50 protein-coding genes and 2 pseudogenes (2 of these 52 running past the window's edge) are annotated in these 56,513 nt (G+C 71.0%); 25 read left to right on the top strand and 27 right to left on the bottom strand.

Annotated elements, in window-relative coordinates; translation table 11 throughout:
- From BUB75_RS18910 to BUB75_RS18885, 6 genes and pseudogenes are all read right to left on the bottom strand, one after another.
- Positions 1-893, bottom strand: partial view of a lactonase family protein gene (locus tag BUB75_RS18910; protein WP_073258867.1) — the 5' portion only. Its footprint begins 46 nt before the window's first position; the window shows 893 of its 939 coding nt (coding positions 1-893); the start codon lies at positions 891-893; the stop codon falls past the left edge of the window.
- Positions 890-1,159: pseudogene (locus BUB75_RS44300) on the bottom strand (GH36 C-terminal domain-containing protein); the annotation flags it as partial. The gene BUB75_RS18910 and the pseudogene BUB75_RS44300, both read right to left, overlap by 4 nt.
- Before the next feature lie 11 nt (positions 1,160-1,170).
- Positions 1,171-2,403, bottom strand: coding sequence for a cellulase-like family protein (locus BUB75_RS18900; protein WP_073258866.1), 1,233 nt, complete (start codon positions 2,401-2,403; stop codon positions 1,171-1,173).
- Entirely contained in the window at positions 2,400-3,281 is an 882-nt protein-coding gene (locus BUB75_RS18895) for a carbohydrate ABC transporter permease (protein WP_073258865.1), read from the bottom strand. Before BUB75_RS18895 ends, BUB75_RS18900 begins: the two co-directional genes overlap by 4 nt.
- A complete protein-coding gene (locus tag BUB75_RS18890) occupies positions 3,278-4,219 on the bottom strand; it encodes a carbohydrate ABC transporter permease (RefSeq protein WP_073258864.1) in 942 nt (313 codons plus the stop codon). The genes BUB75_RS18895 and BUB75_RS18890 overlap by 4 nt, the downstream gene beginning before the upstream one ends.
- The gene (locus BUB75_RS18885) at positions 4,183-5,472 is read right to left on the bottom strand and encodes an ABC transporter substrate-binding protein (protein ID WP_073258863.1); all 1,290 of its coding nucleotides are present in this window, start codon (positions 5,470-5,472) and stop codon (positions 4,183-4,185) included. Before BUB75_RS18885 ends, BUB75_RS18890 begins: the two co-directional genes overlap by 37 nt.
- Positions 5,473-5,594: 122 nt before the next feature.
- Between BUB75_RS18885 and BUB75_RS18880 the strand changes: the two genes are divergently transcribed.
- The 8 genes from BUB75_RS18880 (at position 5,595) to BUB75_RS18845 (ending at position 14,562) form a co-directional block, all read left to right on the top strand.
- Positions 5,595-6,332: an SDR family NAD(P)-dependent oxidoreductase gene (locus BUB75_RS18880; RefSeq protein ID WP_073258862.1), complete on the top strand. Its 738-nt coding sequence runs from the start codon at positions 5,595-5,597 to the stop codon at positions 6,330-6,332.
- A 38-nt stretch (positions 6,333-6,370) separates the two neighbouring features.
- Entirely contained in the window at positions 6,371-7,081 is a 711-nt protein-coding gene (locus BUB75_RS18875; RefSeq protein WP_073258861.1) for a FadR/GntR family transcriptional regulator, read from the top strand.
- Complete coding sequence (gene dgoD, locus BUB75_RS18870; RefSeq protein ID WP_073258860.1) at positions 7,068-8,213, top strand: galactonate dehydratase; 1,146 nt, start codon at positions 7,068-7,070, stop codon at positions 8,211-8,213. The genes BUB75_RS18875 and dgoD overlap by 14 nt, the downstream gene beginning before the upstream one ends.
- Positions 8,210-8,635, top strand: a complete 426-nt coding sequence (locus BUB75_RS18865) for a hypothetical protein (protein ID WP_143175292.1) — start codon at positions 8,210-8,212, stop codon at positions 8,633-8,635. Before dgoD ends, BUB75_RS18865 begins: the two co-directional genes overlap by 4 nt.
- Positions 8,632-9,498: a sugar kinase gene (locus BUB75_RS18860; protein WP_073259177.1), complete on the top strand. Its 867-nt coding sequence runs from the start codon at positions 8,632-8,634 to the stop codon at positions 9,496-9,498. Before BUB75_RS18865 ends, BUB75_RS18860 begins: the two co-directional genes overlap by 4 nt.
- Complete coding sequence (locus tag BUB75_RS18855; RefSeq protein WP_073258858.1) at positions 9,492-10,073, top strand: bifunctional 4-hydroxy-2-oxoglutarate aldolase/2-dehydro-3-deoxy-phosphogluconate aldolase; 582 nt, start codon at positions 9,492-9,494, stop codon at positions 10,071-10,073. The genes BUB75_RS18860 and BUB75_RS18855 overlap by 7 nt, the downstream gene beginning before the upstream one ends.
- A gap of 73 nt (positions 10,074-10,146) precedes the next feature.
- The gene (locus BUB75_RS18850; protein ID WP_073258857.1) at positions 10,147-12,114 is read left to right on the top strand and encodes a thioredoxin domain-containing protein; all 1,968 of its coding nucleotides are present in this window, start codon (positions 10,147-10,149) and stop codon (positions 12,112-12,114) included.
- Positions 12,115-12,189: 75 nt separating this feature from the next.
- A complete protein-coding gene (locus BUB75_RS18845) occupies positions 12,190-14,562 on the top strand; it encodes an asparagine synthase-related protein (protein ID WP_073258856.1) in 2,373 nt (790 codons plus the stop codon).
- A gap of 250 nt (positions 14,563-14,812) precedes the next feature.
- On the opposite strand, the gene BUB75_RS18840 is transcribed toward BUB75_RS18845, so the two are convergent.
- Positions 14,813-15,529: a TetR/AcrR family transcriptional regulator gene (locus BUB75_RS18840; RefSeq protein ID WP_218617618.1), complete on the bottom strand. Its 717-nt coding sequence runs from the start codon at positions 15,527-15,529 to the stop codon at positions 14,813-14,815.
- 122 nt (positions 15,530-15,651) lie between these two features.
- Between BUB75_RS18840 and BUB75_RS18835 the strand changes: the two genes are divergently transcribed.
- Complete coding sequence (locus tag BUB75_RS18835; protein WP_073259176.1) at positions 15,652-16,251, top strand: hypothetical protein; 600 nt, start codon at positions 15,652-15,654, stop codon at positions 16,249-16,251.
- A 141-nt stretch (positions 16,252-16,392) separates the two neighbouring features.
- Here the strand turns inward: BUB75_RS18835 and trhA are convergent, their stop codons facing one another.
- The gene (trhA, locus tag BUB75_RS18830) at positions 16,393-17,013 is read right to left on the bottom strand and encodes a PAQR family membrane homeostasis protein TrhA (RefSeq protein WP_073259175.1); all 621 of its coding nucleotides are present in this window, start codon (positions 17,011-17,013) and stop codon (positions 16,393-16,395) included.
- 443 nt (positions 17,014-17,456) lie between these two features.
- Between trhA and BUB75_RS18825 the strand changes: the two genes are divergently transcribed.
- The 6 genes and pseudogenes from BUB75_RS18825 to BUB75_RS48860 all read left to right on the top strand — a co-directional run.
- Positions 17,457-19,295, top strand: coding sequence for a phosphoenolpyruvate carboxykinase (GTP) (locus BUB75_RS18825; protein ID WP_073258854.1), 1,839 nt, complete (start codon positions 17,457-17,459; stop codon positions 19,293-19,295).
- 119 nt (positions 19,296-19,414) lie between these two features.
- Positions 19,415-20,182, top strand: a complete 768-nt coding sequence (locus tag BUB75_RS18820) for an isoprenyl transferase (protein WP_073258853.1) — start codon at positions 19,415-19,417, stop codon at positions 20,180-20,182.
- A 146-nt stretch (positions 20,183-20,328) separates the two neighbouring features.
- Complete coding sequence (locus BUB75_RS18815) at positions 20,329-21,531, top strand: PucR family transcriptional regulator (protein WP_073258852.1); 1,203 nt, start codon at positions 20,329-20,331, stop codon at positions 21,529-21,531.
- A 249-nt stretch (positions 21,532-21,780) separates the two neighbouring features.
- Positions 21,781-23,229, top strand: coding sequence for an RNA 5'-3' helicase PhoH2 (phoH2, locus tag BUB75_RS18810; protein WP_073258851.1), 1,449 nt, complete (start codon positions 21,781-21,783; stop codon positions 23,227-23,229).
- A 139-nt stretch (positions 23,230-23,368) separates the two neighbouring features.
- A complete protein-coding gene (locus BUB75_RS18805; protein ID WP_073258850.1) occupies positions 23,369-24,127 on the top strand; it encodes an SDR family oxidoreductase in 759 nt (252 codons plus the stop codon).
- Positions 24,128-25,815: 1,688 nt separating this feature from the next.
- A pseudogene (locus BUB75_RS48860) lies at positions 25,816-26,112 on the top strand (aggregation-promoting factor C-terminal-like domain-containing protein); the annotation flags it as partial.
- 53 nt (positions 26,113-26,165) lie between these two features.
- Here the strand turns inward: BUB75_RS48860 and BUB75_RS18795 are convergent.
- Positions 26,166-27,557 carry a class II fumarate hydratase gene (locus BUB75_RS18795; RefSeq protein ID WP_073258849.1) on the bottom strand — a complete coding sequence of 464 codons (1,392 nt, stop codon included), beginning with the start codon at positions 27,555-27,557 and terminating at the stop codon, positions 26,166-26,168.
- A gap of 134 nt (positions 27,558-27,691) precedes the next feature.
- Between BUB75_RS18795 and BUB75_RS18790 the strand changes: the two genes are divergently transcribed.
- Complete coding sequence (locus tag BUB75_RS18790) at positions 27,692-28,375, top strand: Uma2 family endonuclease (RefSeq protein ID WP_084741470.1); 684 nt, start codon at positions 27,692-27,694, stop codon at positions 28,373-28,375.
- Here BUB75_RS18790 and BUB75_RS18785 read toward each other — a convergent pair.
- Both BUB75_RS18785 and BUB75_RS18780 read right to left on the bottom strand, forming a co-directional pair.
- On the bottom strand, positions 28,356-29,363 hold the full coding sequence (locus tag BUB75_RS18785; RefSeq protein WP_073258848.1) for a winged helix DNA-binding domain-containing protein: 1,008 nt from the start codon (positions 29,361-29,363) through the stop codon (positions 28,356-28,358). The two genes, BUB75_RS18790 and BUB75_RS18785, sit on opposite strands and share 20 nt — an antisense overlap.
- Before the next feature lie 5 nt (positions 29,364-29,368).
- A complete protein-coding gene (locus BUB75_RS18780; RefSeq protein ID WP_073258847.1) occupies positions 29,369-31,021 on the bottom strand; it encodes a fumarate hydratase in 1,653 nt (550 codons plus the stop codon).
- Positions 31,022-31,412: 391 nt separating this feature from the next.
- Between BUB75_RS18780 and BUB75_RS18775 the strand changes: the two genes are divergently transcribed.
- Positions 31,413-32,600, top strand: coding sequence for an RtcB family protein (locus tag BUB75_RS18775; RefSeq protein ID WP_073259172.1), 1,188 nt, complete (start codon positions 31,413-31,415; stop codon positions 32,598-32,600).
- A 45-nt stretch (positions 32,601-32,645) separates the two neighbouring features.
- Here the strand turns inward: BUB75_RS18775 and BUB75_RS18770 are convergent, their stop codons facing one another.
- Positions 32,646-33,629, bottom strand: a complete 984-nt coding sequence (locus tag BUB75_RS18770; RefSeq protein ID WP_073258846.1) for a carbohydrate kinase family protein — start codon at positions 33,627-33,629, stop codon at positions 32,646-32,648.
- Positions 33,626-34,657 carry a class II fructose-bisphosphatase gene (gene glpX / locus BUB75_RS18765; protein WP_073258845.1) on the bottom strand — a complete coding sequence of 344 codons (1,032 nt, stop codon included), beginning with the start codon at positions 34,655-34,657 and terminating at the stop codon, positions 33,626-33,628. The genes BUB75_RS18770 and glpX overlap by 4 nt, the downstream gene beginning before the upstream one ends.
- Before the next feature lie 220 nt (positions 34,658-34,877).
- Between glpX and BUB75_RS18760 the strand changes: the two genes are divergently transcribed.
- Together BUB75_RS18760 and BUB75_RS18755 are read left to right on the top strand one after the other, a co-directional pair.
- Positions 34,878-35,501, top strand: a complete 624-nt coding sequence (locus BUB75_RS18760; RefSeq protein ID WP_073258844.1) for a DUF4245 domain-containing protein — start codon at positions 34,878-34,880, stop codon at positions 35,499-35,501.
- A 189-nt stretch (positions 35,502-35,690) separates the two neighbouring features.
- The gene (locus BUB75_RS18755; protein ID WP_073258843.1) at positions 35,691-35,987 is read left to right on the top strand and encodes a GlsB/YeaQ/YmgE family stress response membrane protein; all 297 of its coding nucleotides are present in this window, start codon (positions 35,691-35,693) and stop codon (positions 35,985-35,987) included.
- A gap of 176 nt (positions 35,988-36,163) precedes the next feature.
- Here BUB75_RS18755 and BUB75_RS18750 read toward each other — a convergent pair whose 3' ends face one another.
- From BUB75_RS18750 to BUB75_RS18735, 4 genes are read right to left on the bottom strand one after another with little or no spacing between them, the layout of a single operon-like run.
- Positions 36,164-36,955 (bottom strand): ABC transporter permease, encoded by a 792-nt coding sequence (locus BUB75_RS18750; protein WP_073258842.1) that lies wholly within the window; start codon positions 36,953-36,955, stop codon positions 36,164-36,166.
- On the bottom strand, positions 36,952-37,863 hold the full coding sequence (locus tag BUB75_RS18745) for an ABC transporter ATP-binding protein (RefSeq protein WP_218617615.1): 912 nt from the start codon (positions 37,861-37,863) through the stop codon (positions 36,952-36,954). Before BUB75_RS18745 ends, BUB75_RS18750 begins: the two co-directional genes overlap by 4 nt.
- Before the next feature lie 53 nt (positions 37,864-37,916).
- Positions 37,917-38,648: an ABC transporter permease gene (locus BUB75_RS18740; protein ID WP_073258841.1), complete on the bottom strand. Its 732-nt coding sequence runs from the start codon at positions 38,646-38,648 to the stop codon at positions 37,917-37,919.
- Complete coding sequence (locus BUB75_RS18735) at positions 38,645-39,376, bottom strand: ABC transporter ATP-binding protein (protein ID WP_073258840.1); 732 nt, start codon at positions 39,374-39,376, stop codon at positions 38,645-38,647. Before BUB75_RS18735 ends, BUB75_RS18740 begins: the two co-directional genes overlap by 4 nt.
- Before the next feature lie 106 nt (positions 39,377-39,482).
- On the opposite strand from BUB75_RS18735, the gene BUB75_RS18730 reads away from it, so the two are divergent.
- Positions 39,483-40,124: a TetR/AcrR family transcriptional regulator gene (locus BUB75_RS18730; protein WP_073258839.1), complete on the top strand. Its 642-nt coding sequence runs from the start codon at positions 39,483-39,485 to the stop codon at positions 40,122-40,124.
- Here the strand turns inward: BUB75_RS18730 and BUB75_RS18725 are convergent.
- The 3 genes from BUB75_RS18725 to BUB75_RS18715 form a co-directional block, all read right to left on the bottom strand.
- The gene (locus BUB75_RS18725; protein WP_073258838.1) at positions 40,106-41,656 is read right to left on the bottom strand and encodes a sensor histidine kinase; all 1,551 of its coding nucleotides are present in this window, start codon (positions 41,654-41,656) and stop codon (positions 40,106-40,108) included. The genes BUB75_RS18730 and BUB75_RS18725 overlap by 19 nt on opposite strands.
- Before the next feature lie 81 nt (positions 41,657-41,737).
- Positions 41,738-42,445, bottom strand: coding sequence for a response regulator transcription factor (locus BUB75_RS18720; protein WP_073258837.1), 708 nt, complete (start codon positions 42,443-42,445; stop codon positions 41,738-41,740).
- A 177-nt stretch (positions 42,446-42,622) separates the two neighbouring features.
- Entirely contained in the window at positions 42,623-42,814 is a 192-nt protein-coding gene (locus tag BUB75_RS18715) for an exodeoxyribonuclease VII small subunit (protein ID WP_073258836.1), read from the bottom strand.
- Between the two features lie 156 nt (positions 42,815-42,970).
- Between BUB75_RS18715 and BUB75_RS18710 the strand changes: the two genes are divergently transcribed.
- Complete coding sequence (locus tag BUB75_RS18710; protein WP_143175291.1) at positions 42,971-43,762, top strand: hypothetical protein; 792 nt, start codon at positions 42,971-42,973, stop codon at positions 43,760-43,762.
- Positions 43,763-43,848: 86 nt separating this feature from the next.
- Here BUB75_RS18710 and xseA read toward each other — a convergent pair whose 3' ends face one another.
- Entirely contained in the window at positions 43,849-45,087 is a 1,239-nt protein-coding gene (xseA, locus tag BUB75_RS18705; protein ID WP_218617614.1) for an exodeoxyribonuclease VII large subunit, read from the bottom strand.
- A gap of 221 nt (positions 45,088-45,308) precedes the next feature.
- Between xseA and BUB75_RS18700 the strand changes: the two genes are divergently transcribed.
- From BUB75_RS18700 to BUB75_RS18690, 3 genes are all read left to right on the top strand, one after another.
- Positions 45,309-45,689 (top strand): hypothetical protein, encoded by a 381-nt coding sequence (locus tag BUB75_RS18700; RefSeq protein WP_073258834.1) that lies wholly within the window; start codon positions 45,309-45,311, stop codon positions 45,687-45,689.
- Between the two features lie 124 nt (positions 45,690-45,813).
- A complete protein-coding gene (locus tag BUB75_RS18695) occupies positions 45,814-46,785 on the top strand; it encodes a 4-hydroxy-3-methylbut-2-enyl diphosphate reductase (RefSeq protein WP_073258833.1) in 972 nt (323 codons plus the stop codon).
- A gap of 142 nt (positions 46,786-46,927) precedes the next feature.
- Positions 46,928-48,511, top strand: a complete 1,584-nt coding sequence (locus BUB75_RS18690) for a methyl-accepting chemotaxis protein (RefSeq protein WP_073258832.1) — start codon at positions 46,928-46,930, stop codon at positions 48,509-48,511.
- Here BUB75_RS18690 and BUB75_RS18685 read toward each other — a convergent pair whose 3' ends face one another.
- Positions 48,512-49,660 carry a DNA recombination protein RmuC gene (locus tag BUB75_RS18685; protein ID WP_073258831.1) on the bottom strand — a complete coding sequence of 383 codons (1,149 nt, stop codon included), beginning with the start codon at positions 49,658-49,660 and terminating at the stop codon, positions 48,512-48,514.
- Between the two features lie 192 nt (positions 49,661-49,852).
- Here BUB75_RS18685 and BUB75_RS18680 point away from each other — a divergent pair, with 192 nt between their 5' ends.
- On the top strand, positions 49,853-50,668 hold the full coding sequence (locus BUB75_RS18680; protein ID WP_073258830.1) for a MurR/RpiR family transcriptional regulator: 816 nt from the start codon (positions 49,853-49,855) through the stop codon (positions 50,666-50,668).
- Here BUB75_RS18680 and BUB75_RS18675 read toward each other — a convergent pair.
- The 5 genes from BUB75_RS18675 to BUB75_RS18655 all read right to left on the bottom strand — a co-directional run.
- Positions 50,665-52,485 carry an ABC transporter ATP-binding protein gene (locus BUB75_RS18675; RefSeq protein ID WP_073258829.1) on the bottom strand — a complete coding sequence of 607 codons (1,821 nt, stop codon included), beginning with the start codon at positions 52,483-52,485 and terminating at the stop codon, positions 50,665-50,667. The genes BUB75_RS18680 and BUB75_RS18675 overlap by 4 nt on opposite strands.
- On the bottom strand, positions 52,482-54,254 hold the full coding sequence (locus BUB75_RS18670) for an ABC transporter ATP-binding protein (protein WP_073258828.1): 1,773 nt from the start codon (positions 54,252-54,254) through the stop codon (positions 52,482-52,484). The genes BUB75_RS18675 and BUB75_RS18670 overlap by 4 nt, the downstream gene beginning before the upstream one ends.
- A gap of 54 nt (positions 54,255-54,308) precedes the next feature.
- Complete coding sequence (locus BUB75_RS18665; protein ID WP_073258827.1) at positions 54,309-55,073, bottom strand: class I SAM-dependent methyltransferase; 765 nt, start codon at positions 55,071-55,073, stop codon at positions 54,309-54,311.
- 46 nt (positions 55,074-55,119) lie between these two features.
- Entirely contained in the window at positions 55,120-55,947 is an 828-nt protein-coding gene (locus tag BUB75_RS18660) for a metal-dependent hydrolase (RefSeq protein WP_073258826.1), read from the bottom strand.
- A 108-nt stretch (positions 55,948-56,055) separates the two neighbouring features.
- Positions 56,056-56,513 carry the 3' portion of a methylated-DNA--[protein]-cysteine S-methyltransferase gene (locus tag BUB75_RS18655; protein WP_073258825.1) on the bottom strand. It continues 40 nt past the right edge of the window, so the window shows 458 of its 498 coding nt (coding positions 41-498); its start codon lies off the right edge, out of view — the gene reads right to left on this strand; the stop codon is at positions 56,056-56,058.

Here is a 56,513-nt window from a genome sequence, read left to right as displayed (position 1 = left end):
CCGGTCGGCACCGGGATGCCGTCCTCGAGGCGGAAGCGGACGAGCGTGTGCGACCGCTCGTTCGTCACCACCAACCCACCGTCCACGAGCGCGAAGTCCCGCGGCCAGTGCCCTCCGGTCGGCACCTCCGCAATGGGCTCCGGCACCCCGACCGCGTCGAGCCGGAACGTCGTGATCGTGTCCGGGCCGCGGTTGGCCAGGTAGAGGTACTGGCCGTCCGGGGACAGCGCGATCGCGCTCGGCTGGTTCGCCCCCTCAACCGCTGTGGCCGGCGTCTCGGCGATGACGACGCCGTCCACCAGCGTCAACACCGTAGAGCTGAGCTCGCCCGCGAGGTACCAGTCGCCGGACGGATGGATCGCCACGTGCCGGGGACCGGTTCCGGCGGGCAGCACGGTCTCGCCGGTCTGATCCAGCGTGCCGTCGGTGAGCCAGTAGTGGACGAGACGGTCGATCCCGAGGTCGACCACGGTCACCGTCCCGTCGTCGCTCACCACGACCTGGTGGGCGTGCGGACCCTCCTGGCGGTCGGTCCGCGGGCCCGAGCCGGAATGCTGGACCAGGTCGGTCCGCGCTCCGATCACCCCGCCGTCGACCGGGTGCACGGACACGCTCCCGGAGCCGTAGTTCGCGGCGAGCAGATGGCCGTCGGTCAGCGTCAGGTGACACGGCCACTGCCCGCCGGTCGACTGGGTCGAGAGCAGCGCCAGCGTGTCGGCCGCGTACGAGCTGACCGTGCCGTCGCCCTCGTTGACCGCGTAGAGCACGGACCCGTCCGTGATCACGAATGACGGCGAGGCGGTCGCCACGGAGGGCCCGCCGGGAAGGGCGGTCAACCCCGCACCCTGGCCGCCCATGTCCGAGGTGTACGAGCCGATGACGAGCCGGGTCACTCCGCCTCCAACACGGTCATTTCTGCGTCACGCGCCTGAGTCCACCGGACCGGCAACCCGACGGCGGTCAGGTGCGCGCCGGAATAGACGCCGTCGGCGGAACGGTAGCGGGCGCCGGGTTCCAGCCCGCGCAGCGGTAGCCGGACGTCGCCGTGCCGGATCCGCAGCCGGTCCATCGGCGCGGTGTTGTCCGACGGCCACAGCACGTCGGTGCGAGCCGCGGTGGCCAGGTCGACCCTGGTTCCGCCGGCGGCGCAGCTCTCGATCGGCGTCCACCTCACCGGACGAAATCCGCGTTCAGCCGCTGCTGCAGGGCGACGTCCGCCCACATCGGATGGTGCGGCGCGGCGTTCGAGCAAACCACGGTGCCCCACGCGCCGACCTCCCGGCTGCGGCGGACCGCGTACGCGCAGATCTCCGCACCGACCGGGCCCTCTTCGAACGTGCCGTGGAGCGGTGTGTAGCCCACCCAGCCCTCGCCGAAGACCAGCGGGACGTTCCGCGCAGCGGCGAAGTCGGCTGCGGCGAGCAACCAGGTGTCGAGGACCTGCCGCATCGCCACCCGATAGGTCGCGTAGCGCTCGTAGAGCCAGCGGTCCCACTTGTCCGGGTCGCACCAGTCGTGGGTGTAGACCTCGCGCCGCCCCACTACGGTCGCGTCGAGGATCCAGCGCCGGTCGGCCGGAGGCAGCCACTCCTCGAGCGGCGGCGCACCGTCGCGGAGCAACTCGGCGTACGCGCGTTCCTGCGGGTACGGACGCGACGTGTCGCGCAGCGCGAACGTCTCCACCAGCTCGTCCAGCACGCCGTAGACGTACGGGTGGAACACCGCGACGTCGGCGTTGCGCGGGACCGCGCGCAGCTCACCGACCGGCACCCGGGCGTAGTTGACCGTGCACGACACGGACGGGTGCCGATCCTTGAACCGGTCGATCCCGGCCTCCAGCGGGTCCTGCAGCCCGAGCACCTGGCCGAACCGGCCGGGCTGGGTCAGGCCGCTGTACTGGACCTCGTTGTGCAGCTCGACGAACGCGACGGTGTCGGCCAGGCCCTCGGCCTTCAGCAGGTCGATCAGGTCGGCGTGGGCGTCCGCGAGCACGAGTGGCCGGTCCGCGACCGGCACCGCCCGCAGCGCCCGGTGCCACGAGTCGTCGGCGAGGAACGCCGGGCTCTGCTGGTACTCCCAGCTCGACACGATCACCCGGCAGTCGTGCCGGGCGGCGGCCCGGAAGAACGAGAGCAGGTGGGCCCGGCCGTCCAGCGTGGCCGGCGCCTGCACGTCGTACCAGCGGGTGCGCTGGCCGTACTCGCCGCCGAGCCCGCCGAACGTCAGCGCGGACGTGTCCAGCCCGGACCGGAACAGCAGGAACGGCATCGCGCAGATCCGCACGGTGTTGTAACCGCGCTCCACGGCCTGCGCGAAGGCGTCGTCCAGATCGTGGAACGGCTCCCCGGGAGCCGTCCGGGTGTACCAGGTGAAATCCCACAGGGTGACGGCCAACTTGCTCACTTGTTAGCTCCCACGAGAAGACCGGACACGAAGTGCCGTTGGAACGCGAAGAACACGATCGCGGTGGGCACCGCGGCGAGGACCGAGGCCGCAGCGACGACGTTCCACTGGCTCACGTAGCCACCCTGCAGGTTCAGCAGCGCGGCGGTGACCGGCAGCTTCGCCTCGGTACGGAGCACGGTGATCGCCCAGATCAGGTCGTTGAAGATCCAGGTGGTGGCCAGCGCGGCGAGAGCCGCCAGCGACGGGCGGCAGAGCGGCATCACGATCCGCGCGTAGATCTGCACCGGACCGGCCCCGTCGATGCGCGCCGCCTCGGTGAGTTCACCCGGCAGCGACCGCATGAACCCGTACAACACGAACGTGTAGAACCCCAGGCCGAACCCGACGTGGATCGCGATGAGGCCGATCAGCGTGTCGTAGAGCCCGAGCGACTCGGTGATCCGCGACACCGGGATCAGCAGGATCTGCGGCGGCAGCAGGTTGCCGGCCAGCATGAGCAGCAGGATCGGCCGCCGTCCGGGGATCGCGAAGCGGCTCAGCGCGTACGCCGCCATCGACGCGAGCCACAGCGTGATCACGACGGCCGGGGCGGTGATCAGGATGCTGGTCCAGAGCGCCCTGGCCATGCCGCCGGTGCCCAGCGCGGTCGTGAACCCGTCGAACGTGAAGCTGTGGGGCAGCGCCGACGTGCCGTGCGCGACCACGTCGTCGAACGAACGCACCGCGAGCAGCAGCACGAACACCATCGGCGCGATCCACACCATCGTCACCGGGATCATCACCGCGTGAAACACCCAGCCGCGGCGTCGCCGGGGGCTCCGGACGGTTTCCGGGACGGCCGGCGAAACCGGCGCGGCCACGAGCGTGGCGGTCATGCGGTGGCCTCCTCTTTGGTGGCCCGAACCAGGTAGGTGACGATGAAGACCAGCGCGAGCGCGAAGATCACCACGGCCGCCGCGGACGCGTAGCCCAGGTTCAGGAACTTGAAGCCCTGCTGGAACATGTACGTGCTGAGCAGCTCGGACGAGTGGTACGGCCCACCGGCGGTCATCGCCCAGACGATGTCGAACGTCCGCAGCGAGTCGATGACCGTCACTGCGAAGACCACCGTGTTGACGCCCCGCAACTGCGGCCAGGTGACGTACCGGAACCGCTGCCACGCGGTCGCGCCGTCGACTGCCGAGGCGTCGTCCAAAGTAGGGTCTGTGCCTTTCAACCCGGCCAGGTAGAGCACCATCACGTACCCCACCTGACGCCAGACCGCCGCGACCAGCACCGCGTACAGCGCGGTGTCCGGGTCGGCCAGCCACTGCTTCTCCCACGACGAGAGCCCGATCGCGCCGAGCAGCGTGTTGATCGAGCCGTCCGGCTGGTACTGCACGCGCCAGAACAGGCCGGTCACCGCGAGCGAGAACACCATCGGCAGGTAGATCGCGCTGCGGTAGAGCCCAACCCCGCGACGGGGCCGGTTGAGCGCGAGCGCCAGCAGCAACCCGCCCAGCACCGACAGTCCGCCGAAGCCGATCGCCCAGATCACGTTGTTCTTCAGCGCGCCGAGGAACACGTCGTCGCGGAAGAGCTGCTGGTAGTTGTCCAGCCCGACCGGCTGGGCGGCACCGAGCCCGTTCCAGGTCGTGAACGACAGGTAGAAGCTGTTGAGCGCCGGCCAGAACACCATGCCGATCTCGACCAGCGCCGGCACCGCGAGGAACACCCAGACGATCGGGGGCACGCGGCGCCGGTGCCGGCGCGCCGGCGTCTGCACGGTGGCGGCAGTCACGACCCCAGGACCTTCTTCGCGGACGCCTGCCATTCGCGCAGGATCGAGTTGACGTCGCCGGGGGAGTCGAGGAATTTGGTCAGCGCGGTGTCCGCGGTGGTCTGCAACTCGTCGCTGGAGTCGCGGTTGAAGAACTGGGTGATCTCCGCCGTGTCGTTGAGGTGCTTGATGCCCTTCTGCACCAGCGGCGAGAACTTGCTGGTGTCCACCTCGGTCGATGTGGGGAGGTTGGACGACTTGGCCCGCTCGATGAAGCTCTGCTGCGCCTCCGGCGAGGCCAGGTACGAGAGCAGGTCGAGCGTGCCCTGACGGTTGCGGGTCTTCGCGGCGGCGAAGTAACCGTCGGTCGGCGCTTCCTCGGCGACCGGCACGCTCGGGTTGATCGCGGGCACCCGGAAGAAGTCGATGTCGTCGACGCTGTCCTGCGGGACCGTGCTGGTGATGAACGCGCCGATGAGGTACATGCCGGCCTTCTTGGCGACCAGCGGCGTGATCGCGTCCTGATAGGAGTACGAGCGGCCCTTCGGGTCGATGTACTCGATCAGTTGCCGGTAGTGGTCCATGACCTGCTTGACCTCGGGCCCGTCGAACGCGTGCTCGCCGGCCAGCAGCTCCCGGTGGAATTTCGCGCCGTTGATCCGCAGGTTGAGGTAGTCGAACCAGCCGGACGCCATCCAGGCGGTCGAGCCGGTGCCCATCGTCAGCGGGTAGACGCCCTTGCTCTTGATCGTCTTGCAGACGCCGATGAACTGGTCCCACGTCGTCGGCGGCTGCACGCCCCACTCGGCGAACGCGGACTTCCGGTAGAAGACGCCCCACCAGTAGTAGTTGGTCGGGACGAAGATCTGCTTGCCGTCGGCGGTCGACAGCTCCTTGAGCGCGGGGGAGAACGTGGCGCAGGCGCCGTTGCCGGTCCACAGCTCGGAGACGTCGAGCAGGAAGCCCTTGCTCGCGTAGTCGCGGGCGACCGAGCCCGCGTACCAGGTCAGGACGTCCGGCGGGTTGCCGGAGTTGAGGTAGGTCGGTAACTGCGCCCGGAACGTCTCGATGGCGATCGTGTTCAGCGTGACCTTCGTCTTCGAGTAGCCCTCGACGACCTGGGTCAGCGCAGCCTTCGGGTCCGCGTCGGACTGGGACGACTGCAGCGTCAGCGTGGTGGAGCCGCCGCTGCTGCTGGAGTCGCTACCGGTGGCGCAGCCACCGAGGAAGGTCGCCGCGCCGAGTCCGCCGAGACCGGCCAGGAAACCTCGTCTGCTGAATGCGCTCTGGGCCGGGTGAACCGCCATGTGAACCCTCCGGGGGTACGAGAGTCAGCTGTGACATCGCGATTGCGGAACGGTTGCATGGCCGTCGTGAGGCTGTCAATATATCTTCCTAATTAATGGTTAGTTGCTGCGGAGGCGCCTGGATGAGCGAACGATTCGCAGGTCGGACCGCCGTCGTCACGGGGGCCGCCGGAGGCATCGGCGCTGCGTGTGCGGTGCGGTTGGCGGCGGAGGGCGCCTCGGTGGTGCTGACCGATGTCCGGCCGGCCGAGGAGGTGGCGGAGAAGATCCGCGCCGACGGCGGCCGCGCTCACGCGGTGCTCGCCGACGTGTCCGATGAGGAGGCCTGGAGTGCGGTGGCGCGGGTCGCGCGCGAACGGTTCGGGCCCGTCGGGGTACTCGTCAGCAACGCCTACACGGTGGACGTCGCCCCGGCGCACGAGACGAGCCGGGAATCCTGGGATCGACAGCTCGCGGTGTCGCTGACCGGCACGTTCCTCGGGATCCGCACGCTGCTGTCCGATCTGGGGTCCGCCGTACTGCTCTCGTCCGTCCACGCGCTGGTCGGTCTGCCGGGCCGTCCGGCCTACGCGGCCGCCAAGGGAGCGCTGGTCTCGCTGGGCCGTCAGCTCGCGGTCGAGTACGGTCCGTCGCTGCGGGTCAACGTCGTGCTCCCGGGACCGATCCTCACCGACGCGTGGGCGGAGATCTCCGAACCCGATCGCGAACGGAGCGCCGCTGCCACGATCGCCGGCCGCCTGGGTAACCCCACCGAGGTGGCCGCCGCGGTCGCGTTCCTGGCCTCGGACGACGCCGGCTACATCACCGGGACGACGCTCGTCGTCGACGGCGGTTGGACCGCGACACGGCAGTCGTCGTGACCGGCCGGAACTCACCACCGATGGGAAGACACGACAGGATGCACCAGTACGTGGCGCGTGGCGTGCACGGTCAGACGGTCGAGGTGCTGGCGCAGCGCATCCTGACCGGCCAAATTCCCGAAGGCGCGACCCTCGACATCACCGCGCTGCAGTCGGAGCTCGACGTGAGCCTGACCGCGCTGCGCGAGGCGATGCGGGTCCTGGCCGCGAAGGGACTGGTCGACGCGCGTCCCAAGCGCGGCACGTTCGTCCGCCCGCGCGGCGACTGGAGCCTGCTCGACCCGGACGTCCTGCGGTGGCAGTTCTCCCGCCAGGCGCGGCCGGGCCTGTTCGCCGACCTGAGCGAGCTGCGGAGCATCGTCGAACCGGGCGCGGCCAGCCTGGCCGCCGAGCGCGCCACCGACGAGGACATCGCCGCGCTCGACGCGGCGCTGGAGGCGATGGCGGCCGCCGGTGACGACGCGAGCGCGGCGGTCGACGCCGACCTCGCGTTCCACCGGGCACTGCTCGCCGCGACCCACAACGAACTCCTCCAGCGCATGGAGGTGCTGATCGAGACCGGGCTGGCCGAACGGGACCGGATGGTCCACGGTCACGGGCCCGGCGACCCGCTCCCCAGCCACCAGGCCGTCGTGGAGGCGATCCGTCAGCACGACCGCCTCGGCGCCGCCCAGGCCATGGGCCGACTCCTGGAGCAGGCGATCGAGGACGTGGCCAAGTTGGAAAGGGCTGCCGATGAAGATCGTTAGCGTCGAGACCTTCCTGGTGGCTCCGCGCTGGCTGTTCTGCCGGATCGGCACCGACGAAGGCATCGTCGGCTGGGGCGAGCCGGTCGTCGAGGGCCGGGCGGAGGTGGTCCGCTCCGCGGTGGAGGTGCTGGCCGAGTACCTGATCGGCGAGGACCCGTTACGCATCGAACAGCACTGGCAGGTCCTGACCAAGGGCGGCTTCTACCGCGGCGGCCCGGTGCTCTCCAGCGCCGTGGCCGGCGTCGATCAGGCGCTCTGGGACATCGCCGGGAAGTTCTACGGAGCCCCGGTCCACGCCCTGCTCGGCGGCGCGGTCCGCGACCGGGTCCGGGTCTACGCCTGGGTGGGCGGTGACGAGCCGGGCGAGGTGACCGACGCGGTGACCGCGCACGTCGAGGCCGGGATGACCGCGGTCAAGCTGAACGCGAGCGGTGTGCTCTCGCCGGTGCCGACGCTTGCCGAGGTCAACGCCGTGGTGAAGCGCGTCGGCGCGGCGCGGGCGGCGCTCGGCGACGACCGGGACGTGGCGGTCGACCTGCACGGACGGGCGACGTTCCCGGCCGCCCGCATGCTGCTGCCCGCGCTCGCGCCGCTGCAGCCGCTGCTGATCGAGGAACCGCTGCTTCCCGAGCACGGCGACCGGCTCCCGGAGCTGGTGGCGCACTGCTCGGTCCCGGTGGCGACCGGGGAACGTCTCTACCACCGCAGCGACTTCCTGCCCGCGCTGCGCGCCGGGATCAGCGTCGTCCAGCCCGATCTGTCGCACGCGGGCGGCATCTCCGAGGTGCGGCGCATCGCGTCGCTCGCGGAGACCCACGGCGCGCTGTTCGCTCCGCACTGCCCGCTCGGCCCGATCTCGCTGGCCGCGAGCCTGCAGACCGCGCTGGCCACGCCGAACTTCCTGATCCAGGAACAGAGCATGGGCATCCACTACAACGTGGGCGCGGAGCTGCTCGACTACGTGGCCGACCCGGAGCCGCTGCGGATCGTCGACGGGCACATCGCCCGCCTCGAACAGCCGGGGCTGGGCATCACCGTCGACGAGGACGCGGTCCGCCGCGCCGACCGGTCCGGGCACGCCTGGCGCAACCCGGTCTGGCGCCATCACGACGGGTCGTTCGCGGAGTGGTGACCGTGCGAACCGACCTGCCGCACGGCGACGTCTCGGCCGGGGCCAGGCTCGTCGCTCCGGACGGCACGGTGACGCGCGTCTACGACCGCGCACCCGACGTCGAAACCGTGGCGTGGCCCGCCGGTCTGGACCGGCTCGAGCCCGACGACGGGACCGCGATCGGCGCGATCCTCACCGACTGCCCGTCGGTGCGGGTCGTCGACGGATCCTCGCTGCGCTTCCGGCTGGACGCCGACGGGCAGCCGGTCTCGGTCGCGCTCTGGCGCAACCTCCGCGGCTGGCCCGCCGAGGCTCCGTACCGCTCGATCGGCGTGGAACCGATGCTCGGCGCGGCGTTCGACCTCGCCACCGCCGGGCGCGGCGAGGCCGCGGTGGTCGGATTCTCCGGATCCTGCGAGTGGCGCCTGACGGTGACGGCATGAGCGTCGACGTCGTCTGCGTGGGGGAGTCGATGGCGCTGGTGACGCCCGACCCACCGCGTCCGCTGGCCGACGGCGGGCCGATGCGGCTGGACGCCGCGGGCGCCGAGTCGACCGTGGCCTCGTATCTCGCGCAGCTCGGCGCCCGGGCCGCCTGGGCCAGCGCGGTCGGTGCCGACCCGCTCGGCGCGCTGCTGCGCACCCGGATCGCGTCCTACGGCGTCGACGTCTCGGGTGTGGTGATCGATCCGGACGCCCCGACCGGCGTCTACTTCAAGGACCCCGGCGCCGAGACCACCGTCTACTACTACCGCGCCGGATCCGCCGCCTCGCGGCTCGGACCCGCGGTGCTGGACCACCTGCCCGCCACCCGGATCCTGCACACGAGCGGGATCACCCCTGCCCTGTCGGGTTCGTGCGCGGCGCTGGTCGACGCCGCGCTCGGCCTCGACGTCGTGACGAGTTTCGACGTCAACTACCGCGCGCGACTCTGGCCGGTGGCCGAGGCCGCCCCGATCCTGGCCGGACTGGCCCGGCGCGCCGACGTCGTCTTCGTCGGGCTGGACGAGGCGCAGACGCTCTGGGGCGTGCAGACGGCAGCCGACGTGCGGGCGCTGCTGCCGGAGCCGACCCGGGTCGTCGTCAAGGACGGGGCCGTCGGCGCCTGGTCCGACGACGTGTTCGTCCCCGCGCCCACGGTCGACGTCGTCGAGCCGGTCGGCGCCGGTGACGCGTTCGCCGCGGGGTATCTGTTCGGACTGCTGGGAGACGCCGCGGAGGCGGACCGCCTGCGCCTCGGGCACCGGATCGCCGGTGCGGCGCTGCGGGTGACCGGCGACGTGGCACGGCTGGAGGATTCATGCTGACGTTCGACGAGATCTTCGGAGAGGCCCGGATCATGGCGATCCTCCGTGGCCTGCCGCCGGACGAGACCGTCGCCCTCGCCGAGCGGTTGTGGGATGCCGGCGTCACGGTGCTGGAGGTGCCGCTGGCCAGCCCTCATGGCCTCGACGCCCTGCGCGCGACCGCGGTGGCCGCCACCGCACGCAACCGCACCATCGGCGCGGGGACCGTACTCACACCCGACCAGGTCCGTGCCGCCGCGGACGCCGGAGCGCGGTACACGGTCGCGCCGGGCCTCGACCTCACCGTGCTCGCCGCCGCCCTGCACGCCGGGCTGCCGCATCTGCCCGGCGTGGCGACCGCCACCGAGGTCGCCACCGCGACCGCGGCCGGATGCCGCTGGCTGAAGGCGTTCCCGGCCGGTGCGCTCGGCCCCGGTTGGATCTCCGCCCTGCGCGGCCCGTTCCCCGACGTCCGCTTCGTGGCCACCGGCGGCCTGTCCGCGACCGACGTGCCCACCTTCCTCGCCGCTGGCGCGTCCGTGGTCGCCCTGGGCTCCGCCCTCGGGGACCCGGCCGCGCTCGCCAATTGGCTCTGACAACAGATGGTGGTATCGGCCGCCACGCACACCACCATCTGTTGTCGGCGGTGAACCGTGGCAGGCTACGAGCATGAACCGGCTCGGTGACGCGACCTCGCCCTACCTCGTCCAGCACGCGACCAACCCGGTCGACTGGTGGCCCTGGTCGGCCGAAGCGTTTGCCGAGGCCAAGCGCCGCGACGTCCCGGTGCTGATCTCGGTCGGGTACGCGGCCTGCCACTGGTGCCACGTCATGGCGCACGAATCGTTCGAGGACGAGGAGACCGCCGCGCTGGTCAACCAGTACACGGTGCCGATCAAGGTCGACCGCGAGGAGCGACCGGACGTCGACGCGGTCTACATGGAGGCCACCCAGGCCATGACCGGCCAGGGCGGCTGGCCGATGACCGTGTTCGCGACCCCGGACGGCGAACCGTTCTTCTGCGGCACGTACTTCCCGAAGCCGCACTTCCAGCGGCTCCTCGTCGCTGTCGCCGAGGCCTGGGCCACCCAGCGCGAGGAGGCGATCGCGCAGGGCCGCAACGTCGTCGAGGCGCTGTCCGGCGGCAGCCTCGGCCCCGGCCACCCGCTCGACGCGAAGAAGCTCGACACCGCGGCGACCACGTTCCAGCGCGATTTTGACGCCGTCCACAAGGGCTTCGGTGGCGCGCCCAAGTTCCCGCCGTCGATGGGGCTGGAGTTCCTGCTCCGCCACGCCGCCCGGACCGGCAGCGACGACTCGCTGCGGATGGTGCGCGAGACCTGCGACGCGATGGCCCGCGGCGGGATGTACGACCAGCTCGGCGGCGGGTTCGCGCGGTACGCGGTCGACGCGACCTGGACCGTGCCGCACTTCGAGAAGATGCTCTACGACAACGCGCTGCTGCTCCGCGTCTACCTGCATCTCTGGCGCGCGACCGGGGATCCGCTCGCCCGCCGCGTCGCCGACGAGACCGTCGAGTTCCTCCGGCGCGACCTGCGGACGGCCGAGGGTGGCTTCGCGTCCGCGCTCGACGCCGACACCGACGGCGTGGAGGGCCTGACCTACGCGTGGACGCCCGCGCAACTCGTCGAAACCCTCGGCGAGGAGGACGGCCGCTGGGCCACGGAGCTGCTCGGCGTCACGTCCGACGGCACGTTCGAGCACGGGACCAGCGTCCTGCAGCTGCGAGCTGACCCCGACGACCCCGCACGCTGGGCCGCGCTGCGCGAGCGACTGCTCGCGGCGCGGGCCACGCGGCCGCAGCCCGCGCGCGACGACAAGGTCGTCGCGGCCTGGAACGGGTTGGCGATCGCGGCGCTCGCCGAGTACGGCGAACTCACCCATGACAAGAGCGCGGTGGACGCCGCCGTGCAGGCCGCCGAGCTGCTGCTGCGCCTCCATCTGGTCGACGGCAGGCTGCGCCGCACCTCGCGCGACGGGCGGGTCGGGGAGCACGCCGGTGTCCTGGAGGACCACGGCGACGTGGCCGAAGGGCTGCTCGCGCTGCACCAGGTCACCGGCGAAGCGCGCTGGCTGGCGGCGGCCGGTGAGCTGCTGGAGACCGCGCTCACCCGGTTCGCCGACGGGTCCGGCGGCTTCTACGACACGGCCGACGACGCCGAGGCGCTGATCCGCCGCCCGCAGGACCCGACCGACAACGCGACCCCGTCCGGCTCCTCGGCGGTGGCCGGTGCGCTGCTCACCTACGCGGCGCTGACCGGATCGATCCGTCACCGGGAAGCAGCCGAGGGGGTGCTGGCGAAGATGGCGCCGGTCGCCGAGAAGTTCGCCCGCTTCGCGGGCTGGGCCTGCGCGGTCGGAGAGGCCGCGGTCGCCGGCCCGCTGCAGGTCGCGATCGTCGGTTCCGGTCCCGATGCGGACGCCTTGCGGCGCACCGCCTGGCGCGCGACGTCGCCGGGCGCCGTGGTCGTCGCCGGTGAGCCGGACGCGGAGGGAGTGCCGCTGCTCGCCGACCGTCCGCTCGTCGGTGGCGAGCCGGCGGCCTACGTCTGCCACGGCTTCGTCTGTGACCGTCCCACCACGGATCCGGCGGTCCTCGCTGGCCAGGTCCGCTGACAAAGGCGGGCGCGGGAGCGTTCGTCACGGCTCGCTAGGATCGGCGAGACCCCCGAGACGGGAGACTGGGCTTTCATGGGCGTGACGGAGACCGACGGCGACGCGGCTACCCCGCAGACGACTGCTACCGAGGGGGCGTACAGCCCCGGCGGCATCGCGGGTTACTACGGCGCGGCGAGTCCGTCCGGTGCCGGGCGGGACGCCGCACTCGTCGCGCTGGGCAGGGCACTCGCCCACCGGGGCGCGGCCGAACACCGGGCCGAGCGCGGCCGTATCGGCCTCGTCGTCCGGGGCAGCGCCACCGCGCCCGCCAGCCACACCGACCGGGACGGCACCGTCGTGGTGTCGGCGGGCGTCGACCCGGCCGCGGTTGCCGACCGGTACGCCTCCGGGGGAGTCGAGCTGCTGGCGACGCTACCGACGCCGTGGACCGCCGCACTGCTCGACCCCGCGCGCGAGGCGCTCGTCCTGGTCGCAGCCGGGGCACCGCTCTACTACGCCCCCGCAGCGGCCGGCGTCGACGGGCTGGCGTTCGCGTCCGAGCCGGCGGCGCTCGTCGAGGCCGGTCTGGTCTCGTCCGCACCGGACACCGAGCGGGTCGTGGAGTTCATCCTGACCGGCGGCGGTGAGGACGGCGAGGCGACGTTCTTCGCGGGCATCCGTCGGCTGCCGGCCGGGCAGGCGCTGATCGTCGACTCCACCGGCGCGGTGACGCGGTCGATCGACGCGGTCGTCCCGCCGGTCGACGGCCTGGCCGCGGCCCGGCGTGCGCTCGCGACCGGGCAGCGTCCCGCAGTCCGGCTCGGGCTCGGACTTCCCGGTGCCGCGCTGGCCGCCACCGCGAAGAACACCCCGGACGTTCCCGCCTCGGCGGTGTTCTCGGCGAGCTTCGCGCCGATGGACACCACCGAGGACCTCTACTCCGGTGCCGTCAGCGCTGCTCTCGGCACGACCGTCCACTCCGTCCGGGTGAACGCCGACACGCTGGCCGCCGACCTCCCGGCGTTCCTGCGCGTCCAGGGCGAACCGGTCGCCGACCTCGGCGAGTACGTGCAGTACGCGGTCGCGAAGACGGCCCGCGAGGGTGGCGCCGACTCGCTGCTCGACCCGACCGGTGCCATCGCCGCGTACGGCCTGACGGTCGAGGCGACCGGCAAGAAGCCGCGCCGTGAGGTGGCGCCGACGACGCTGCTGGCGCCGACGCTGGCCCACGCCCGCACCACGACCGGGGCGGACGGCAGCCCGGTCGCGCCGCCCGCGGCCAAGGCTGCCGCCCGGCTGGCCGAGGCGCGGCGCACCGCCGACCGCTCGGCGGCACGGCTCGGGATCCGCATCGACACGCCGTTCGCCAACCCGGTCGCCGACGCGGGGCAGGGTGGGGCGTCGCTCCGGGCCGCGCTGCCCGCGGGTGCTCCCGGCGACGTCCGGACGTCGGCGCCGGTCCGCGACTGGTTGCTGCGGCTGAAGAACCGGATCTACGGCACGTTCCTCGCCGAGTCGTTCGTCAACCGGCCGTGGTTCCACCAGCAGAACGTGCTGGTGGCGTTCGAGGATTTCATCAAGGGACGCAACCACGACGCCGACCTGTTCTGGCGGATCTGGTGCGTGGAGATCTGGGCGCAGGAGTTCCTCGACCCGAAGCCGGAGGAGAAGGAGCCGACCCGGATCAAGGGTCCGCTCGAGCCGAACGCCAACAAGCAGCTCGAGATCACCGTGAGCGGCGAGCGCTGGATCCGGTTCCCGATCCGCACCGAGCTGTTCACGTCCGGCGATGACTACACCCGCCGCATCACCTCCTACGTCAGCGAGTTCGTCGACCACGTGCGCGCCGACGGCTCGTACCTGGCCTCGTTCAACGGCCCCTGGTACCTGCTGGTCAGCGAGAAGATCATCGCGATCTCGCAGGGCCGCTCGTACTTCATCTGGGACATCGAGCCGTCCTGGTGGGCGCGGACGCTAGCCAAGTTCGTCGTCAAGACGCCGTACGGCATCGGGCTCGGCAGCCCGTGGACGATGGAGCTGGCGATCCGCGAGGCCGGGCTGCCGCGGATCCTGTTCGCGGCCGGCATCAGCGCCGCCGGTAAGGCGGTCGGCAAGCGCGGGCTGTTCTACCAGGTGGCCGGGCACTCGGTACGGGCGATCGACGGGCCGACCGAGTACTCGGTCTACCCGGCGAACGTCTCGGCGAAGCTCGCGCCCGCCCACCCTGACCGGGTCGCGACCAAGCTGAAGACGACGATCGCCGCGACGCTCACCGACGCCGGGCTGCCGCAGCTGGCGCAGACGCTGGCCGGTGTGGTCGTGATCGACGCCAACGACATCGGCCGCAACGTGCTCGGGAGCGACGCCGACCGCCCCGAGGAGTTCTTCGAGAACCTGTTCGGAGACAACCCGCTCGGCCAGGGCAGCGAGCAGACGCCGCTCGCCGTCGCGGTTCGCGTCGGCTAGTCCCGAGGCCACCGCGCCGCTGGGCCGGGATGGATGCGGCGTTCTCCGCCTGCCTCGCTTCATCGTTGTGGCGGTTTCCGTGCCAGGACACGGAAACCGCCGCAACGACACTCCGCGCGACGCGGAAAGGGCCACGTCCATCCGGTGGGGAGCGGCGCCACCCCGGGGGCGGGCGGGCTGCGCGAGCCGGGTGCCGCTGCGGCGACGGTAGCGGCGACGGCGGGTATCCGCATCCGTATCCGTGTGCGGCTCACGCGGCGCCGAGCGCGCCGTGGAGGAAGACGTCGACCGTGGTCTCGAGGTCGGCGGCGGGACGGGGCTGGCGGCCGCGCGCGAACAGCAGGCTGAGGAAGATGCCCGCGGCCTGGTCCGGCGGGATCCGGAGCCGGTCGCGTTCGGGCTCGAACAGCTCGGCCAGTGCCTCCGCGGTGGCCTGCTGGCTGTCGTCGCGGGTGCGCGCGCCGGCGGCGGCGTCGGACAGGTCCTCTCTGGTGCGCCGGGCGTCACCGGCCCGCGCGAAGTACGCGGTCGGCGGGGTCTGTGCGGCCGGGTCGGTTCGGTCGGCGGGTTCGGTCTGTGCGGCGGGTTCGGTCTGTGCGGCGGGTGGGGTTTCCGCAGAGGGCTCGGCGGCGGGTGGGGTATCGGCGGGTGGGGGTTGGCGGCGCGCGAGCGGGCGGCCGGTGGCGTGCAGGACTCCGAGCACCGTGCCGATCCGCGTCAAATGGGCGGTCAGGGCGTCGGCGGCCTCGGTGAGCCGGGCCTCCAGCGGCTGGCCGAGCTCGATCGAAGCGAGCTCGGCGAGAACCTGATCGGGCCGGAGTGTCTCGACCACGCAGGCGTCGAGTAGCGCGTTCTTGTCCGGGAAGACTCGGAAGATCGTGCCTTCGGCGATCCCGGCTGCCCGGGCCACCTCGGCGGTGGTGACCGCCGCTCCGCGTTCGGCGACCAGCGGTAGAGCGGCCCGCACGATCGTTTCGCGGCGTTGTGCAGGACTGAGCGCCGACGCTCGTCGGCGAGGGGTTGGTCTTCTACTGGTCGCGCGGGTGTGTAATGCTGTAATCAGTGCAACGTTAGAAAGAGGTGGAAGCGATGCGCGGACAGGGAAGAGGGTTCGGGCGATCCGGCGGCTGGCAGCAGGCTGACCTTCCTCCGGCCGAGGACGCCCCGGCGTGGTTCGCCGGACGGTTGCCCGGCGGATGGTTCGTCGGAGCGCCGGAGGTCGAGGTCGACCGCGACGAGATTCTGGTCGTCGGCGCGGTACCGATCGAGCACGCCCCCGACGCGTCGGACGCCGACAAGGCAGCGCACGAGGCCGGCCTGATCGCCCGGTTCCGGGAGGAGACCCGCGACGCCCGGATCCGGGTCGCCCGCGAGGGTGAGCACCGGTACGGCCGGAAGGTGTCCTGGGGCGCGGTGGCCGGTGGTACGCGCGAGCTGTTCACCACGCACTCCGCCCCGGTCATGACGCGGTTGCGCCAGCCGGAGCGGCAGGTGCTCGACACGCTCGTCGACGCCGGGGTGGCCCGCTCCCGCTCGGATGCGCTGGCGTGGTGCGTGCGGCTCGTCGGGCGCAACGCGGACGAGTGGCTCGATCAGCTGCGCGCGGCGATGAGTGAGGTCGATCGGGTCCGCTCCGCCGGTCCCGATGGCTCCTCCCCGGATGTGTCCGGTCCCGAAGCCACCGCCTGAGGGATAACTCACGCCGCCTACGGAGGCGCGCGGCAGAGCGTCCGAATGCTGAGGTTGACGGCTCGGTAGCGCATGTGGCGCACCGAACGACGAAGGCCGACCCCTGGTAGGGGTCGGCCTTCTGTTCGATATAGACAGAAGCTAAGCGAACACCGCGAAGTAGATCGCGATGTGGTGGCAGATGGCCGCCACGAGCGTGCACGCGTGGAAGAACTCGTGGTGGCCGAACGTCGTCGGCCAGGGGTTCGGCCAGCCGGTCGCGTAGAAGACCGCGCCGACCGAGTAGATGACGCCGCCCACCGCGAGCAGGACCAGCGCCGTTATGCTCGCGTGCCCGATCTCGGGCAGGACGAGAACGGCGATCCAGCCGAGTGCGATGTAGAGCGGCGTGCCGAGCCACTTGGGCGCGGCCGGCCAGGCCATCTTCAACGCCACGCCGAGCGCGGCGCCGAGCCAGACCACGAGCAGGAGCCAGTCGGCTTTCGGTGGTTCGAGCAGAAACAAACAGAAGGGCGTGTAGGTCCCCGCGATGAACACGAAGATCATCGAATGGTCGAGGCGCTTCATCGTGGCGTACCCGCGCGGGCCCCAGATACGCCGGTGGTAGAGCGCGCTGGTCCCGAACAGGCCACACACGGTGAGGCTGTACACCAGGCACCCGTAGAAGTAGTTCCACCCGGGCCGGCTCGCCGCGATGCTGCACAGCACGATTCCGCACACCGCGGCCACGCCGACGGCGTACACGTGCAACCAGCCGCGCATCCGTGGGCGGCCCAGGGGGTCGGCCTTGGAAGTCAGCAGGACCGAGGATCCGTCAGCGGCCTCCGCCGCCACGTCCGCGATCGTCACGCCGCCGGCCGTCAGGTTGTCGGTCGTTGGAGTTTCGGTCGTCACGTCATCGCTACGCACGTTTTCGAGGTTACGCGACCGTAGGTTTGGTTGTCGTGAGCGCACGCTGAGCATGCGTCAAGACTGATGAAACCTAGTCGGCGGAACAGTGAACGGACTGCTCACAGGGCTCGTGAGCGAACGTTCGTACTGAATCGATGCCTATGCAAGTTCTCACAATCTGGACGGCCGATAGCCCGTTCTGTCGGGTCTACGCTGACTGGCACACCCCGCCCGAACCCGCCGTTGCGCGGGGTTCTGGCGTTTCCCCACGGACGGGAAAACCGGTCAGCGTCCGCCCACCCGAGGAGTGATCGATGTCAGCCCCCACCGCGATCCCCGGCTTGGCCGAGGCCCCGACGACCCACGCGGAGCTGCTTGCCTGGGTTCGGGAGACCGCAGAGCTCACCACGCCCGACCGTGTCGTCTGGGTCGATGGTTCCGACGAGGAGTGGGTCCGCCTCACCGACGAGCTGGTCGAGGGCGGCACGCTCGTCCGCCTGAACGCGGAGAAGAAGCCGAACTCGTTCTGGGCCCGGACCGACCCCTCGGACGTCGCTCGAGTCGAGGAGCGGACGTTCATCTGCTCGGTCGACCCGGCCGACGCCGGTCCGACCAACAACTGGATGGACCCGGCCGAGATGAAGGCCATCATGACCGGCCTCTACCGGGGCTGCATGCGCGGCCGGACGATGTACGTCATCCCGTTCTGCATGGGTCCGCTCACCGCGGCCGACCCGATGTTCGGCGTCGAGATCACCGACTCCGCGTACGTCGTCACCAGCATGCGGATCATGACCCGGATGGGGTCCGACGTCCTCGCGAAGATGGGTTCGGACGCGAAGTTCGTCCCGGCGCTGCACTCGATCGGTGCGCCGCTCGAGCCCGGCCAGCAGGACGTCGCCTGGCCGTGCAACCCGGAGAAGTACATCGTCCAGTTCCCCGAGGAGCGGAAGATCTGGAGCTACGGCTCCGGCTACGGCGGTAACTCGCTGCTCGGCAAGAAGTGCTTCTCGCTGCGGATCGCCAGCGTGATGGCGCGCGACGAGGGCTGGCTCGCCGAGCACATGCTCATCCTCAAGCTCACCGACCCGCAGGGCGAGGTCAACTACATCGCCGCGGCGTTCCCGTCGGCCTGCGGCAAGACCAACCTCGCGATGCTCGAGCCGACGATCCCAGGCTGGAAGGTCGAGGTGCTCGGCGACGACATCGCCTGGATGCGCTTCGGCGACGACGGCCGGCTCTACGCGCTCAACCCCGAGTTCGGCTTCTTCGGAGTGGCTCCCGGCACCGGGTGGCACACCAACGCCAACGCGATGCGGACGATCGATATCGGCAACTCGCTCTTCACGAACGTCGCGCTGACCGACGACGGCGACGTGTGGTGGGAGGGCATGACCGAAGAGCCGCCGGCGCACCTGACCGACTGGAAGGGTCGCGACTGGACCCCGGACTCGTCGGAGCCCTCGTCGCACCCGAACTCGCGGTTCTGCACCCCGGCCGGGCAGTGCCCGATCATCGCGCCGGAGTGGGAGGACCCGAACGGCGTCCCGATCTCGGCGATCCTGTTCGGTGGACGCCGGAAGACGACGATCCCGCTGGTCAGCGAGGCGCGCGACTGGAACCACGGCGTCTACCTCGGTGCGACGCTGTCGTCGGAGACCACCGCGGCGGCGGCCGGCGCGGTCGGCGTCGTGCGGCGTGACCCGATGGCGATGCTGCCGTTCATCGGCTACAACGCCGGTGACTACTTCCGGCACTGGATCGAGATCGGCAAGGGCGGCCCGACCGGCGACGCGTCCAAGCTGCCGAAGATCTTCTACGTCAACTGGTTCCGCCGGGACGCCGACGGTGGCTTCCTCTGGCCGGGCTTCGGCGAGAACAGCCGCGTGCTCAAGTGGGTCGTCGAGCGGATCCAGGGCACGGCCGACGCCGTCGACACGCCGATCGGCCACGTGCCCGCGCCGGGTGCGCTGGACGTCTCCGGGCTCGACCTCACCCCGGAGCAGGTCGCGGCCGCGCTGGCGGTGGACGCCGACGAGTGGCGCGCGGAGATCCCGCAGGTCACCGAGTGGTTCGAGAAGTTCGGCGACAAACTGCCCGGCGTTCTCTGGGCCGAGCTCGACGTCCTGAAGACCAAACTCGGCGTGCAGTAAGAGATCTGGTGGCCCGGTCGGTCTCTCGGCCGACCGGGTCCGTCCGCTCACCGATCAGTAGCGCATCGGTAACCGACTTGTCGTTCCGAGTGCGCAGTTCCGAGGCGTACCCTTCCGGGGTGGCTGTTCGGGATGTCATCTACTCCCTCTACGAGCGGCGGCTCGTCCGCAAGCTGACCGGCGCACCGCGTCCCCGGCACGTCGGGGTGATCCTCGACGGTAACCGGCGGTGGGCCCGGGAAGCCGGGTTCGACGACCCCAACGAGGGCCATCACGTCGGCGCGCGGAAGATCGAGAAGGTTCTCGGGTGGTGCACCGACCAGGGCGTCGAGGTCGTGACGCTGTGGCTGCTCTCCACCGACAACCTGACGCGTCCGGAGAGCGAGCTCGCGCCGCTGCTGCGGATCATCGAGGGCGTCGCGACCGATCTCGCCGCCGACGACCAACCGTGGCGGCTGCGGATGGTGGGCGCGCTCGACCTGCTGCCCGCCGAGACGTCCCGAATCCTCAAGGACGCCGCCGAGCGGACCCACGGGAAGACCGGCACCTCGGTGAACATCGCGGTCGGGTACGGCGGGCGCCGGGAGATCGCCGACGCGGTGCGGTCGCTGCTGCACGAGCACGCCGGCCTCGGGACGCCGATCGAGGAACTGGCCGAGGTGCTCGACGTCGATCACATCGCCGAACACCTCTACACCAAGGGGCAGCCGGATCCCGACCTGGTCATCCGGACGTCGGGCGAACAGCGGCTGTCCGGGTTCCTGCTGTGGCAGAGCGCGCACTCGGAGTTCTACTTCTGCGACGCGCACTGGCCGGACTTCCGGCGAACCGACTTCCTCCGTGCGCTCCGCGACTACGCGAAGCGCAACCGGCGCTTCGGAGTCTGAGGGGTCCGTTCACGGTCCGTTCACCGCGCCTCGCCCGGCTGGGCAGGCGCACAAAGCTGCGCGCTCGAACCGGTGAAATCGCACCGGTGTGGATACCGTGAGTTCGCTCTCGTCGTGAACTGTGTCGCCTATTGGTGAGGTGTGCGATGAAGCAGGCCATCCAGAGCCATCGGCCGGACCTGTCGAGTCCGTGGCCGACGCTGCCGAGCGACATGGCGCCGCTGATGCGCCGGGAGATCCCCGATCTGGCCGCCCAGATGGTCCGGGAGATCTCCCGCCAGGTCCCGGAGTACGACCGGCCGGGCGACGCCGACTACCGGCACACGATCCAGCGCGGCGTCGAGCAGGCGCTGCAGGAGTTCGTCGGCCGGGTGAGCCGGCGCGACGGTGACCTGGAGACCGCGGCCGAGGTCCACCGCGCGATCGGCCGGGCCGAACGGCGGGCCGGGCGCAGCCTCGACGCGCTGCACTCCGCGTACCGCGTGGGCGCTCGACTGTCCTGGCGACGCTGGGCGGAGCTGAGCAGCATCGCCGGTGTGCCGCCCGCACAGATCTACCGCATCGCGGACGCCGTCTTCGCTCACATCGACGAGCTGGCCGAGCACGCCACCGAGGGCTACGCCGCCGCCTCGGCGCCCGACGACCGGCGTCGCGGCCGGCTGCTCAAGCTGCTGCTGACGCCCGGCGTCGCGGAGGGCACCCTGGCCGAGGCCGCGCGAGCCGCCCGCTGGCCGGTCCCGGACGAGGTGGTCGCGGTCATCGTGCGCGGCGCCGCGCGGATCGGCACCGACCTGCCCCGCGAGGTGCTCGCGGGCAGCGGCGGCGGACGACCGTTCCTGCTGCTTCCGGCCGACGGCGCGTGGGTGGACCAGGCCCATCGGTGGTTCGCCGCCGGGTGTTTGCTGGTCGCCGGTCCGGTGGTGCCGCTCGGATCGGCCCGTAACTCGCTCCAGCTCGCCCGCCGTTGTCTCGACCTGGTCGAGCGTGGCATCGTCGAGCGTCCCGAGCACGGCGTCCTGCGCGCGGAGCCGCACCTGGCCACCGTCGTGCTGCTCGAGAACGAGGCGTTCGTGCAGATGCTGATCGACCGGCACCTCGGCCCGCTGCGTGAGCTGACGCCACGCCAGCAGCAGCGCATGGTCGAGACGCTGCTCGCGTCGCTCAGTTGCCGGAACGGCGCACCGGCCGTCGCGCAGCTGTTGAACCTGCACCCGCAGACCGTCCGGTACCGCCTCCGCCGCGCAGAAAGCCTGTTCGGCGACCGGTTGCGCGACCCGCTCGTGCGGCTCGAGTTCGAGATGGCGTTGCGGGGTCACCAGTTGCTCAGCAAGCAGGCCGTGCCCGTCTAAGTGCCTGTCCTGTTACGGGATGTTCACATGCTGGTACTGCAAGTCTGGGCGTTAAGGACCCGCAAACCGTTCTGACGGCGTAGCGTTCGTCCCGGTGGGGTTCTTGATCCCCACCCGGGAGGCCCAGGCGTTGAAACCTTCGATCGGTTGTCTTCGTCGCGGGGCCGGCACCCGGCCCCGTGGGGCGGGTACCGGACCCGGCGAGCCAGTGGGCGCACGGGTGCGCGCCCGCGGGACCAGGAGCACCTCATGTCCGATCGTCGTACCCCAAGGACCTCGCTGAGCGACACCGCTCTCCCTGAGGTCGTCGCGCCCGCGGAGGAAGTTCCGTCCGCTTCGGACTCTCCGACACTGAAGCGCACCCGGGAGCGGGCGCCGCGTGCGGAGGGCCACCCATCGAGCGGCGGCAAGGTCTACGTGCTGGACACCTCCGTCCTGCTCTCCGACCCCGGTGCGCTGGGGCGGTTCGCTGAGCACGAGGTAGTCCTTCCGCTCGTCGTCATCACCGAACTGGAGGGCAAGCGTCACCACCCGGAGCTGGGCTGGTTCGCCCGGCAGACGCTCCGCATGCTCGACGACCTGCGGGTGAAGCACGGCCGGCTGGACGTCGCGGTGCCGGTGAACGAGGCGGGCGGCCTCGTGCGCATCGAGCTGAACCACGCGTCGACCGACAACCTGCCTCCCGGCTTCCGCGCCGAGACCAACGACGCCCGGATCCTGGCCGTCGCGTTGAACCTGGCCGCCGAAGGCGCGGACGTCGTCCTGGTGACCAAGGACGTCCCGCTGCGGGTCAAGGCCGGGGCAGTCGGTCTGACCGCCGACGAGTACCGCGCCGAGATGGTGTCGGTGGCCGAGCGGCCCTGGACCGGCATGGTCGACCTCGACATCAGCGACGAGGAGATGGCCCGGCTGTACGGCGAGGAGACGATCGACCTGGCCGAGGCGCAGGGCCTGCCGTGCCACACCGGCCTGGTTCTGCACTCCGGTCGTGGCTCGGCGCTGGCTCGCGTGCGCCCGGACAAGACCGTGCGTCTCGTCCGCGGTGACCGGGACGCGTTCGGTCTGCACGGCCGGTCGGCCGAGCAGCGGGTCGCGCTCGACCTGCTGCTGGACGACGAGGTCGGCATCGTGTCGCTGGGCGGCCGAGCCGGGACCGGTAAGTCGGCGTTGGCGCTGTGCGCGGGCCTGGAGCAGGTCATGGAGCGTCGCGCCCACAAGAAGGTCGTGGTGTTCCGTCCGCTGTACGCGGTGGGTGGCCAGGAGCTGGGCTACCTGCCGGGCAGCGAGGCCGAGAAGATGAGCCCGTGGGGTCAGGCGGTCTTCGACACGCTCGGCGCGCTGGTCAGCGACGCGGTGGTGGAGGAGGTGCTGGGGCGCGGGCTGCTCGAGGTGCTGCCGCTGACCCACATCCGCGGCCGCTCGCTGCACGACGCGTTCGTGATCGTCGACGAGGCGCAGTCGCTGGAGCGCGGCGTCCTGCTGACCGTGCTCTCGCGGGTCGGCGCGAACTCTCGGGTCGTGCTCACCCACGACGTCGCCCAGCGCGACAACCTCCGGGTCGGACGCCACGACGGGGTCGCCGCCGTGGTGGAGACGCTGAAGGGGCATCCGCTGTTCGCGCACGTGACGCTGACGCGCTCCGAGCGCAGCCCGATCGCGGCACTGGTGACCGAGATGCTGGAGGATCTCCCGCACTGAGTTGACAACAAATCGGGGTCTCGGCGTCGGCCGAGGCCCCGATTTGTTGTTCGGCGGCCCCGTGGTGACTGTCACGGCCGTAAGTGACCGACTCGTCGGTAAGGTGACGGTCAGCCCTGACTGGTACCGAGGAGGAAGCGTGAGCGCAGAGCAGCGGGTAGCGATCGTGACAGGCGCAGCACGGGGGATCGGTGCCGCCACCGCGATTCGCCTTGGCCGCGACGGCTTCGCCGTCGGCGTCGTGGACCTCGACGCGGACGCATGCAAGGACACGGTCGACGCCATCACCACCGCCGGCGGTAAGGCCCTCGCGGTCGGTGCCGACGTCAGCGACGCCGACCAGGTCGCCGCGGGCGTGCAGCAGGTCGTCGACGGGCTGGGCGCGCCGACCGTCCTGGTGAACAACGCCGGCATCCTCCGGGACAACCTGCTGTTCAAGATGTCGGACAGCGACTGGGACGCGGTGATGGGCGTCCACCTGCGCGGGGCGTTCCTGATGACCCGCGCCGTGCAGAAGTTCCAGGTGGAACAGAAATGGGGCCGGATCGTCAACCTGTCGAGCACGTCGGCGCTCGGCAACCGCGGCCAGGCCAACTACTCCACCGCGAAGGCCGGTCTGCAGGGCTTCACCAAGACGCTCGCGATCGAGCTCGGTAAGTACGGCGTCACCGCGAACGCGATCGCGCCGGGCTTCATCCAGACCGACATGACCGCGGCCACGGCCGCCCGGGTCGGCGTCCCGTTCGAGGACTTCATCAAGGCGGCGACGTCGATGATCCCGGTCGGGCGTCCCGGCGTGCCCGACGACATCGCCGGCGTGGTGTCGTTCCTGGTCAGCGACGACGCGTCGTTCGTGTCCGGTCAGGTCATCTACGTCGCGGGTGGCCCGAAGGACTGAACGCTTTCCGCCGCGCGGCTCCCTACAGTGTGGGGAGCCGCGCGGCTTTTTTGTGGCCGCCTGGTGAGGCAGGTCACCGTTTGCCGTTCTACGCAGGCCGAAACCGGGCATCAGCGCGGATAGCTGACACCATCCCGCCACGGACTGTTAAGGCAGTAGTAAGAGACGTATAGAGGTGACCACACCCGAGGATCACGGGGCGTCAGGTCGGGTACGTTCGCTCGAAGTGTGCAAGGGGCGACGGACGAGCTCTCGGACAGATGGGGTCCGGGGCGCGACCTGACGCGAGAGGTGCTCATGAATTCAGCGCTGCCGGGTACGGGCGTGCAGCCCACCCAGTCGACAGCGCCAGGACTTTCCCTACTGGCCGGTGCCGCGAGGCTCGGACCTGTCGACCACCGGGACGGTGGTGCGGTCCGGTGCGGTGTGCCGGAGGACCGGGGGACGGACCAGCGCCGATGACCTATCTCCGCGACGAACACGGTTCTGCCGCTGCGGGATGGGGCGCTGCGGAATGGGGCCCGCCGGAGGATTCCTCCGGCGGCGACTTATCCGGCCGGCGTCAGCCGGAAGATCAGGCCCGTGGGGCCCACTCCAGCGACCACGCCGGCTCCGGGCAGTACACCTACCAGCGGCCGGACGACTGGACGCCGCGTTCCCGCCGCCGGTACGCCGACCCCGCCGACGAGCCGACTGCGGAGACGCCGGTCGACTGGTGGGCCACGGCGGCTGAGCGCAGCGCGGCCGACAGCCGTGACGCAGCCGCGGCGCGCAGCTTCTCCTGGCGGGAACAGGACCCCTACCGCCAGGACCCGTACAACCAGGCCGAGCGTTGGGACGCACCGCCGCAGCAGCAGACCTCGTACCAGCGCGGCGAAGGCAGCGCCTGGGACGCGGATGCGCTCCGGGCGGCGGCGGGCGTGCCGTACCGGGAGAACCACCGGCCTGCCGCCGACTACCTCGACGACCGCGCGGCGGACGACACCGCGTCGATCACGCCGGTCGGCCGGGACGCCGACGACACCGCCCAGTTCGCGGCGGCCCGCACCGACGCTCTGCCCCCGGTACCGCACGCCTACGGCATCCCGGGCCAGCGGCGTCCGTTCGAGCCGGACGCGGACGTCGAGACCGAGCTCCGAGCGGCCCCGGGCGGCTGGGCGCCGTCGGACGCCGCGCCGGTCCTCGCACCCACCGCCGACGCCGAGGTGCCGATCGCGCCACCGGCCGAGGCCAAGCGGTCGCTGCCGCGCAAGCACCTCATCCTGCGGATCGCCGCGGTCATGGTGCTGGTCTTCTCGGCGGCGATCGGTGTCGCGGTGACCGTTCTGCGCGACACCGACCCGGACACCGTCCAGGTCAAGGAAGAGCTTCAGGCCGACGCCCCGATCACCGTGGCGACGCCGGGCCCGAACACCAGCGACGAGCAGGACAAGCCGGTCGGCGCGGAGCTGGCGCAGAAGCAGGAGCAGCAGCAGGCGCTGGACGCGGCGAAGTCACGCGCCGCGGACAAGGCGGAGGCGGCTCAGAAGAAGGCCGCCGAGGAAGCCGAGCGGGCCGAGGACGAGCGCGCCTCCCGGAGCGCCGAGCGGAGCAGCGAGAACGACGGCGAGGGCGACGGCGACAGCTCGTCGGGCGGCAATAGCGGCGACCCGGTGCCGACCGCTCCGGTCGACTGCAACTCGTACAGCGGCAACAAGAAGACCGGCTGCGCGTTGCTCTCCGAGTACGGCTTCTCCACCAGCCAGATGAGCTGCCTGGACAAGCTCTGGATGAAGGAGAGCGGCTGGCGGACCACCGCCGAGAACCCGTCGTCCGGGGCGTACGGCATCCCGCAGTCGCTGCCGGGCAGCAAGATGGCCACGGTCGCCAGCGACTGGCGGACCAACCCGGCAACGCAGATCCGCTGGGGCCTGAACTACATCAAGGGCCGGTACGGCACGCCGTGCGGCGCCTGGTCGCACTCCCAGGCCAACGGCTGGTACTGAGTACGGCTCCCCGAAACCCCGCCCCGCTCACGCGAGGCGGGGTTTCGCCGTTGTCAGGGCCGGGTCATCGCCAGGACGTCGAGCGCCGCGTCCAACTCCTTCTCGCTGACCTTGCCGGACTCCACGTGGCCGCGCTCCACGACGACTTCACGGATCGTCTTGCGCTCCTTCAGGGCCTGCTTGGCGATCGCAGCGGCCTCCTCGTAACCGAGGTAGCGGTTGAGCGGCGTGACGATCGACGGCGACGACTCCGCGTACTCACGGCACCGGTCCACGTTGGCCACGATGCCGTCGATGCAGCGGTCCGCGAACAGCCGCGACACGTTCGCGAGCAGGCGCACCGACTCCAGGACGTTCCGCGCCAGCACCGGCAGCATGACGTTGAGCTCGAACGACCCCGAGGCGCCGGCGAACGTCACCGTGGCGTCGTTGCCGATCACCTGCGCGGAGACCTGCGCGACCGCCTCCGGGATCACCGGGTTGACCTTGCCGGGCATGATCGACGACCCCGGCTGGAGATCGGGGAGCGCGATCTCGGCGAGCCCCGCGCGCGGCCCCGACCCCATCCACCGCAGGTCGTTCGCGATCTTCACCAGGCCGACCGCGATCGTCCGCAGCTGACCGGAGATCTCGACCAGGCCGTCGCGCGCCCCCTGCGCCTCGAAGTGGTCGCGCGCCTCGGTGACCGGTAGGCCCGTGCGGTTGGCGAGGTCGGCGATCACCCGGGCCGCGAATCCGGGCGGGGTGTTGATACCGGTGCCGACCGCGGTGCCCCCCAGCGGTAGCTCCGCGAGCCGCGGTAGCGCGGCGCGGACCCGCTCCACACCCAGCTCCACCTGGGTGGCGTAACCGCCGAACTCCTGCCCGAGCGTGACCGGCGTGGCGTCCATCAGGTGGGTGCGGCCGGACTTGACCACCTCGGCGAACTCCACCTGCTTCCGGCGGAGCGACGCGACGAGGTGCTCGAGCGCGGGGATCAGCTCGTCGGACACCGCGCCGGTGGCGGCGAGGTGGATCGACGACGGGAACACGTCGTTCGACGACTGAGACGCGTTGACGTGGTCGTTCGGGTGGACCGGCTTGCCGAGGCGCTCGGTGGCCAGGGTCGCGATCACCTCGTTCGTGTTCATGTTGCTCGACGTGCCGGAGCCGGTCTGGAACACGTCGACCGGGAACTCGGCGTTCCAGCGTCCGGCAGCGACCTCTTCGGCGGCGGCGGCGATCGCCTCGGCCAGGTCAGCGTCGAGCACGCCCAGCTCAGCGTTGACCCGGGCGGCCGACGCCTTGATCCGGCCCAGCGCGGCGATCAGCGCCGGCTCCAGCGGTGTGCCCGAGATCGGGAAGTTCTCCACCGCCCGCTGGGTCTGGGCGCGCCACTTGGCGGCGGCGGGGACCTTGACCTCGCCCATCGTGTCGTGCTCGATCCGGTATTCGCTCTCGCTCATACCTCATACCTACGCCTTCCGAGCCGTTCCCGCCGCAGCGACCCTCTCCGAAGTGCCTCTTGCCACCGCTCGATTCGATCCGAGATACTCATACACACGAGCCACCGAGAAAGAAACCAGGGAGGACCGACCCGATGAGCAGCAACACGTTAGAACAAGGCGCGCGAAAGAAGGCCGGACGCCGTCGTCCGGCCCCGTGCCACGATGAACTCATGCCGACGCCGGAGGAGATTGAGGATGATGGCCAGCCCATCCTCTCCATCCGGATGCCCGTCGGCGGCTTCACCGTTGCGGATCTGCTCGCGATGCCGGAGTACCCCTACCGCATCGAGCTGACCGACGGAGCACTGACGGTGTCCCCCTCTCCCTCTGGCCTGCACCAGCGCCTCGGTACAAAGCTGCTCGCGGTGCTCTGCGAAGCAGAAGCAAACGGCTACGTAGCCAATCACGAGGTCGATGTCGTGCTCAGCAAGGGCACCACCCGCATCCCGGATGTGATGATCGTTCGAGACGTGCTGCTGGAAGGCCCACGCGTCTACACCAAAGATGAGTTGGCTGTGGCGGTCGAGATCGAGTCGCCGGGCAGCACTGCACTGGATCGGAAGCTCAAGCCGCTCGTGTACGCCGAGTACGGCGTTCCGCAGTACTGGCGGATCGAGTTGGAGCCCGAGCTCATCGCAACGATCTACCGTCTCGAGGACGGCGCCTACACCGAGGTCTCGCGGGGGCCGCGGATCGAGGTCACTGAGCCGTTTCCCTTCTCGGTGAATCTCGCTGACCTCATGCGGCGCGGTGTGTCTAGGGGGCGGAGACGCTGAGAGTGAGAGGTGTGCCGAGAAAGCGGGTGATGTCGTCCACCTCGGACTGGATGCCGGCGCGGACGGCGTCCGACAAAGGGGTGAACGGCCTCACTGACAGGGCCGCACCCGACAGGCGCCAGGTGGCAACGGCGGAGCCGTCGACCAGCACCGTGGGGGTCACGAACCCGCCGCCGGTGCGGACGCGGGCGACGAACTCCGCGGGCACGGCCGCGGTCTTGTCGGCGTAGCCCAGCAGGTACGGGTCGAAGTGCCCCACCATCCGCACGCTGCCCGGCTGCGGCTCGGTCACGGGCTCGGGCGGTTCGAGCGAAGCGAACGCTGCCTTGGCGTCGCGGGCGCTCAGGCCCGACCACGCGGCGAAGTCCGCGGGCTCGGCGGGCTGGTGGCCTCGGAGGTAGCGGCGGGCGAGCTCGGCCAGCGCCTCGTCCCGCGACAGCGCGGAGGACGCCTCCAGTAACCGATACGACGCCTTGCCGCGGGCGAGCTCGGGCCCAAGGCTGATCACGCCAAACGACGCCGCGTACCCCAGCAGGTGCGGCGCGGCCTGGCCCTCAGGGCCGAGCGTGACGCCGAGCGACGCCAGCCCGGAGACCACCTCCGCACGGCCGAGCGGTCCGTCCGCGAGCACCGACGGTAACGCCTCCACCGCCCGCTCGCAGAGCGCGTCGTCCAGGCCCAGCTGAGCCCGCCGCCGCGCACCCTTCGCGCGGTTCACCGGGCCCAGCAGCCCGAGCATCCAGCCAGCGTCGGCTTCAGCGACGACGTGGAGCGTCCCGCGCATCAGCCAGGTGCGGACGAAACCCTCACCCTCCAGGTCGACCTCGTCGGCGGTCAGGCCCGTGCTTCGGGCCCGCACGGCCAGGGTGGTCGCCGACAGGTCCTGCGCCTGCAGCGCGCCCAGACGCGCGACGACGGCTGCGGTGTCGGTGGCCCGTTCCGCGCCGAGCAGTTGGGACTCAGCGCGGAGACGGGGGAGGCTCGGCACGGCGCCTAGGGCCGGGTGCCGATGGTGAGCACCGGCTTCGTCGTGTCGGCGAAGAAGTCCTCGCCCTTGTCGTCCACCACGATGAACGCGGGGAAGTCGCGCACCTCGATCTTCCAGACCGCTTCCATGCCCAGCTCCTGGTACTCCAGCACCTCGACGTGGGTGATGCAGTCCTGGGCGAGCCGCGCGGCAGGCCCACCGATCGAACCGAGGTAGAACCCGCCGTGCGCGTGGCACGCGTCGGTGACCTGCTTCGACCGGTTGCCCTTGGCGAGCATGACCAGCGACCCGCCTGCCGCCTGGAACTTCTCGACGTAGGAGTCCATCCGGCCCGCGGTGGTCGGCCCGAACGATCCGGACGCGTAGCCGTCGGGCGTCTTCGCCGGGCCGGCGTAGTAGACCGCGTGGTCCCGCAGGTACTGGGGCATCGGCTCGCCGGCGTCGAGGCGCTCGGCGATCTTGGCGTGGGCGATGTCGCGGGCGACGACCAGCGGACCGGTGAGCGAGAGCCGGGTCTTCACCGGGTACCGGGACAGCTCGGCGCGGATCTCGGACATCGGTCGGTTGAGGTCGATCTGCACGACCTCGGAGTCCAGGTCGTCGTGGGTGGTCTCCGGCAGGTACTGCGCCGGGTCGGTCTCCAGCTGCTCCAGGAACACGCCCTCGGCGGTGATCTTGCCCAGTGCCTGCCGGTCGGCCGAGCAGGAGACCGCGATCGCGACCGGGCAGGACGCGCCGTGCCGGGGGAGACGCACGACGCGGACGTCGTGGCAGAAGTACTTGCCACCGAACTGGGCGCCGATCCCGAACTTCCGGGTCAGCTCCAGCACCTGCCACTCCAGCTCGAGGTCCCGGAAGCCATGGGCGGCGAGGGACCCCGACGTGGGCAGCGAGTCCAGGTACTTCGCGCTCGCGTACTTCGCGGTCTTCAGCGCGTACTCGGCGCTGGTGCCGCCGACGACGATCGCCAGGTGGTACGGCGGGCAGGCGGCGGTACCCAGCGAGCGGAGCTTCTCCTCCAGGAACCGCATCATCCGCGTCGGGTTCAGGACGGCCTTGGTCTCCTGGTACAGGAAGCTCTTGTTCGCCGAGCCGCCGCCCTTGGCCATGAACAGGAACTTGTACTCGCCCGGCTTACCGTCGGCGTACAGCTCGATCTGCGCCGGGAGGTTCGACCCGGTGTTCTTCTCGTCCCACATCGTCAGCGGCGCGAGCTGCGAGTACCGCAGGTTCAGCTCGGTGTAGGCGTCGTAGACGCCGCGGCTGATCGCCTCGCCGTCGATCTGGCCGCCGCCGGTGAGGACGCGCTCGCCCTTCTTGCCCATGACGATCGCGGTGCCGGTGTCCTGGCACATCGGCAGCACGCCGCCGGCCGAGATGTTCGCGTTCTTCAGCAGGTCGAGCGCGACAAAACGGTCGTTACCGGAGGCCTCGGGGTCGTCCAGGATGTTGCGCAGCTGCTGGAGGTGAGCCGGGCGCAGCAGGTGGGCGATGTCCCGCATCGCGGCCTTGGTCAGCGTCGTCAGCGCTTCCGGGGCCACCTTCAGAAACGTCTCGCCCGCTACCTCGATCGGCTCGACCCCCTCCCGGGTGAGCAGCCGGTACGTGGTTTCGTCCGGGCCGAGCGGGAGCAGATCCGAGTAGCGGAAGTCAGGCATCGGGAACCTCGCGGCGTTGGGGAGTTGCGCAAAGATTAATTTCCCCGGACCCGGCGCCGGGAGCGCCTCACGGGTGAGAAGTGCCACCCGTCCGCGGAAAACCACTCGCGGCGCGTCCACCCCGCCCGCACACTGAGCTTCCCACGACGACCTGACGAGGAGCAGCGCGATGCGATGGCCTACCGGCAGACGGGGCACGACCGCCCCCGCCGTGGGCTGTCCCGCGCGCCCCGGCAGGTACCAACAGCAGGCCTGAGCGCCGCGCCCGGCGGTGGTCCGGGAGTTTCGCGAGGCGGCGGTGGTGCGCCGCGAAGCCGCTGCCTGCGGCGGTGCGCCGCAGATCGTCGGCATAAGTCTTGAAACGCGGGGAACCCGCGACCTGCAGAGGAGAATCATGTACACGCTGCTGCCCGGAACGCGGGCACCGGTCAAGGTCTGGACCGACCCGAACACGATCGAGCCGGAGGCGACGAAGCAGCTCCGGAACATCGGCGCGCTGCCGTGGGTCGAGGGCGTCGCGGTCATGCCGGACGTGCACTTCGGTAAGGGCGCGACGGTCGGCTCGGTCATCGCGATGCGGCAGGCCGTCTCGCCGGCCGCGGTGGGCGTCGACATCGGCTGCGGGATGTCCGCGGTCCGGACGTCGCTGACCGCCGAGGACCTGCCGGACGACCTCGGTCCGCTGCGCCGGGCGATCGAGGACGCGATCCCGGTCGGCTTCCACACGCACGACGACCAGATCGACCCGCGGCGCGTCCGCGGCGTGGACACGAAGGGTCTCGACGCGTTCTGGAAGGGTTTCGACGACCTGCACGTCGGGGTGTCGCAGCTGCGGGGCCGTGCCGGTAAGCAGCTGGGCACGCTCGGCGGCGGTAACCACTTCCTCGAGGTCTGCCTGGACACCGACGGCACGGTCTGGCTGATGCTGCACAGCGGTTCGCGGAACATCGGCAAGGAGCTCGCGGAACGGCACATCGCGATCGCGCGGAAGCTTCCGCACAACGCCGACCTGCCCGACCGTGACCTCGCGGTGTTCCTCGCGAAGACCCCGGAGATGGAGGCCTACCGACGCGACCTGTACTGGGCGCAGGAGTACGCGCGGCGCAACCGGGCGCTGATGCTCGGCCTGTTCCAGCAGGTCCTGCGGGACGCGTTCCCGCAGGTCACGTTCGGCGAGCCGATCTCGTGCCACCACAACTACGTGGCCGAGGAGCAGTACGGCGGCGTCGACCTGCTGGTGACGCGGAAGGGCGCGATCCGGGCCGGTTCAGGCGACCTGGGCATCATCCCGGGCTCGATGGGCACCGGTTCGTACATCGTGCGCGGCCGGGGCAACGAGGACGCGTTCAACTCGGCGTCGCACGGTGCCGGACGGCGGATGAGCCGGAGCAAGGCGAAGAAGCTGTTCACCGCCGAGGACCTCGCCGCCCAGACCGCGGGCGTCGAGTGCCGCAAGGACGCCGGGGTCGTGGACGAGATTCCCGGCGCGTACAAGGACGTCGAGGCGGTTCTGGCCCAGCAGACCGACCTGGTGGACGTGGTCGCCCACCTCAAGCAGGTCGTCTGCGTGAAGGGCTGAGCGGACCCGTTCGGGCGGGCTATCACCCGCCCGAACGGGACCGCTTCACTCCTTGAGCGCGGCTTCGAGTTCGGCGGCCGTGGGTGGGTCAGCCCCGATGCGGGTGCAGGTGAGGGCGGCGGCTGTGGTGGCGGTGCGGATCACCTCGGTGAGGGTTTCCGTGTCCAGGCCGGCGATCCGGTCCGCCCCTCCCGGGCCCAGCAGGCCGCGGACGTCGAGCGCGTGCAACAGTGCGCCCGCGAACGAGTCACCGGCTCCGATCGTGTCGGCGACCGTGACCTTCGGCGCCGGGACCGTCACGGTGGCCGCCCGCCCGATCGCGAGCGCGCCCTGTGAGCCGCGGGTCACGACGACCAGCGCCGGACCGATCTCCGCCCACTCGGCCGCGGCGTCCTCGGCGGGGACGTCCGGGTAGAGCCAGCCCAGGTCCTCGTCGCTCACCTTGACGACGTCGACGAGCCGGACCAGGCGCTCGGTCCGCACCCGGGCGGCGTCCAGCGAGCCGTCGGCGGCGGCCACGATCGTCGGGCGGATGTTCGGGTCGAAGCTCAGCGTGACCCGGCCCCGCAGACCCTCGCGGGCGACGAGCTTCTCGATCATCTCGGCGCCGGGCGACAGGTACGCGGCGAGCGAACCGATGTGCAGGGCTCCGACGTCCTCGCCGAGCGGGTTGGGCAGGTCCCGGTCACGCCACTGCCAGTCGGCGGTGCCGTTGAGCCAGAAGTCGTAGCTGGCCCGGCGCTCGGCGTCGAACGTCACCACCGCGAGCGATGACGGTTCGGCGGCGTCGACCAGGTAACGGGCGTCCACGCCGGCGTCGGTGAGCCGCTCGCGGATGCGCCCGCCGAACACGTCCCGGCTCACCCGTGCGGCCAAGGCGGCCCGGGAGCCGAGCTTGGCCACCGAGACCGCGATGTTGGCCGGGCTGCCACCGGCCCGCGCGCGGTAGGGAGCATCATCGACCTGGTCAGGGTCAGGGACCAGGTCGATGATGTTCTCGCCAATGACCGTAATCAGGTTTGTGGTCACTCGTCCTCGTCGTCGCTGCGGTGTCCGAAGTCGATGAGCGAGTATGCCCGCAATTTCTCCAGCGAGTGCCAGCTTCCCACGGTCCGGATCGTGCCACTACGCGACCTCATCACCAGCGACTCGGTCGTCGCGCCGCCGCGCCGGTAGTGGACGCCACGCAGCAGCTCACCGTCGGTGACGCCGGTGGCGCAGAAGAACACGTTGTCGCCGCGGACCAGGTCATCGGTCAGCAGTACCCGGTCGAGGTCGTGACCGGCGTCGATGGCCTTCTGCCGCTCCTCGTCGTCGCGCGGCCACAGCTTGCCCTGGATCTCGCCGCCGAGGCACTTCAGCGCGCAGGCGGCGATGATGCCCTCCGGCGTGCCGCCGATGCCGACCAGCATGTCGACGCCGGTCTGCTCGCGGGCGGCGGAGATCGCGCCGGCGACGTCACCGTCGGAGATGAACATGATCCGCGCGCCGGTCTGCCGGATCTCGTGGACGATCTTCTCGTGCCGGGGACGGTCGAGGATGCAGACCGTGACATCCCGGACGCCGGTGCGCTTCGCCTTCGCGACCCGGCGGATGTTCTCGCTGATCGGCGCGTTGATGTCGACAACGCCGACCGCGTCCGGGCCGACCGCGATCTTCTCCATGTAGAAGACCGCGGACGGGTCGAACATGGCCCCGCGCTCGGCGACCGCCAGCACGGCGATCGAGTTCGGCATGCCCTTGGCCATCAGCGTCGTGCCGTCGATCGGGTCGACCGCGACGTCGACGTCGGGGCCGGTGCCGTCGCCGACCTCCTCGCCGTTGTAGAGCATCGGCGCGTTGTCCTTCTCACCCTCGCCGATGACGACGACGCCGCGCATCGAGACGCTGTTGATCAGCTGGCGCATCGCGTCGACGGCGGCACCGTCGCCGCCGTTCTTGTCGCCCCGGCCGACCCAGCGGCCGGCGGCCATCGCTGCGGCTTCGGTGACGCGGACCAACTCGAGTGCGAGGTTCCGGTCGGGCGCCTGGGGTTGCGTTCCGAGTTCAACCGACATGGGTCCTCCTCGCGGGACGCTCGTGGCCTGCCCGATCGGACGGTTCGCCGGCGTCCGTCAACGGACTGGGGGCCCTCATCCTGGCAGAACGGACGCGTCGTACCCGGAGGTATCGGGGCTGGGGTGGTGTATGCCACGGAACGAGACGAGAGTGTTTCGATTCAGCCCACGGGCGGGAGCCGGGGGTGGCAGTTCGGCGCGCGTGTACGACGATAGAAGCATGAGCAGTGGCGTGGGGAACGACCGTGGCATGGCCGACATCGTGGATTCGGCCCCGGAGCGCAAGCCCGTCACGGTGGGGATCAGCACCGACGCCGGGACGAGCACGCCGCCGCCCAAGGCGACCAGGGCGGACGCCACCGTACGGAACCTCGCGATCGCGCTCGGCATCCTGGTCATTCCGCTGGTCGCGATCGTGGCGCTGTTCCAGCCGAAGGCGTCGGATTCGCCGACCGTCGACCCGTCGAACGTCTACAACACCGCGCGGGCGGAGAAGGCGTTCCGGGTCCGGGAGCCGCAGGGGCTGGACTGGCGGGCAACCGTCGCCGCCTACAACCCCGCCGCGGGCGGACGGTTCACGATCCGCGTCAGCTACGCGACGCCCGACGATCGTTACCTGCAACTCGTCCAGAGCAACGCCGCAGCCGACTCGCTGATCACCAGCATCATCGACAGCGGCGCGCCGGCCGGCGTCGAGCAGATCGAAGGCGAGAGCTGGACGCGGTACACCGCCCGGGAGGGGCAGGAGGACGCGTTCGTGCTGATCGAGCCGGACGTCACGGTGGTCGTCGTCGGTGACGCGTCCCTCGACACCGCCCGGACGATGATCCGTTCGCTGCAGTAGGTGTCATCGGGTTATTGCCCGGTGTAACCAGCGAGAATGGTTGTGACTCCGCATCCGCAATTCTGTGTGGACGCCCGGCGCGAAAAAAATTCTTTGGTCGCGTGTGTGAGAACTCGGCACCCCGGGCATCAGATGGTCAACGCCAACCCGACAGGGAGCGAAAACCTCCACGGAGTAAAGGGAGTAGCCATGACCATCACCGGCATCATCACCGCGCTGATTATCGGTGCCATCGTCGGCGTGCTGGGTCGGCTTGTCGTTCCCGGTAAGCAGGCCATGCCGATCTGGCTGACGGTCGTCGTCGGCATCATCGCCGCGTTCCTCGGCACCGCCCTGGCCCGCGCGATCGGCATCCCGACCGCGACGAACGGCATCGACTGGCGTGAGCTGGCCGTTCAGGTCCTGCTCGCGGCCGTGGGCGTCGCCCTGGTCGCCGGCTTCTACGGTCGGGGCCACAGCGGCCGTCGTCGCCCGCTGGTTCGGTAAGTCAGCAGTACCACCGACGCGGCCGGGGCCGCTCCCTTCGGGGGGCGGCCCCGGCCGCGTTCGCGCGTCGTAAGAGTCGGAGTGATTCTGAGAACCGATGTACTCCAGATCGTGACCTTTCCCGGAAATGTTCGATGTTTGAGTCACCCGTCCCGCGGCTATCGCCGGGAATTGTTTTAGTCGATGAGCTTTCGCCGCAGAAAGACGACGGCGCCTACCCACATGCCGGCGGCGAAAAACGCGAGCGCGGCGACATGGCCGAGATCGGCGAACCCGAGTCTGTTGAACACCGCGTGACGTACGAGTTCGACGCAGTGGTACAGCGGGTTGAGACGGCTCGCCGTGTGGGCCCAGGACGGCAGCGTGTCGAGCGGGAAGAACGTGCCCGCCACCAGGAACAGCGGTGTCAGCACGGCCGAGATGATGTAGTTGAAGCTGTCGATGTTCGGTACCAGGGCCGACATCCACATCCCGAACAGGCCGAAGCCGAGGCCGGTGAGGAACCCGATCGCGGGCACCAGCACGACGGTCGGGGACGGGCGAAGACCGAACAGCACGGCGACGCCGAGCGGCGCGCAGCCGTAGACCGCGGCTTTTGCCCCGATCCAGAGCGCTTCGCCGGTGACCAGCTCGTGCACGTCGACCGGGGTGGCGAGCACGGCGTCGTAGGTGTGCTGGAACGTCCGCCGGACGAACGTCTGGAACATCCCCGCGAACGCCGACGTGAACAGCACCGCGGTGCCGACCACGCCGGTGCCGAGGAAGTCCAGGTACCGGTACCCGCCGACGACCGACACCAGCGAGCCGAACCCGAATCCGAACGCGAGCAGGTAGATCGTCGGCTCCACCACCGAGGAGAACGTGGTCGACAGCCAGTAGCGGCGGAAGACCGCCAGGTCGTGGACGAGGACGCCGACGAGGGCCTGCGGCTCGATGAACCGCAGGCGTTGCTGGGGCTGAACAGTCATGCGACGAACTCTCCGGTGAGCGTGACGAAGACGTCTTCGAGGTTGGCCGGCCGCGAGGTGCCGGGGCCGAGCGCTGCGGCGAGCGACGGCGGCATCTCCTCCGCGCGGAGGACCGAGACGCTCGGCCCGGTGCGGCGGGTCGGTAAACCGGCGGCGGCCGCGATCCGCTCGATCTCGCTGAGCCGGTCGGGCGAACCGCCGTACTCCACGGCCGAGCGGCCCGCGTGCCCGGCGAGCAACTCGGCCGGGCTGCCCTGCGCGATGACCCGGCCGGCCCTGACCACGGCGACCGAGTCGGCGAGCCGCTCCGCCTCCTCGATGTAGTGCGTCGACATCAGCACGGTCGTGCCGTCGCGGCGCAGCCGGTCGATCAGCCCCCACAGCTCCTGCCGGACCTGCGGGTCGAGCCCTACGGTCGGTTCGTCGAGCAGGACCAGCCGCGGCCGGTGGACCAGCCCCCGGGCGATCAGCAGCCGGCGGCGCATTCCACCGGACAGCTCGTCGACCTTGGTGTCGGCGCGGTCGGCTAGCTGCCCCAGCGCGAGCGCGGCGTCTACCGCGGCCCGCCGTTCGGCGCGCGGGACGCGGTAGAGCCGGGCGAAGACCGACAGGTTCTCCCGCGCGGTCAGCTCGGTGTCGAGGTTGTCGAGCTGGGGGACGACGCCCATCTGCGCGCGGGCGTGTTTGGACTCGGCCGGGATCTGGTAGCCGAGGACGCGGATGTCACCGGCGTCCGGCCGTGCCTGCCCGGTGAGCATCCGCATCGTCGTCGACTTGCCTGCCCCGTTGGGCCCGAGCAGGCCGAGACAGATCCCGGCAGGCACCGTCAGGTCGAGGCCGTTGACCGCGGTCACCGCCCCGAATCGTTTGACGACGCCGGACAGCTCGATCGCGTTCAGGGGAGGCACCGCTACACGGTAAGCACGCACTCCGACAATTCGCGATGGGATTCCCGCCGTCGCTAGATCGCGTCCCGCTCGAAGGCGCGAACGCCGAGCGCGGTCGTCGCCGCCGCCAGTACCAGCGTCACCGCGGCGCCGAGCAGCACCGGGACCGTGAGGTACTGGCCGGCGAACAGGTCCCGCAGAGCGTCCACCGCGTAGCGGAACGGGTCGAGCCGGGAGAGCAGGTCCAACCACCGCGGCCCGAGCGTCATCGGCAGGAACGCCCCGGACAGCAGGACGAGCGGGATCACGACCGTGGTCATCACCGGGGCGAACAGCTCGGTCGCGCCCGGCAGCAGCGCCACCGCGTACGACGCGGCGGCGACGCCCGCGGCGAGCGGCACGAGCAGCAGCAGCCCGAGCAGGACGCCCGGGATCGGAGCGCGCAGCCCGAGAGCCGCTCCGACCAGGATGATCAGCACTGCCTGGACGAGCAGCACCACGACGTCGCGCAGAACCCGCCCGAGCAGTAGCGCCAACCGGCTGACGGGTGTCGTCCGCAACCGGTCGAGGACGCCGAACTGGTGGTCGAACACGATCCCGAAACCGGCCAGCCCGGCCGAGAACAGCACCAGCTGGATCAGCAGCCCCGGAACGACGAGCCGCCACGAGCCGCTGCCCAACTCGTCCAGGAGCGGGCCGAAGAAGAGCAGGTAGAGCAGCGGTTGCAGGGCTCCCAACAGGACCCCGATCTTCGTTCGGGTGGTCTGCCGCAGGTGCCGTCGGAAGATCAGCCAGGTCGCGCTCATGCCGCCGCCGCCCCGGGTGCGGTGAGGGCGAGGAAGACGTCGTCCAGAGTGGAGTTCTCGCCGACCTCGCGCTTCAGGGCGGCGGGCGTGCCGTCCGCGACGATCCGACCGGCGTCGATGACGACGATCCGGTCGCAGCAGGCATCCGCCTCCGCCAGGTAGTGCGTGCTCAGGACGACGGTCGTGCCCTGATCGCGAACCGCACGGACGCGGTCCCACAGTGCGGCACGGCTGCGGGGATCGAGGCCGGTGCTGGGTTCGTCGAGGAACAGCACGGCGGGCCGGTGGACCAGCCCGAGCGCGACCTCCAGGCGACGGCGCTGGCCGCCGGAGAGCTGCCCGGTCGGCCGGTCGGTCCCCAGCGCGAACTCCTCGGTGAGGGCGTCGGCGCGGGCCCGGGCGGCGCGGGCGTCCAGGCCGTGCAACCTGCCCTGCAGCTCGAGTTCCTCGCGGATCGTGAACGTGGGGTCGGTGCTACCGCCCTGGGGGACCGTGCCGATCCGGCGCCGGACACCCGCCGGGTCGGCGATCAGGTCGGCACCGGCGATCGTCGCGGTGCCGGCGGTGGGGCGCAGCAGCGTGGTCAGCATGCGCAACGTGGTCGTCTTGCCTGCTCCGTTGGGGCCGAGCAGCCCGACGATCTCCCCGGCGGCGACGTCCAGGTCGAGGTTCCGGACGGCGGTCACCGGCCCCGGATAGTCCTTGCGCAGGCCACGGACGGTCAGCATCAGCGTCTCCCTCCGTCCGGCCACGGCGGCCGGACCCACCCAGAAAAACAGAGTGACACTAAATTTGCAACCACCCCAAAAATAGAGCCGCTGTTACGATCGTCCGGTGAGCGAACTATCGCTGCGGGAGCGGAAGAAAGCGCAGACCAGGCTGCTGATCGCGGACATGGCGATGGGCCTGTTCGCGGAGCGGGGCTTCGACGCGGTGACGGTCGCCGAGGTGGCGCGGGCCGCCGACGTCTCGGTCAACACGGTCTTCAACTACTTCCCGACCAAGGAAGACCTGTTCTTCGACCGGCAGGCCGAGGTCGAGGACCTGCTCTCGGCGATCGTCCGGGAGCGGGAACCGGGGGAGAGCGCGGTCGGCGCGCTGCGGCGGGTCATGGTCGACGGTATGACGTCCGACGACTGGCGAACCGGTCTGTGGGACGGCGCAGCCGAGTTCTTCCGCCTGGTCGACGCCGCCCCCTCGCTGCGATCCCGGGAGCGGGAGCTCGGCGAGCGCAGCCTGCTCGCGCTGGCGCGGACGCTCGCGGACGAGACCGACGCCTCGCCCGACGATCCGCTGCCGATCGTCGTCGCCGGGCTGGTCATCGGTGCCAGGGAAGCGGTGGTCGGCGAGGCCCGCCGCCGGCTGTCCGGCGGCGAGCCGCTCGCGGACGTCAAGGAGTGGGCGGTGGCCGCGTACCGTCGCGCGTTCGAGCTGATCGAGCGCGGGGTCCCGGCCGACTACGGGGTGCGGCCGTAGTCCGGGTAGTGCTGCGAGTACGCGTCCGGGGCGGGCTGGTGTACCAACCGGCCGCGGTCGTCGACCAGCCCTGGCATCCGGACCAGCACGGTGGTTCCGGTGGCGACGTCGCTGCTCATGCCGACGGCGCCGTGCTGTGCGGTGACCAGCGCGTGGACGATGGCCAGGCCCAGGCCGCTGCCGCCGGTGGCGCGGGTACGGCCCGAGTCGGCGCGCCAGAACCGCTCGAACGCGTGCGCGGCCTGCTCCGGCGTCATGCCGGGACCCTCGTCGGCGACGAGCAGCAGCACCGAGCTGCCGTCCGGCCGGGCGCCCAGCCGGATCGGACGCGGCCCCGGGGTGTGGATCGCGGCGTTACGCAGCAGGTTGCCGAGCACCTGGAGCAGCGCCTCGCGGTCGCCGACGAGCACCAGGCCGGTGTTCGGGGTGTCGACGACGAACGGGCGGTTGGGGTGGGCGGCCCCGGCGCGGTCGGCGGCCTCGTCGAGCAACTCGTCGACCGCGACCGGCCCGAGCTGGGGCGCGGCCGACCCCTGGTCGGTGCGCGCGAGCAGCAGCAGGTCGTCGACCAGCCGGGCCATCCGGTCACCCTCGGTCTCGATCCGGCGCAGGGCGTCCTGGGTGGCGGCCGGGTCCTCGGCGCCGATCGTCGCGGCGCGCAGCCGCTCCAACTCCGCGTAGCCGCGCAGCGACGTCAGCGGCGTCCGGAGTTCGTGTGAGGCGTCGGCGAGGAAACGACGCATGCGGTCCTCGTTCTCCACGCGCTGGGCGTAGGCGGCCTGCGCCTCGCTCAGCATCGTGTTGACCGCCTCGGTGAGCTGGCCGACCTCGGTGCGGGGATCACTCGGCGGTACCCGCCGTTCCAGGCCGCTGCCGTGGCGTTTCAGGTTTTCCGCGATCTCGTGCGCGGTCCGGCGCACCCTCGTCAGTGGCTGCAACCCCACGCGGACGCCGTACGTGCCGAGGCCCAGCGCGGCCAACACCGCCGCGCCGCTCACCGCCAGCTCCACCAGGACCAGCTGGGTGAGCGTGTTGTCGATGTTCTTGGTGGGGAACGCGATCGCCACGACCATGCCGTTGCTCAACGGTCGCGACTCGACGCGGATGTCCTGCCCACCTGCCGACGTCATGCTGAACGTCGTGTGCGTGTGCGTGGCGAGCTTCTTCGCGTCCTCGTCGGTCAGGGTCAGGAGGACGTCGGCGCTCGGGTACTTCGAGTACACGACGGCGAGCTGCGCGATGATGTCGCCGTCCGGCTCCAGGATCGTCTGCTGACCGCCGTTGCCGTCGGCGCCACCGGGAGCCAGGAAGCGCGGGTCGGTGAGGTCGACCAAGATCCCGCCGTCCGGCGTCACCCGGTCGTCGAAAAAGTGCTGGCGGGCCTTCGCCATCTCGTGGAGCTGGGTGTCGAGGCGGTTGTAGAGGTACGCGCGTAGCGAGAGCCAGGTGGCGGCGCCGCCCGCGGCCAGCGCGAACACGGTGACCGCGACGACGACCGCCACGAGGCGGGTACGCAGTGAGAACCGCGTCATCGTGGGCCTCCGGTCGTCGTCGCGGCGTGGCGGTGCCGCCTCAGGGATTTCGTCGTCCGTGCGAAACGTGGTCCCGCGGGATCACCGCGGCGCCTTCAGGACGTAGCCGGCGCCGCGCACGGTGTGGATCAGGCGCGGTTCGACGTTGTCGATCTTCTTGCGCAGGTAGCCGATGTACAGCTCGACGATGTTCGACTGACCACCGAAGTCGTAGCGCCAGACCCGCTCCAGGATCTGTGCCTTGCTGACGACGACCCGCTCGTTCCGCATCAGGTAGCGCAGCAGCTCGAACTCGGTCGCGGTCAGGTGCACTTCCTGGCCGGCTCGGTGCACCTCCCGGCTCTCCTCGTCCAGTTCCAGGTCGGCGACCTTCAACGTGGCCGAGCGGGTCGGGTCGGGCACCGAGCGCCGCATCACCGCGTGCACCCTGGCCAGCAGCTCCTCGACCCGGAACGGCTTGACCACGTAGTCGTCGGCGCCGGCGCGCAGCCCGGCGACCACGTCGCCGCTGGCGTCCCTGGCGGTCAGGAAGATCACCGGCACCTCGGCGCCGGCCTCGCGGAGCCTGCGCAGGACGCCGACGCCGTCCATGCCGCCCGCGTCGCCCAGCATGATGTCGAGGACGACCAGGTCCGGGTCGTGCTCAGCCACGGCGGCGAGTGCGCCGGGAGCGGTGTCGGCCACCACCGTCGTGAAACCGTCCAGGCGGAGCGCGGTGGAGACCAGGTGCGAAACGTTCTCCTCGTCGTCGACGACGAGGACTCGGCGCTGTCCGGCACGCTCGCTCATGCTGTCCAGCCTGACACGCAGAAAGCGAAGTGGCAGGTAAGGACATCGTGCCGCGCTCGGCCCGGGCTGGTGCCCGTCCGGCTCGCGAGGAGCGTCTTCGTCGTCATGGAACCCACGATGACCAGGCAGCCTGAGCAGTTACTGTGCCCGATCTGTGGTTCCGCTGTGAGGGGGCGATCAGTCGGTGGCGCGGGCCGCTTCCAGGCGGGCGCGGGCACCGTCGAGCCACTCCTGGCAGACCGTCGCGAGCTGCTCGCCGCGCTCCCAGAGCGCCAGCGCCTCCTCGAGCGTCGTTCCGCCTGCCTCCAGGCGTTGCACGACCTCGACGAGTTGGGCGCGGGCGTCCTCGTAGCTCAGCCGTTCCGCCATGGCCGCAAGCGTAGGGGGCGGCGAGGGGCTCGACCAGGCGGGGCGGTTCGACCCGAGGGTCGGTTTCCAAAATGAAGAGGTTTAATACTGACTGAGTGCTAATTACATGGACACCCCTTTCGCGAAGCTCTGTGTGGCCGAGGGGAAGGGATCTTCATGCGTATTCGAACTCGTGCGTTGGCGGGTGGTCTGGCTGCGGCGGCGGTGCTCGGCGCGGCACCGGCGGCAGCGCACGCTTCGGAAGACCGAGTCGCGCGGACCGAGGTCACGTTCGACCGGTCGGTGGTCGCTCAGCTGAGCCGGCTGGGCGTCCGCGTGCGAGCGGTGGACGCCGAGCAGCGGGGTCGCCGCGACGACCTGCGGGTCACGTTCCGGGTGGTGCGGGGCTCGCGTCCCGGGGTGATCGAGCACCGGGGCGGCCTGCTGTTCGACACCGCGCGCAGGCCTGATCTGTTCCTCTCCCGACCGGTCGTCGACCTGCGCCGGGGCACGGTCAGCTTCGGCGTGGACCGCGACCGGGTGACGGTGCTCAGCATCGACTCCCGGCGGGACGGCCGCCCGAACCGTCCCGGCGACCGGAACGACGGTCGCGGGGACGGCCAGGGCGACGACCGGGGTGACGGTCGGAGCGACGGCCAGGGTGACGGCCGGGACGACGACCGTGGTGACGGCCGGCAGACCGGCGACCGTCCGGCCACCGGGCAGGACGGCACCCGGCCGCAGACCGGTACCCGTCCGCAGACCGGCACTGGTCCGCAGACCGGCACTGGTCCGCAGACCGGTACTCGGCCGCAGGCCGGCACCGGGGGTGGCGTCCGTGCTGTCAACGACCGGGACGCCACGCTGCGCCTGACGCGCGACGGCGAGCGGCTGCTCGACCGCGCGTTCGACACCCGCTGGTTCTGGACCGGCCAGCCGGTGGCCACCGTCGAGTTCCGCGAGCGCTGACGCCGCGCGAGCGGTGTGGCGCCGCACCGCGCGCGGTGACGCGCTCGGAGCGGTGACGCCGCGCGAGCGCTGACGCCTGCCGGGCGTCAGCGCTCGGTGACCACGGCGGGCAGTTCGCCGGACGCCAGCCGCACCCGGAGCGCGTCACCCGGCGCGGCGTCCGCGGCGTCGCGCAGCACCGCGCCATCGGTCCGCTGCACGACCGCGTACCCGCGGTCGAGCGTGGCCTGCGGCGAGAGCGCCCGGACGCGTGCCCGCACCTGGCCGAGCTCGGCGCCCGCGGCGTCGAGCCGGTGCGCGAGCGTCCGCCTGGCTCGCTCGCGCAGCCCATCGACCTCGGCTTCGCGCTGGTCGACCAGCACCGTCGGCCGGGCGAACGCCGGGCGCGAGCGCACCCCGTCGAGCCACTGTTGCCCCGCGTCCAGCCGGGACATGACGCCGCGGAGGAGCCGCTGCCGTGCGGCGTCGATGCGCTGCCGTTCCTCGCTCAGGTCGGGCACGACCCGCTTCGCCGCGTCGGTCGGCGTCGAGCAGCGGACGTCGGCGACGTAGTCGACGAGCGGGGTGTCGGGTTCGTGGCCGATCGCGCTCACCACGGGCGTCCGGCACGCGAAGACCGCCCGGCACAGCGTCTCGTCGCTGAACGGGAGCAGATCTTCCACCGAGCCGCCGCCGCGCGCGAGCACGATGACGTCCACCTCCGGGTCGGCGTCCAGCTCGCGGAGCGCCTCGAGGATCTGCGTCACGGCCTGGGTGCCCTGCACCGCGACCGGGCGCACCGCGAACCGCACCGCGGGCCAGCGGCGCCGGGCGTTCTCCAGCACGTCCCGCTCGGCCGCGCTCGCGCGGCCGGTGATCAGCCCCACGGTGCCGGGCAGGAACGGCAGCGGCCGCTTGCGTTCGGCGGCGAAGAGGCCCTCGGCGGCGAGTAGCTCCTTCAGCCGGGCCAGCCGGGCGAGCAGTTCGCCGATACCCACTGCGCGGAGCTCGCTGGCGCGCAGTGAGAGCGACCCGCGTTGCAGGTAGTAGTCGGGCTTGGCGTGCACGAGGACCCGAGCGCCCTCGGTCAGCGGCGGGCGGACCGCGTCGAACACCATCCGCGGGCAGGTGACCGGGATGCTGATGTCCGCCGCCGGATCACGGAGCGTGAGGAAGACGGTCGGCGCGCCGGGGCGGCGGGACACCTGGGCGACCTGGCCCTCGACCCAGACGTCGCCGAGCCGGGCGACCCACTGCCCGATCTTCATGCTCACCACGCGCACCGGCCAGGGGGCCTCGGCGGAGCTGCGCTGTGCGTCTCGGGAAGTGGAGATCGCTTCGGTCACACCGTGAGCCTACGGCCCCGGTTGCCTCCGCCGTCCGCATCAAACGCGCATGACCACCTGGTCAGGAGCACATCATCCGAACGGTTATGTCCGCTTAGTCCGCAAAGACGAAATGTCGACGAAATGAGCCCCGGAATGACATTAATCCGGCCGAAGCTCCCCAAAAGCACTTTTTGTCTGATTAGCTCCGTTCTGCCGCAACAACCAAGGGAGGCATTGACATGACAACCACGATCCGCCGGACCGCGGTCATGCTGGCCGGACTGACGCTGGCCTCGGGCGCCGTACTCGGTATGGCGAACCCGGCCGCTGCCACCACCGCCCAGAGCTCGACGCAGCAGAACCAGACGGTTCGCGGTCACGGCTGGGGTGGCTGGGACGACGACGATTGGGAGTTCCGGGGCCTCTACAACAGCCGCTGGTCCTGCGAGCGCGCCGGCCGTTGGCAGACTCGCTGGGACCGCCACGACGACTACGTCTGCGTGCGTAGCAACCAGTGGCGTCGCGGCTGGGACCGGGACAACCGCTGGGGCAACTGGGGCAACGACTGGGACCGCTGGGGCCACCGGTACGGCGTCTGGGCCCTCTACGTCGAGGACTGATCTCGATCGATCCCGGCCGGGTGGCGGCCCGGCCGGGATCGTTTTGCTGTTCGCCCCGGTCACCTCGCGAGGTGGCCGGGGCGCTCTCGGCGTTCGCGGTGATGGGCGTGCCTACCATGGGGTCATGACTTCGACCGCCAAGCGCGTCCTGCTCGCCAAGCCCCGGGGCTACTGCGCCGGTGTCGACCGCGCGGTCGTCACGGTGGAAAAGGCGCTCGAGTTGTACGGCGCGCCGGTATACGTCCGTAAGCAGATCGTGCACAACCGCCACGTCGTCGCCGAGTTGGAGAAGCGTGGCGCGATTTTTGTCGAGGAGACCGAAGAGGTGCCGGAAGGCGCCACCGTCATCTTCTCCGCGCACGGCGTCGCGCCGGTCGTCCACCAGGAGGCCGCGGCGCGGAGCCTGAAGTCGATCGACGCGACCTGCCCGCTGGTGACCAAGGTGCACCACGAGGCGCGCCGGTTCGCCGCGGCCGACTACGACATCCTGCTGATCGGCCACGAAGGGCACGAAGAGGTCATCGGCACCAGCGGTGAGGCTCCGGATCACGTCCACCTGGTCGACGGGCCGGAGGATGTGGCGAACGTCACTGTGCGTGACGAGTCGAAGGTCGTCTGGCTCTCCCAGACCACGCTGTCGGTGGACGAGACGATGGACACCGTCGGTCGGCTGAAGACCCGGTTCCCGCTGCTCGAGTCGCCGCCGAGCGACGACATCTGCTACGCCACGTCGAACCGTCAGCAGGCCGTCAAGGACATCGCGCCGCAGTGCGAGCTCGTGCTCGTGGTCGGTTCGACGAACTCGTCGAACTCGGTCCGGCTGGTCGAGGTGGCCAAGCAGTCCGGCGCGAACGACGCCCGGCTGGTCGACTTCGCGCACCAGATCGACGAGGCCTGGCTGGACGGCGTCACGACGGTCGGGCTCACCTCCGGCGCCTCGGTGCCCGAGGAACTCGTCGAGCAGGTCCTGGGCTGGCTCGCCGAGCGCGGGTACGGCGAGGTCGAGGAGATCCTCTCGGCGCAGGAGCGGCTGGCGTTCTCGCTGCCCCAGGAGCTGCGGCGCGACCTGAAGGCGGCGGGCCTCCCGACCGCGTAACCGCGGGCGGGCCTCCCGACCGTGTAACCGCTCGCGACGCCGGGCGCGCCAGCCGGGCCGACGCCCGGGAAATGCTCAGGTGCGTTGATCCGTGGCCGATGCGGGAGTGCCAGCACTCCACGGCCGCGGGAGGGCCGCCCGTATGTCGCTGCGTTCGTTCTTCGGGGATCGTTCGGTCGGCCAGAAGCTCTCGGCGTTCGGTGTCCTCGCGGTCGTGGGCGCGGTCGGCGTCGGCATCGTCGGTGCGCGGGGTCTGACCGTGGCGCACGAGTCCGCCGAGCGTGTGCTCGCCGCGGGCGTGCTCACCCGGGCCACGCTCCAGGCCGACATGGACCACGACGCGATCCGCGGTGACGTCCTGCTCGCGCTGGTCGACCCGGCGGCGAACCTCTCCGACGTCCGCACCGAGTTCACCGACCACGCGGACGAACTCCGCAGCCTGGTCGAGCAGGTACGGGACGCGGGCGTGTCCACGGCGGTGTCCAGTGCGGCCGACGAGTCGCTGACCGCGATCGACACCTACACCGAGCGGGCCGACGCGGTCCTGACCGCCGCGGCCACCAGCCGCACGCAGGCACTGGCGCTACTGCCGGAGTTCAACACCGCGTTCACCGCCGTCGAGCAGGCGCTGCCCGAGGTGGCCGACGGCGTGCAGGCGCAGGCCGACCGTGAGGCCGCCCGGGTCGACGACGCCCGCCGCTCGGCGCTGATCGCGATCGCGGTGACCGGGATCCTGCTCGCGCTCGCCGTCCTGGCCGTGGCCACGACGCTGATCCGGTCGGTGGTCTCCCGGCTGCGCACGATCGAGCATGTCGTCCTCGGACTGGCGCGCGGTGATCTCACCCGTCGGGCCGGTCTGACCGGACGCGACGAGTTCGGACGGCTCGGCACCGAGCTCGACCACGCGGTCGGCAACGTCGCGGCCATCGCCGCGGCGATCGCCACCTCGGCCGAGCGATTGTCGACCTCGTCCTCGGACCTGGTCAGTTCCGGCGAGCAGATCAGCGTGTCGGCCTCGGGGGCGGCGTCCGCCGCGGGGTCGGTCGCATTCCGCGCCGAGGAGGTGTCCTCCCACGTGCAGGCGGTCTCGGCCGGCTCCGAGCAGATGGGCGCCTCGATCCAGGAGATCGCGCAGAACGCCGCCAGAGCCGCGGACGTCGCGTCCTCCGCGGTGCGCGGCGCCGCCGGGGCCCGGGACACGGTCGAGCGGCTGGGCTCGTCCTCGGCGCAGGTCGGCGAGGTCGTCCGGGTGATCACGTCGATCGCCGAGCAGACGAACCTGCTCGCGCTGAACGCCACGATCGAGGCGGCCCGCGCCGGCGACCTCGGCAAGGGCTTCGCGGTGGTGGCCGGTGAGGTCAAGGACCTGGCCCAGGAGACCGCCCGTGCCACCGACGACATCGCGCAGCGGGTGTCCGCGATCCAGGCCGACACCGAGGGCGCGGTCGCAGCGATCGCGGAGATCGCCGAGGTCATCGGCCAGATCAACGAGTTCCAGACGACGATCGCGGCGGCAGTCGAAGAGCAGAGCGCGACCGTGACCGAGATGAACCGCAGCGTCTCGGAGGCGGCGACCGGCACCGCGAGCATCGCCGACACGATCCGGGGCGTGGCCGACACCGCGGGGGAGATCAGCGGTCAGGCGGACGGCTCGCGCTCGTCCGCCGGTGCGCTCGCCGGCATGGCCGCCGAACTCGAACACCTGGTCGCGGGGTTCCGGAGGTAGTCAGTCGACGAGTTCCGGGGCCTGCAGCGCCCTGGGGACGGCCTCGACCTGGCGCGGTGCTGCGATGTCGCTGGTGGCGACCTGCAAATCGGTGAACCGGCGTGCGCTCACCAGCACCCGCGCCTCCAGCGACCCCACCGCGTCGTTGTAGCGGGCCACCGCGTTGCCCAGCGCCGACCCCAGCTTGTCCACGTGACCGCCCATCGTGGACAGCCGCTGGTACAGGTCGCGCCCCAGCGCGTGGACCGCGGCCGCGTTCTCAGCCAGGGCCTCCTGACGCCACGTGTACGCGATCGTCCGCAGCAGCGCGATCAGCGTCGACGGCGTCGCGACGACGATGTTCCGGCTGAACGCGTGCTCGAGCAGGTTCGGCTCGCGCTGCAGGGCGGCGTCCAGGAACGTGTCCGCGGGGACGAACAGCACGACGAACTCCGGCGTCGGCTCGAACCGCTGCCAGTAGGCCTTCGCCGCGAGCTGCTCGACGTGCGTGCGGAGGTGCCGGGCGTGCGCCTGCATCCGAGCGGACCGGTCCCGCTCGTCCCGGGCCTCCATCGCCTCCAGGTACGCGGCGAACGGCACCTTCGCGTCCACCACGACGCTCTTGCCGCCGGCGAGCGTCACGACCAGGTCGGGGCGCAGGATGCCGTCCTCGGTGCTCGAGGTGGCCTGCTCGACGAAGTCGCAGTGCTCGACCATCCCCGCCACCTCGACGATCCGCCGCAGCTGGTGCTCGCCCCAGCGTCCGCGGACCTGCGGGGCCTTGAGCGCGGAGACCAGCTGGCCGGTCTCGACGCGGAGCTTCTCGCCGGTCTGCTGCATCGCGTTGACCTGCTCACGCAGCGCGGCGTGCGCCACGGCCCGGTCCCGTTCGAGTTCGACGACGGTGTGCTCGACGTTGGCGATGCTCTCCCGGATCGGCCCGACGAGTTGCGAGAACGCGCTGTTGTTCCGCTCGATCGCCTCCGCGGACACCGCCCGTAGCGCCTGCTCCAACCGCTCCTCGCCCGCCCGGGAAGCCTCCACAGTGGCGCGCAGGCCCGCGGTCTCGGCCGCGTTCCGGGCCATCGCGGCGAACCAGCCCGCCGCGGCACCGGCGGCCAGACACACCAGCGCGACGACGATCAGGCCGAGAAGGGTGGCGGTGGACATGAGCGCATCGTGACTCATTCCGTCTCCGGTTCCACGTTCGGCACGCCATCCCCAGCGGCAGATTCTCGTCCAAACGTCCGAAAAATGCTGTTAAGAATCCTTCGTCCGTCAGAGGAAGACGGGGGCGGAACAGCCGCGGGTCCGTCGGGGGACGCCCACGGCTCATCGATCACCGGACGCGGGGGAGGCGTCGTGACCGAACAACCAACGACGGAAGAAACACTGGCCGATGTCATACGACAGCGGCTGGGCGAGTGCAGCCCGGCGGAACGCAAGGTCGCTCGGGTCCTGCTGGCCGACTACCCGTCCGCCGGCTTCGAGACTGTGGCCCGGCTGGCGACCCGGGCGGGGGTGAGTGGACCGACCGTCGTGCGTTTTGCGACCAGGCTCGGCTTCCAGGGGTTCCCGGACTTCCAACGAGGACTGCGCACCGAGACCTCGGTGGTCGACCGGGTCCCGGCCAACCGGCAGACACCGCTGCTCGACGCGGTGAACGCGGCCGCCAAGGCGATGGTCCGCACGGTCGTCGGGCTACCGCCGTACGACGTCGCGGAGGCGGTCGAGTTGCTCGCCGACCGGCGCCGCCACGTCTACGTGGTCGGTGGCTCGCTGCTGGCGGGGTACCTCCACCAGCTGCTGGCGACGGTCCGGGCGGGGGTCCACCTGGTCGGGACACCACCGGTGACGACGTTGGCCGATCTCACCGGCCGGGACGTCCTGGTCGTCTTCGACCTGCCACCGTACGAGCCGGCCGTGACGGCGCTGGCCCGCTACGCCGCCCGGCTGCACGCGAAGGTCGTCCTGTTCACCGCGGCCGGGCTGTCGCCAGCCGCAGCGCACGCCGAGGTGGTGCTGCCCAGCGACGCGTCGCCGCGCGCGCTGACCCCGGCCGTGGCGCTGCTGGAGGCGATCGCCGGCGGCGTCCTCGACCGCATCGGCCCGGAAGGCGCGCACCGGATGGAGCAGACCGAGGCCCTCGCCGCCGACCTCGACGGCGGTCAGGCCTAGCGGCGCGCCAGCTCTTGGAGGGCGGTGTAGCGGCCGCCGCTGGCGAGCAGCTCGGCCGGCGGACCGTCCTCCACGATGCCTCCGGCGTCGAGGATGAGCACCCGGTCGGCGATCTCCACGGTGGAGAGCCGGTGCGCGATGATCACCGCGGTCCGGTCGGCCAGCAGCGTCCGCAGGGCCTGCTGCACCGCGCGTTCGCTCGGGATGTCCAGCGACGAGGTGGCCTCGTCCAGGATCAGGACATCCGGGTCGGCCAGCACGGCCCTGGCGAACGCCACCAGCTGCCGCTGCCCGGCGGACAGCCGCGTGCCGCGCTCACCGACCGGGGTGTCGAACCCTGCCGGAAGCGCACGGATCATGCGCTCCGCTCCGACCTCGGCGGCTGCGGCCTCCACCTGCGCGCGGCTCGCGTCCGGGCGTCCGAACCGGATGTTGTCGGCCACCGAGCCGCGGAACAGGAAGTTCTCCTGGGTCACCGTGATGATCGCCGCCTGCAGCGCGGCCTCGTCGACCTCCCGCAGATCGACGCCGTCCAGCCGGACCGATCCGCCGAGCGGGTCGTAGAACCGGGCGATCAACCGGGCGACCGTCGACTTGCCCGCGCCGGTGGAGCCCAGCAGCGCGACGGTCTGCCCGGCCGGAATCGTCAGGTCGAGGTTCGGCAGCACGATCCGGTCGTCTCGATACCCGAACCGGACACCCCGCAGCTCGACCTGCCGACCGCGACCTGCGTGCACCGGGAGCGGTACCGGGTCGGCCGGCGGAGCGATCTCGGACTGCTCCTCCAGCACGCCGGAGATCTTCTCCAGCGCGGCGGTCGCCGCTTGCAGGCTGTTGTAGAACATCGACAGCTGCGTCATCGGGTCGAAGAACCGGCGGGTGTAGAGCAGGATCGCCGTCAGCACACCGACCTGGAGGTGGCCGCTCGCGGCGAGCCATCCGCCGACGCCCAGCACCAGCGCGGTCGTCGCGATCGACACCCCGTAGACGCCGGGGGCGAAGACCGCCATCAGCCGTATGACGCGGCGGTCGGCGTCGGCCAGGTCGGTGGCGAGGCCTCCGAACAGTGTGTTGTTCCGCGGCTCCCGCCGGAACGCCTGCACCGCGCGCATGCCGCCGAGCGTCTCCACGATGTGGACGATGACGAGCGCGACGGTCTCCCTGGTGCGCCGGTACGCCGGGCCGGAGCGTCGGCGGAACCAGCCGATGATCAGCGCCAGGAACGGGAACGCGACCAGCGTCAGCAGACCCATCCGCCAGTCCAGCACGAGCAGGATGACGCCGATCACCAGCACGTTCAGCCCTTGGATGACCAGGTCGTCGAGGCTGCCGTCGAGCAGGTCGGTCAGCGCGTCGACGTCCGAGGTCAGGCGCGAGATCACCCGGCCGGACGTGTAGCGCTCGTGGAACGCGGGGGAGAGCCGCTGAAGGTGCGCGAATGCTCGTCGACGCAGGTCGTAGAGGATGCCGTGGGTGATCCGCGCGCTGAACTCCAGGTAGGCGCGCCGCGCCGCGTACTCCACCACGGTCGCACCGGCCAGCGCCGCGGCGACGGCGAACACGACGCTGCCGTCACCGTCGTTCACCAGCGGCGGCAGGCCCGCGTCGATGCCGACGCTGATCAGGAACGGCCCGGCCAGCCCGCTGATGTTCTGGACGACCAGCAGCAGCGAGGCGACCGCGACTCGGCGCCGGTAGGGCCGGAGGAGGCTGCCGAGCAGCGCCCGGCTCCGCCGCCGCAGCCGCACGCCTGCCTCGTCGGACACCTCGTCGGCCTGCTCGGCAGCGACGCCGTGCCACGCATCGGTGGTCGTCACTGAGGTGCTCCCTGCAGGGTGGTGTCGAGGAGATCGCGGTAGGTGGGCACGGTGGCGAGCAGTTCCTCGTGTGTACCGACGGCCACGACCGTCCCGTCGTCGATCAACGCGACCCGGTCGGCCAGCGCGACCGTCGACGGCCGGTGCACGACCAGGAGTGCGGTGGTGCCCGCGAGGACGGTGTGCAGCGCCTGCTCGACCATCGCCTCGGTCTCGACGTCGAGCGCGGAGAGCGGGTCGTCCAGCACCAGGACGCGAGGCCTGCCGACCACCGCACGTGCTAGGGCGAGCCGCTGCCGCTGCCCGCCGGAGAGTGACAGGCCCTTCTCGCCGATCCGGGTGTCCAGGCCCCACGGCAGGTCGTGGACGAACTCGGCCTGCGCGATCCGCAGTGCGGCGGCCACCTCGTCGTCGGTCGCGTCCGGTCGGCCGAGCGTGATGTTCTCCCGGACGCTGGCGGAGAACAGCGTCGGATCCTCGAACGCCGAACTGACCACCGTGCGCAGGGACTCCAGGCTCAGGTCCCGGATATCGACGCCGTCCACCGTGATCCGCCCGGCGGTGACGTCGTAGAGACGGTTGACCAGCAACGTCAGCGTGGTCTTGCCGGAACCGCTGGCACCGACCAGCGCCATCGTCTCGCCGGGCCGAACCTCCAGGTCGACGTCGTGCAGCACCGCGCTGTCCTCGGTCGGGTACCGGAAGCCGACACCCTCGAAGCGGACGTGGCCTTTCGGCGAATCGGCGGTCCGGGCGTCCGGCCGGTCGACGACCGTCGGCGGCGTGTCGAGGATCTCGTAGACGCGCTGCGCCGCGGTCGCGGCCTGCTGGGCCTCGCCGAGCAGCCAGCCCAGCGAGTCCAGCGGCCAGATCGCGAACGTGAGCAGGCCGATGAACGCGACCAGCTCGCCGATCGTCAGCGAGCCGCCGGCGACCGCGTACGCGCCGCCGAGCAGGACGGCGGCCATCAGCAGCCCCGGTACCGCCTCGATCGCCGGCCAGAACCGGGCGATGACCCGGCCCTGGGCGAGTCCGGTGTCGAGGACCGTGCGGGCGGCCCCGCCGAACCGCTGGTTGATGTACCGGTGCCTGCCGAACGCCCGGATCGTGCGGAACCCGAGGACGGATTCCTCGACGAGGCTCGTCAGGTCGCCGACGTCGTCCTGCAACCGGCGGGAGAGCGGAAGGTAGCTGCGGCTGAGCCCGTAGGTCAGCACCATCACCGGGATCATGCCCGCTGTCACCAGCAGCCCCAGCGGCCAGTGGATCGTCATCAGGATGATCGCGACGCCGACGAACGTACCGGTCTGCAGCACGATGAAGATCGAGCCGAACGCGAGGAAGCTGCCGACCGCCCGCAGGTCCGACGTGGAGCGGGACAGCAGCTGTCCGCTCGGCCAGCGATCGTGGAACTCCAGCGGGAGGCGCTGGAGGTGCGCGTACAGATCGGTGCGCAGTGCGGTCTCCACGCCGACCGACCCGGTCGCGTGTGCACGTCGGGCGGCGTAGTCGCTGATCATCACGCACACGCTGGCCAGCAGCGCCAGCCCGGCGAGCGGCAGCAGGCCGTCGGTCGTTCCGTGCCGGACCGGTCCGTCGATCACCCGCTGGGTGAGCAGCGGGCCGACGATCTGGAACGCCTGTCCGAGCGCGGCGCACACCAGCAGCGCAAGCAGGCTGCGAGCGTACGGGCGCGCGTACGTCCGGAGCCGGAACAGAGTCTTCAGGGGTCCATTGGCGGGCCGAGCCACCCCCACATCGGCGCGCATTCCCCGACCATAAGCGGGCGTGTGCCGAGCGGCGGAATGGTTTTCCGCCCGGTGCTACCCCCGGGGAGCGCCGGGTTTCACGGCGACCAGCCGCAGGCGGCGATAGTCGGCCCACCAGGCGCCGTTGCGCCAGAGCGTCTCCCGCACCCGTTCCTCCAGCGCCGCGAAGAACGCAGCCTCGTCGAGGCCGTCGAGCAGGAACGTCGCGAACATCCGGACCCAGTTCTGCAGCCCGGCGGTGCCGTCGAGGACCGTCGGGCGGTCGAACAGCCAGGCCGATCGGACCTCCAGGCCCGCACCTTCGACCACCAGCGCGTACTCGCCGACCGTCGGGTAGTACCAGGGCAGCGGCGCCGCGGGGAGGCCGGACTCGGCCCGGACCTCCTGGGCGGCCCGGATGATCGTCCCGACGTTCCCGGCGCCGCCGAACTCGGCGACGAACCGCCCACCGGGACGCAGCGCCCTGGCCACCGAGGCCGCGACCCGCTCCGGCTCGGGCACCCAGTGCAGCACGGCATTGGAGAACACCGCGTCGTACTGGTCTTCCGCGCCCAGCTCCCGGGCGTCGGCTACCGCGAAGTACGGGAAGTCGGGGTACTTGTCGCCTGCCCTCGCGATCATCTCCGCGCTGGCGTCGACGCCGTCCGCGGCGACCCGGCGCGACCGCAGCAGCGCGACGTGGTCGCCGGTGCCGCAGCCGAGGTCGAGCACACGCTCCCCGGGTAGCGCGGCCAGCAGTTCCAGCAGATCCTGCCCGTAGGAGGCGACAAAACCGTGGTGACGGTCGTACAGCGCGGCATCCCAGGTTTGCGTGCTCATGTCACGGACCTTAGCTCTCGTCCCACATAACAGGAAGTCCCTCTCATTATGTGGACGACAACTGACCCAGAATTCGGCTCAGCAGTGCCGCGACCCCCGGGACGCTGATGATCACCCCGAGGATCGCCAGCGCGGTGAACGCCGGAACGAGCACGGTGCGCTCGACCGAACCGCCGGCTCGGACCGCGATCCGGTCGGGCATGCCGATCTCCCGCCAGCGCTCGCCACGGATCGGCACCGGCCAGAGCACCGGGCATCCGGCCTTGGTGATCATGTCGCCGAACGTGTGGACCACGCACCCGATGCCGACCGAGAGCCCCAGCAGCGGATACCCCCGGTCGGCGGGCAGCGTGTCGATGGCGACGTACGCGGCGAGCGCCGACAGTGCGGTGACCAGCACCCATCCGGAGGCCTTCGCCGCGTCGGCCATCAGCCCGCGGATGCCGAGCCCGAACAGGAAGAACAGCGCGATCGCCACGGCCGTCTTGCCGTAACTCTCGGCCAGATAACCGACGCCGGCGCCGAGCCCCGCCGCGAACACCCACGTGTGCGTGAACGTGCGGTGGCCGTTGGTCCGCTTGCCGTCGCGTTTGGACCGGGTGACCTTGTAGATGCCGAGCGACAGCTTCTCCACGCACTCGGCGACGAACAGCGAGGCGACGCCGAACGTGCGGGCGACGGTCGCGCCACCCCGGTTGCGGGTGACCTTGCCGGACGTGTCGAGGTCGGGCAGTAACGCGGCCCCGGCACACGCGACCGTGTAGGTCGTCAACTCGATCGGCGACTGCATGTACCCGCCGAGCTGGGCCGCCACCGCGGAGCCGACCAACCAGGCGGCGGCTCCGGAGATGGCATGGGTGGGCCCCATGACCATGCGTGCTCACTTTCCACTGTGCACTACCTAGGCCCAACGGTAAGGCCCGGGCGAAACCCGCACAGTGAAGCACGCAGCGTTCAATAGTCGGACAGCGACACTCCGACGTCAGGCCTCGTGGTCCAGGAGCCAGCGCTTGATCTGGACGCCCCACCGGAAGCCGCCGAGCGTGCCGTCCGAGCGCAGCACCCGGTGGCAGGGGACGAACAGGGCGGCGGCGTTGCGGGCGCAGGCCGACGCCGCCGCCCGAACCGCCAGCGGACGCCCGGCCAGCTCGGCGTATTCGGTGTAGGTCACCGGCGAGCCCGGCTGGACCTTCCGGAGCACCTCCCACGCTCCGAGCAGAAACGGCCCGGACCGCTGCCGGACGGGGATCGTGTCGATCACCGTGACGTCGCCCTCGTGATACCGGAGCACGGCCTTCGTGACGTCGCCCAGCTCGCTGCGGGGCGCCGGATCGATCGGACGCAGCGTGGGATGGATGACACCGAGCAGGTCGTCGATCGTGTTCGTCCAGCCGCTGGCGAGCACCGTGCCGTCGGATTCGATCGCGGTGAACGGGCCGA

The organism is Cryptosporangium aurantiacum (assembly GCF_900143005.1).
Lineage (GTDB): Bacteria > Actinomycetota > Actinomycetes > Mycobacteriales > Cryptosporangiaceae > Cryptosporangium > Cryptosporangium aurantiacum.
This window is presented reverse-complemented; position numbering and strand designations above follow the sequence as displayed.

What these genes read in the sequence shown, in the direction of transcription:
- BUB75_RS18875 (WP_073258861.1), top strand. Translation starts at nt 6,371, where the DNA reads ATGCACCAGTACGTGGCGCGTGGCGTGCACGGTCAGACGGTCGAGGTG.
- BUB75_RS18795 (WP_073258849.1), bottom strand. Translation starts at nt 27,557, where the DNA reads ATGAGCGAGAGCGAATACCGGATCGAGCACGACACGATGGGCGAGGTC.
- dgoD (WP_073258860.1), top strand. Translation starts at nt 7,068, where the DNA reads ATGAAGATCGTTAGCGTCGAGACCTTCCTGGTGGCTCCGCGCTGGCTG.
- BUB75_RS18665 (WP_073258827.1), bottom strand. Translation starts at nt 55,073, where the DNA reads ATGAGCACGCAAACCTGGGATGCCGCGCTGTACGACCGTCACCACGGT.
- BUB75_RS18825 (WP_073258854.1), top strand. Translation starts at nt 17,457, where the DNA reads ATGTCAGCCCCCACCGCGATCCCCGGCTTGGCCGAGGCCCCGACGACC.
- BUB75_RS18760 (WP_073258844.1), top strand. Translation starts at nt 34,878, where the DNA reads ATGAGCAGTGGCGTGGGGAACGACCGTGGCATGGCCGACATCGTGGAT.
- BUB75_RS18750 (WP_073258842.1), bottom strand. Translation starts at nt 36,955, where the DNA reads ATGACTGTTCAGCCCCAGCAACGCCTGCGGTTCATCGAGCCGCAGGCC.
- BUB75_RS18720 (WP_073258837.1), bottom strand. Translation starts at nt 42,445, where the DNA reads ATGAGCGAGCGTGCCGGACAGCGCCGAGTCCTCGTCGTCGACGACGAG.
- trhA (WP_073259175.1), bottom strand. Translation starts at nt 17,013, where the DNA reads ATGCGCGGCTGGTTGCACGTGTACGCCGTCGGCGTGGCCGCGGTGTGC.
- BUB75_RS18740 (WP_073258841.1), bottom strand. Translation starts at nt 38,648, where the DNA reads ATGAGCGCGACCTGGCTGATCTTCCGACGGCACCTGCGGCAGACCACC.
- BUB75_RS18790 (WP_084741470.1), top strand. Translation starts at nt 27,692, where the DNA reads ATGAGCAGCAACACGTTAGAACAAGGCGCGCGAAAGAAGGCCGGACGC.
- BUB75_RS18780 (WP_073258847.1), bottom strand. Translation starts at nt 31,021, where the DNA reads ATGCCTGACTTCCGCTACTCGGATCTGCTCCCGCTCGGCCCGGACGAA.
- BUB75_RS18695 (WP_073258833.1), top strand. Translation starts at nt 45,814, where the DNA reads ATGACTTCGACCGCCAAGCGCGTCCTGCTCGCCAAGCCCCGGGGCTAC.
- BUB75_RS18855 (WP_073258858.1), top strand. Translation starts at nt 9,492, where the DNA reads ATGCTGACGTTCGACGAGATCTTCGGAGAGGCCCGGATCATGGCGATC.
- BUB75_RS18890 (WP_073258864.1), bottom strand. Translation starts at nt 4,219, where the DNA reads ATGGCAGGCGTCCGCGAAGAAGGTCCTGGGGTCGTGACTGCCGCCACC.
- BUB75_RS18885 (WP_073258863.1), bottom strand. Translation starts at nt 5,472, where the DNA reads ATGGCGGTTCACCCGGCCCAGAGCGCATTCAGCAGACGAGGTTTCCTG.
- BUB75_RS18715 (WP_073258836.1), bottom strand. Translation starts at nt 42,814, where the DNA reads ATGGCGGAACGGCTGAGCTACGAGGACGCCCGCGCCCAACTCGTCGAG.
- phoH2 (WP_073258851.1), top strand. Translation starts at nt 21,781, where the DNA reads ATGTCCGATCGTCGTACCCCAAGGACCTCGCTGAGCGACACCGCTCTC.
- BUB75_RS18835 (WP_073259176.1), top strand. Translation starts at nt 15,652, where the DNA reads ATGCGCGGACAGGGAAGAGGGTTCGGGCGATCCGGCGGCTGGCAGCAG.
- BUB75_RS18660 (WP_073258826.1), bottom strand. Translation starts at nt 55,947, where the DNA reads ATGGTCATGGGGCCCACCCATGCCATCTCCGGAGCCGCCGCCTGGTTG.
- BUB75_RS18755 (WP_073258843.1), top strand. Translation starts at nt 35,691, where the DNA reads ATGACCATCACCGGCATCATCACCGCGCTGATTATCGGTGCCATCGTC.
- BUB75_RS18700 (WP_073258834.1), top strand. Translation starts at nt 45,309, where the DNA reads ATGACAACCACGATCCGCCGGACCGCGGTCATGCTGGCCGGACTGACG.
- BUB75_RS18895 (WP_073258865.1), bottom strand. Translation starts at nt 3,281, where the DNA reads ATGACCGCCACGCTCGTGGCCGCGCCGGTTTCGCCGGCCGTCCCGGAA.
- BUB75_RS18845 (WP_073258856.1), top strand. Translation starts at nt 12,190, where the DNA reads ATGGGCGTGACGGAGACCGACGGCGACGCGGCTACCCCGCAGACGACT.
- BUB75_RS18815 (WP_073258852.1), top strand. Translation starts at nt 20,329, where the DNA reads ATGAAGCAGGCCATCCAGAGCCATCGGCCGGACCTGTCGAGTCCGTGG.
- BUB75_RS18880 (WP_073258862.1), top strand. Translation starts at nt 5,595, where the DNA reads ATGAGCGAACGATTCGCAGGTCGGACCGCCGTCGTCACGGGGGCCGCC.
- glpX (WP_073258845.1), bottom strand. Translation starts at nt 34,657, where the DNA reads ATGTCGGTTGAACTCGGAACGCAACCCCAGGCGCCCGACCGGAACCTC.
- BUB75_RS18710 (WP_143175291.1), top strand. Translation starts at nt 42,971, where the DNA reads ATGCGTATTCGAACTCGTGCGTTGGCGGGTGGTCTGGCTGCGGCGGCG.
- BUB75_RS18670 (WP_073258828.1), bottom strand. Translation starts at nt 54,254, where the DNA reads ATGCGCGCCGATGTGGGGGTGGCTCGGCCCGCCAATGGACCCCTGAAG.
- BUB75_RS18735 (WP_073258840.1), bottom strand. Translation starts at nt 39,376, where the DNA reads ATGCTGACCGTCCGTGGCCTGCGCAAGGACTATCCGGGGCCGGTGACC.
- BUB75_RS18685 (WP_073258831.1), bottom strand. Translation starts at nt 49,660, where the DNA reads ATGTCCACCGCCACCCTTCTCGGCCTGATCGTCGTCGCGCTGGTGTGT.
- BUB75_RS18725 (WP_073258838.1), bottom strand. Translation starts at nt 41,656, where the DNA reads ATGACGCGGTTCTCACTGCGTACCCGCCTCGTGGCGGTCGTCGTCGCG.
- BUB75_RS18860 (WP_073259177.1), top strand. Translation starts at nt 8,632, where the DNA reads ATGAGCGTCGACGTCGTCTGCGTGGGGGAGTCGATGGCGCTGGTGACG.
- BUB75_RS18850 (WP_073258857.1), top strand. Translation starts at nt 10,147, where the DNA reads ATGAACCGGCTCGGTGACGCGACCTCGCCCTACCTCGTCCAGCACGCG.
- BUB75_RS18690 (WP_073258832.1), top strand. Translation starts at nt 46,928, where the DNA reads ATGTCGCTGCGTTCGTTCTTCGGGGATCGTTCGGTCGGCCAGAAGCTC.